Source organism: Nitrincola alkalilacustris (genome assembly GCF_008973755.1).
In the GTDB taxonomy this organism is placed as follows: Bacteria; Pseudomonadota; Gammaproteobacteria; order Pseudomonadales; family Balneatricaceae; genus Nitrincola; species Nitrincola alkalilacustris.
The window spans coordinates 1-57,671 of sequence record NZ_WBOM01000011.1; the positions used below are offsets into that span (position 1 = coordinate 1).

Genomic DNA, 57,671 nt, shown 5'->3' on the forward strand with positions numbered 1-57,671 from the left:
TAACCAAAGTGAAAACGGGTATCGCTGTCCCCGAGCTCGGGGTAAGTTAAAGGCATGAGCCGTATACGAGGCCCGTACGTACGGTTCTGTGAGAGGGATGAGGCGGTGACGCCTCACCCTACTCGATTATCACCATGACACTGTCACGACAGTATCTATATGCTGCATTTTCATTTCACAGCCTGTGCAATTGAATCTAATTCCGTACGAATTGTACGGTAGTACAATATTAATCACCTATGATTCAGTCATAATCAGATTGTGCTAATACTAGAAGCCATGCTTTTAAAGGTTAGTCATCCAATATCCTGATAGAGGTAAAGACCATGAGTGATATAGCTGTTGTCATGGAGCTTGCCGGCGATGCCTGGGCAAGAGGAGAGGATGGATCCTTACGAATTTTACAAGTGGGCGACACGCTGTCGACTGGCGAAGTGCTGGTAACCGCAGCGGGTACCCGAATCAGTCTGGATTTTGGCGGCGGTGAGCAGGTAGTGTTCACCGGCGAACAGAATATCCCGATGACAGAAAGCATGGCGGCGGGCACAGTTCCGGCACCTGTTGAAAATATTGTTCAGGATCAGAGCATCGATGATCTGCTGGCAGCTCTTGAGGGCGAGGGCGACCTGCTGGATGACCTCGAAGCGCCTGCTGCCGGAGCTGAAGGGGGCGATGGTGGTGATGGCCATGGCTTTGTTCGGTTGGATCGTATCTCGGAAGAGGTAGGGGATCAGGAGTTTAACTTTGAAGGTACTGAAACTGACGGGTTTGAAGTCCAGTTTGCTGCTGGTGAGCTGCCCGAAGAAGAGGAGCCAGTCGTTGAGGAGCCTGTTGAAGAGCCGATTGTTGAAGAACCTGTAGTAGAGGAGCCTGAAGAGGAAGAGCCAGCCGAAGAAGAGCCAGTTTTTGTAGCACCTCCAACTGATCCTGCGATTCCTGCACCCGTTCCCGAGCCGGCTCCTGAACCAGAGCCAGAACCAGAACCAGAACCAGAACCAGAGCCAGAGCCAGAACCAGAACCAGAACCAGAACCAGAGCCAGAACCAGAGCCAGAGCCAGAGCCAGAGCCAGAGCCAGAGCCAGAGCCAGAGCCAGAGCCAGAGCCAGAACCAGAACCAGAACCAGAGCCAGAACCAGAACCAGAACCAGAACCAGAACCAGAACCAGAACCAGAGCCAGAGCCAGAGCCAGAGCCAGAACCAGAACCAGAGCCAGAACCAATTGGTATTGCGAATATGACCGCACATACCTCAGGCCAGGGTGAAAGTTCTGGTAATTATGCAAACAACAACGGACTTACCTCTGCTGCTATAGCAAACCATCAGTCTGCAGTTGTTTCTTATGTTGATGGTTACTATGGCGTTGATCACAAAAGCCAGACTGATAGCATGGGTATTGATACGAATGAAGCATTGCTTGTACACCTGAGTGGGCCAGTAAGCAGTGTGACATTTGAAATCAATGGCCAGGTCGCAGGTTCCTATTGGCATGCGTTCAATGCAGATGGCGGTCGTGTGGGCGGTGGACCTCTGTCCGGCATTGGTGAGCAAACGTTCGCTCTTGAAGGAGAGGGTGAATATTTCAAGTATATCGCTTTTGATGGAGGGCAACTGACTGGCGGTGGCCAGCCTTTAGGGGCAGACTTTTTGATCAAGCCTCTAAGTTATGTAGACATGGGTGGTAACTCTGGGAATTTTGAGCCCTTTGTAGTTCAAGAAACAGAAGTAGAAATAGAAACAGAAACAGCTACTTACAATGCGACTACAGATGATGATACCTTCGATGGAGAAGATGGAGTCGTTGATACTTTCGTCTGGACCTTGTCAGATGTCGGAGGGGTGGACCAGGTCAACAACTTCAACCTGTCTGAGGAGGATGCATTGGATATCCAAGACCTCCTGTCAAATAAGGGAAATGATGACTCTATAGAGGATTATATCCAGATAACGCAGTCCGGCGATGATACTACTATATTCATTAGCACTACTGGAGAGTTGGGTGAGTCCGGTGCTGGTGCTGATCAGACCATTGTAGTAGCTGATACCACTACACAAGAGATAATCGATCACCTGATCGATCAGGGCATTTCTGGTCTGGAATAGTGCATATTCACTGAACTGAAATCCAAGGGCCGGCCTATTAACCGGCCCTTTTTTCTCATTCTTTAACCCTGAAAGCCCCCTCCCGTTGCCAATAGGTCACTATGATCTTCGTTCCCTTGATTACCGGTGTGCCGGCATGAAGGGAGGTCATATCAGGTTCGCCCGATACATCCATGTCAGTAAAGAAAATAGCACCACCAGCGTTCGGGTAGACCTCTATTCCACTGCCTGGAAATCGTGTGCCGCCCCCTTCTTCCGGTATCGCCAGATAGACCACAGTCGTGCCGACGCGCTGCCCACCACGTTGCAGGTGCAATGCCGAGCCAGGGTTTTCGGGGTTGAACCAGTCGTAATGGGCCTTATACTCCTGCCCGGGTTCATATTGCAGCATTTGCAGGCCTTCACCGTTCTCGACCGGCCATCCGGTCAGGTTGGCCAGGCGTGTTTCCAGCATATCGATCAAGCTGGTTTCTGCACGGGTAAAAAACACGCTGGTACTTGTACGCGCATGGTGTTCGATACTTTGGCCTGTCCCGCTGTCTACAACGCCGGATTTTCTTAACCCCTTGCTGTAGGCATAATCGATCAGCGCCTTGCACTCCTCAGCGCTGAGGAGCTGGTCGAGCAAAACAGCATGTGGTTTCTCGAAACGACTCAGTACACGGACTGGCTGTCCATCACCATTGGTCACGCTGGCGGATTGCTTGATTGCAGGCAGGGGTTTACGCCAGTCTCTGGGTATACCCAGGAGAGTCAGCCCCTCATCCAGTGCCTGTGCCGCTTTCTCTCTATCCCAGGCGCCAGATGCCATACGCTTCAGCATTTCTGCAGGAGAGCAGTTGCGCTGCAGGTTATCCAGTATCCATTGGCGCCAACGCTCTCCCTGAAGGTCTATTGCCATTGGCGGCGGGTTATCAGTCATGATGTGTCCTCTCCAAGCTCTGAACCCTTATTCTTGTACACTTCCTGACTGATATCAACTCACTCCAACGCATGCGCAATCCTGTGCACACTCTCCTTCGCATCCCCAAACAGCATCCGCGTGTTCTCTTTATAGAACAGCGGGTTCTTCACACCAGCATAACCAGTTGCCATACTGCGCTTGAGTACCACACACAGGCGAGCATTCCAGACTTCCAGCACCGGCATGCCGGCAATCGGGCTGTTGGGGCGTTCGATGGCGTCCGGGTTGACGATATCGTTGGCCCCGATGACCAACACGACATCGGTCTTTTTAAAGTCGGGGTTGATCTCGTCCATCTCCATGACGATATCATAGGGCACGTTAGCCTCGGCCAGCAGTACGTTCATATGGCCGGGTAGTCGGCCAGCCACCGGGTGGATCGCAAAGCGTACCGTCTTGCCTTTTTTGCGCAACACATCGGTCAGGTCGCTGACAGCGGTCTGAGCTGTAGCTACCGCCATACCGAATCCTGGCACGATGATCACGCTGTCGGCCATATCCAGCGCATCAGCCAACTCTTCAAAGGTTGTCGCGACCACCTCGCCATGATCTTCATCACCACCTGTTGCTGAGGAGTCGGTACCGAATCCACCCAGTATCACGCTGATGAATGATCGGTTCATGCCACGGCACATGATATAGGAGAGGATTGCACCGCTCGAGCCGACCAGTGCGCCGACCACGATCAGGAGGTCATTCGATAGCATGAAGCCTGTGGCAGCGGCGGCCCATCCGGAGTAGCTGTTGAGCATGGAGATCACGACCGGCATATCGGCACCACCGATAGCCGCGATCAGATGGATACCCAGCAGCAGCGCGATGATAGTCATCACCAGTATCAGGAAGGCTGCACCGCCATTGGGCGACTGAGGCACCACGATAAACAGCATCAGCACTATAACGATCAGTGCGACCAGGTTCAGCAGGTGGCGTGCCGGAAGCGTCAGTGGTTTGCCGGAGATAAAGCCCTGCAGTTTACCGAACGCCACCAGTGAGCCGGTCAGGGTAATCGCCCCAATGAAGATCCCCAGATAGATCTCGGTATTGTGAATCACCATCGCTGAGCCGGTGTAATGATAACCAGGGTCCAGATAGCTGTTCCAGCCAATCAGAACAGCAGCCAGTCCGACAAAACTGTGCAGCATCGCTACCAGTTGCGGCATTGCAGTCATTTCGACACGATGTGCCAGGACGAGGCCAATCGCCGCACCGATCGTCATTACCAGTGCGATCAGCCAGTAAGCCTGTACCGATGCACTGAAGATAGTGGCCAGCACAGCCACCACCATACCGGTGACACCATACCAGTTACCGCGTTTGGCGGTTTCCTGTGAGCTCAGCCCTCCCAGGCTCAGAATAAACATCACGGCGGAAAAAAGGTACGCCATCGAGATAGTGCCTATCATAACGCTCTCCTTATTTCCGGAACATTTTCAGCATGCGGTGAGTGACATAAAAGCCACCGGCAATATTGATGCTGGTAACAAACACGGCAATGGTGGCCAGTATCGGCACTATCACGCTGCCCTCAACCGAGATCTGCAGCAAAGCCCCGACGATCACGATGCTGCTGATTGCATTGGTCACGCTCATCAGTGGTGTATGCAGGCTGTGTTTCACGTTCCAGATCACCTGCCAGCCGACAAAAATGGCGAGCACAAAGATAAAGAAGTGCACGACAAAATCAGGTGGCGCAACCGATCCCAGCGAGAGCAGCAGAACACCGGCAATCGCCCAGTAAGTGGCGATGGTTCTGGCGGAAGCTTTTGGTTTCTCTTTTGGTTTTTCAATGGGTGGGGCTGCTGCCGCTAGTTTGGTGCCGCCATCCTGAGGTGCCGGGCGAATCGGTGGTGGCCAGGTGATCTCTCCCTGATGCACCACCGTGAAGCCGCGCTGTACTTCATCCTCCATATTCAACACGATCTCGCCATTGGATTCGGGTGTCAGGTCGCTCAGCAGATGTACCAGGTTGGTTGAGTAGAGCTGTGACGACTGAGCAGCCAGCCGCGCAGGCAGGTTGGTATAGCCGATGATGGTGACGCCGTGCCGCACCACTACCTCTTCAGGTACTGTCAGTTCACAGTTACCTCCATTGGCAGAGGCCAGATCCACTATGACGCTGCCATCCTTCATCGACTCCACCATATCGGCCAGAATCAGTTTCGGCGCTGGTTTGCCGGGAATGAGGGCAGTGGTGATGATGATATCGACATCCTTCGCCTGCGCCCGGAACAGCGCCATCTCGGCCTCAATGAACTCCTTGCTCATCTCCTTGGCATAGCCCCCTGCACCTGTTCCATCCTCATTGAAATCCAGTTCCAGAAACTCTGCGCCCATACTCTCGATCTGATCCTTGACCACCGGTCGGGTATCGAAGGCACGCACGATTGCGCCCATTGATTTGGCCGTGCCGATGGCAGCCAGGCCAGCTACACCAGCACCAATGATCATCACCTTTGCAGGCGGGACCTTGCCTGCTGCCGTGATCTGACCGGTAAAAAAGCGACCGAACACATTGGCAGCTTCTATCACCGCACGATAACCCGCGATATTGGCCTGCGAGCTGAGGGCATCCATCTTCTGCGAACGTGAAATACGGGGGACTGCATCGATGGCAAAGGCGGTAACGCCTCTATCGGCAAGCTTCTGCAGCATCTCCGGGTTGAGTGCTGGCTGCAGAAAGCTGACAAAATAAGTGCCTGGTTTCATCAGGGCCACCTCATCGCCGTTTTTCAGGTCAGGGCGAATCTGAGGGGCGTTAACCTTGAGCAGAATATCAGCTCGGGTATAGGTTTTGGCCGGTGTAGTGATCTCGGCGCCTGCGGCTTGATAGGCCTCATCAGTGAAGTGAGCGGCGGCACCTGCACCTCGCTCAACCACAACCGAATAGCCCAGCTTGATCAGCTTGGCGACGGTATCGGGGGTGGCTGCGACGCGGGTTTCGTCTTTACTGGTTTCCTTGGGGATAGCAACGGTTAATGACATGCAGTAGCTCCCATACTGGCGACGAAGGAGGCCCTTGTCTTAAGGAGAGCCCTTGTCTTTCAGCATCAGATGTTATTTTTGTTGTTGATAGCCGGTCGTATCGGGTGCACCTGTTCCTGGGAGGAACCATTCAGCACCGGGTTGCATGATAAGCGTTGTACATAACGTCAGGATTAGCAAGTATTTTGCTGAAACTTCGGGAAGCCAGGTCGGTATTAAGCGGGAGGTCGTTGTCAGGAAAATGTCGCTGTAAGGAAGAGATCCCGGCTGCATCAGTCGATGCAACCGGAACCTGAATCAAGGCAGGGGGAAAGTGATCAACTCAGCTGTTGTTGCAGGAAAGACACCAGCTGATCCACTGCAATATCCTGAGACTCGCCGTCGCGACGCCCCTTGTATTCCAGCTGACCGTTACCCAGACCACGCTCAGAGATCACCACACGATGCGGAACACCGATCAGTTCCATATCCGCAAACTTGACGCCAGGGCGCTCCTTGCGATCATCCAGCAGCACATCGATACCGGCTGCCTGAAGCTGGGCATACAGCTCATCTGATTTCACCTGAACCGCTTCGGACTTGTCATAGTTCAGGGGTACCAGCGCAACGGTGAACGGAGCCAAGGCCAGTGGCCAGATGATGCCATTCTCGTCATGGTTCTGCTCAATGGACGCCGCCACTACACGGGTCACGCCGATACCGTAGCAGCCCATCTCCATGATGGCGGCTTTGCCGTTTTCATCCAGGACGGTAGCATTCATGGCGCTGGAGTAGCTGTTGCCGAGCTGGAATACGTGGCCGACTTCGATGCCGCGCTTGATCTCCAGCTTGCCTTCGCCACAGGGGCTGGGATCTCCGGCCACGACATTACGCAGATCGGCGACTTCGGGCAGTGGCAGATCGCGTTCCCAGTTGATGCCGAAATAGTGCTTGTCATCAATATTGGCACCGGCACCGAAGTCCGCCATTTTCGCTACGGTACGGTCGATGATCACAGGGATCGGCATGTTGATCGGGCCAAGTGAACCTGGGCCTGCACCAATGATCGGGCGGAACTGCTCCTCGGTTGCGAACTGCAGAGGTGCAGCTACCTGAGGCAGTTTTTCAGCTTTGACTTCGTTCAGTTCATGATCGCCACGGATCAGCAGCGCGACAAAATCAGCGTCTACTTCGTCACTGGCTACCACGATCAGGGTTTTGATCGTCTTCTCGATCGGCAGGTTATACTGTTCGACCAGTTGCGCAATCGTTTTGGTGTTTGGCGTATCCACCAGACGCAACTCTTCAGAAGGTGCCGCGCGCTCTCCGGCTGGTGCAACCGCTTCTGCCTTCTCGATATTGGCGGCATAGCTGCTGCTGTCGGAGAAGGCAATATCATCTTCGCCAGAGGAGGCCAGTACATGGAACTCATGCGATGAGTTGCCGCCGATGGAGCCGTTGTCAGCCAGTACTGGACGGAAATCCAGACCCAGACGGGTAAAGATGCGAACGTAAGCGTCGTACATCCGGTCGTAGGTTTCCTGCAGCGACTCGCGGTTGCTGTGGAAGGAGTAGGCATCTTTCATGATGAACTCACGTGAGCGCATCACACCAAAGCGTGGGCGTATCTCGTCACGGAATTTTGTCTGTATCTGATAGAAGTTGGCTGGGAGCTGCTTATAGCTCTTGATCTCGCGACGAATCATGTCGGTGATCACCTCTTCATGGGTCGGACCAACGCAAAAATCGCGGTCATGACGATCCTTCAGGCGCAGCAGTTCAGGGCCATACTTTTCCCAGCGGCCTGATTCCTGCCAGAGCTCTGCCGGCTGGATGGCTGGCATCAACACTTCCAGAGCGCCTGCGGCTTCCATCTCTTCGCGAACAATACGCTCTACCTTGCGCAGGGTGCGCAGGCCCATCGGCAACCAGGTGTACAGGCCTGATGCCAGTTTGCGGATCATGCCGGCACGCAGCATCAGCTGATGGCTGATCACCTCGGCATCGGTCGGGGTTTCTTTGAGGGTAGAGATCAGGAATTGACTCGCACGCATTATCTTTGGGTTCCGTATCAGACGAAAAATAGCCCCCATTTTAGGGGGCTATCGAAGCGGTAACAAGTCGAAGTTCAATTTCTGCTCAATAAGAGCGCGCGTTATTCAGGCCGCAGCATCTCCCTGCTGCTCCATGAAAGTGATCAGCTCATTGATCTGGCGCTCATTGAAAACGGGGATCCCGTTACGAATCAGTTCGGCCGCAGCGACGCCCGGCGCATCGGTCAGTTTGCCGGAAAAACTGCCATCATAAATCTGTTTGTTGCCACAGGAGGGGCTGCGTGACTTCATCAGAGCACAGCAGCAGTTGTGCTTGCGTGCCAGCTCCAGAGCGGCCTCGGCTCCTGCGAGATACTGTGGGGTGACATCTTCACCTTCGCTGGTCTGTATCAGTATGGGAAACCGCGATTGTGTTTCGGCGGGTGGGCGAGGGGTGGGGAGTCCTCCCAGCACCTCAGGGCAGGCCATCACAATTCGGCCCTCTTCTTTCCATTTTTTCAGTGCCGGGTGGTCCAGAAGGCTGTGTTTGCCATCAAAACGGACTTTCTCGCCCATGAAGCAGGCACTGACCAGAATATTACCCATAACGCATAAACTCTTGATTGGTGATTTTTATTATTATCCGCCACAAATTTTACCGTCTTATTGCATGGCTGGCGAATTTTGTGCGCATTGTGCTGTAAAAGAGTGTTGTCGTAAAGACTGATAAGTGATATTACTTAGGGGATAACCCTAATAATAAACCACTGTACAGGATGTACAGCAAACCGTTGATGCAGGATGCGCAGGAGCGGTGAACAGAGGATTTCCAGCATGAGTACAGAGGCATATTCAGCTTTCTATGCCAGATTCAATCCGGAGCAACTGGCGGCCGAGGTGCTGCAGGGCAGCCTGGACACAGGGCTCAACGTCTGTGTCGAGATCTGTGACAAGTGGGCGAGTGATCCCGATCGAGTAGCTTTGTACTATGAGGGGGTCGAGCGCCCGGCCCAGACCCTGACTTTTGCGCAGCTGCAATCCTCAGCCGCCCGTTTTGCCAACTATCTCAAGTCCCAGGGGATTGGAAAGGGCGATAGAGTTTCCGCTTTGCTGCCTCGCTGTCCTGAGCTGTTGGTCGTGATTCTCGGTACGCTGCGTGCCGGTGCCGTGTATCAACCGCTGTTCACAGCTTTCGGCTCAGGCGCCATCGCTTATCGCTTCGAGCGTGCGGAGACGCGTCTGGTCGTCACAGACAGTGCCAACCGCAGCAAGCTTGATGACGTCAAGGATTGCCCGACGATACTCAGAGTGACGGAAGAGGGAGCCGATGCGCATGAGGATGCGGACTTCCATGCCCAGTTGCAGCAGCAGTCTGACCAGTTTGAGCCGGTGATGATCTCGGGCGATGACCCCTTCCTGCAGATGTTTACGTCGGGTACTGTCGGTAAAGCCAAAGGGGTAGCTGTGCCTGCCAGAGCCTTGCTCTCCTTTTATGTCTACATGAAGTACGCGCTGGATCTGCGCCCGGAAGACAAGTTCTGGAATGTGGCGGATCCCGGCTGGGCCTATGGCCTCTATTATGCTGTGACCGGCCCGCTGTTGTTGGGGCATGCCACGCATTTCAATGAGCACGGTTTCACCCCGGATACGACCTATCAGATGATTCGTAAATACGGCATCACCAATCTGGCAGCTGCGCCGACCGCTTATCGACTGCTGATGGCAAACGACCATCTGTTGCCTGAAGGGGAGAGCATGGGCCTTCGAGTAGCCAGCAGTGCCGGTGAGCCGTTGAATCCCGAAGTGGTGAGCTGGGTCAAACGCCGTCTGGGATGCCCGGTAATGGACCAGTATGGCCAGACTGAAACCGGTATGACCTGCTGCAACCATCACGCGCTTGAACACCTGGAACGTGCCGGTTCGATGGGCTACTCCATGCCCGGTCATCGTGTCGTGGCACTCAACGGTGCTTATGAAGAGGTGGGCCCGGGTGAGACCGGTCAACTGGCAGTAGATGTACAGGAGTCGCCGCTGTTTTTCTTTGACGGCTACACCTGGGGCGAGAAGGACCCCTTCCAGGGGCGTTACTACCTGACCGGTGATGTGGTGATTGCACACGGTGATGGCAGCTTCTCCTTCTCGGGTCGGGACGATGATATCATTACCACGGCGGGCTATCGTGTCGGGCCTGCTGATGTCGAGAGTACTCTGCTGGAGCATCCGGCGGTGGCCGAGTCGGGGGTTGTCGGTAAGCCAGACCCGCAGCGGGGTGCTATCATCAAGGCCTATGTCGTGATCAAGCCCATGTATGATGCGGATGAGTCGCTCCGGCATGACTTGCAGACTCTGGTTCGTGAGCGCCTGTCGACCCATGCCTTTCCACGTGAGGTCGAGTTTGTGACTGAGCTACCGAAAACACCCAGTGGAAAGATTCAGCGCTTTATTCTGCGTAACCGCGCCCGTGAAGAGTTTGATCAGGCGATCTGAGGAGCAAACCTATGAAAATGGATCTGCAGGCATTGCAGATATTTCTGGCCGAGCAGTTCCCCCAGGGGGCTCGTTTTGGCCAGATAGAAGCAGCAGGGGATGGTTGGGCGCACTTCAGGTTGCCGATCAGCGACGAGCATCTGCGCCCCGGTGCTACCGTATCCGGGCCCTCTCTGATGGCGTTGGCAGATGTAGCCCTTTATGGTGCGTTGCTGAGCCGAATCGGCCCGGTAGCACTGGCGGTGACTATTAATCTGAATATCAACTTTCTGCGCAAGCCTTCGCCTGAAAGGGATATTCTGGCGAAGGCCAGTATGCTCAAGGTGGGGCGTAGGCTGGGGATGGGGGAAGTTTATCTCTATTCCGAAGGAAACGATGATCCGGTTGCCCACGCCACACTGACCTATTCGATTCCGGAGCATTGATGATGATGCCGGTGGTTCGAGATTATCCTGTGCAACTGAGCCCGGAGGTGCAGCTTCAGGTCAGGCATATCGAGCGGGTTGGTGGCGGGCCGACGCTGGTGCTGCTGCATGAGGCGCTAGGCAATATCGCGCTATGGCGCGATTTCCCCGAGCAGATCAGCGAGGCAACAGGGCTGGATGTGCTGGTGTATGAGCGTCTTGGCTATGGGGCATCATCTCCGATCACGCTGCCTCGCCCAGATGATTATCTGGAGCAGGAAGGGCGCATCTGGCTGCCGAAACTGCTGGATGCACTTGAGCTGGAGCAGGCGATACTGCTCGGGCACAGTGATGGCGGCTCAGTTGCTTTGGTGGGCGCAGCGGTGTCGCCCCGTGTCATCGGGCTGATCACCATGGCGGCACACATTCAGGTGGATGATCTGACGCTGGCAGGGATAAGGCAAACCCTTGAGCGTTACCAGAGCTCCGATCTGCCGGAGCGCCTGGCGCGCTACCATGGTGATCGTACCGATCTACTGTTCCGTGCCTGGCATGAAACCTGGCTCAGAGACTCCTTTCAGTCCTCATTCAATCTGACACCCTGGCTCAATCAGATTCAGTGTCCAGCTCTAATCATGCAGGGAGTGGATGACAGCTACGGCCTGCCGGAGCAGGTGACAGACATTGCCCGTGGCATAGGCTCACAGGCAACGCCTCACTTTATCCCGGCCTGCGGCCATAGCCCGCATCTGGAGCAACCCGAAGCCAGCATTGAGGAGATTCGGCGTTTTATTCTGGCGCTTTAATCTCGGCACTCATGCGCACCAGTTGGGCCAGATTGTCTGCACGCATCTTGCTCATCACCCGTGAACGGTGCACCTCCACCGTTTTCGGGCTGATCCCCAGAATATCCGCGATCTCACGGTTGGCCTTACCGTTTACCACCAGTTGCATCACTTCGCATTCGCGCTGACTCAAACTGTCGTAGCGAGCCTGTACCTGACGTTGCTGCCGCAATTGCTGAAAGCGTTTTTCCGCCTCCTGCAAGCCCTTGTTGATCAGCCTAAGCATCTGCTGCTCATCAAACGGCTTCTCGATGAAATCCACCGCGCCATTTTTCATCGCGTTTACCGCCATCGGCACATCACCGTGTCCGCTGATCACGATAATTGGCAGCAGTATCTCCCGATCCTTCATGATCTGCTGCAGCGCCAGGCCGTTGATCTCTGGCATCCGCACATCCAGCAGCATGCAGCCCTGCCTGCCGTCATACTCCTCGAGGAATTCCCGTGCAGAGGCAAAGGCTTCAACCGGGTAGTCGGAAGACTCCAGCAACCACTTCACCGATTCGCGAAAGTCATCGTCATCGTCGACGATAAACACTGATTCCTGAGCTGATGTATTCATGTTGATGCCCTTTGTGTTGTATGCGTATATTTTTCTTATTCGCCGCTCTTTAATGGCAGCTTGAAATGAAATCGGGTGCCTGACGCCGGGTCGCTATCGGCCCAGAGTTGGCCCCCATGCTGTTCTATGATGGTGCGCGAGATTGATAATCCCATGCCAAGGCCATTCGCCTTGGTTGTCATGAAAGGCTCGAACAGTCCCCGCAATCGCTCTTCAGAGATGCCGCAGGCCTTGTCAATCACACTGACCTGCAGGTGCTGGTCCAGCTGTTTTGTCTGGATAATGACCTGACGTTCGCGCCCCTGTTGATTATCGTATGCTTCAATCGCATTCCTGACCAGATTGAGCAGCACCTGCTCGATTTGAACCCGATCAGCCTCCACCATCAGGTTGCCTTCAAAACGGAATGTGAATTTGATGTTGTAATCACTGGCCTCCTGATGCAGAAAGCGGGTGACCTCCTCACAGGTCTCATTGATCGGAAACAGAATGCGCTGATAGTCGGTGCGCCTTACAAAACGTCTAATCCGTTTGATGATCTCTGCGGATCGGTGCGCCTGACGTGATATCAGCTCCATCGCCTGGGCGACTTCGCTTACTTCGCGGATCTTGCCCTCTTCGATACGTCGTTGAGTACCGTTGCAGTAGTTCAGAATGGCCGCGAGCGGTTGGTTGATCTCATGCGCCAGTTCGGTGGCCATCTCGCCGACCGACAGCACCCGCGACATGTGTGCCATTTCCAGTTGTTGACGCTTGGACTGTTCCTCGGCCTTGCGCTGCAGGGTGATATCACGTCCGATAATGGAGTAGTACTCCACCTGCCGATTACCATTACGGCTGCGATGCGCGATGATCTCACGCAGCTCAGCGACCCGCTCCAGGCTGCCGGGCGGTAACAGAGGAATGCTGCCGTACCAGACACCATGCAGCGCAGCGTGTTGCAACGCCGGTTCGATCATCTCCTGCAGAACCTGCTTCGGGAAGAGCTGGTCGAGGTAAAGCACGACCGGGTTTTCCTGCTCCAGCCCCAGAGTCCGGTAAGCGGACTCGTTGATATAGGTAAGCTGATGCGTGCGGTGATTACAGAACAGGATCATATCCGAGGCGGCTTCAACTACGCGCGCGAGGCGGCGGGTGGATTGCTGGGCCAGCTCCCGCTCGGTGATATCGCGTGAAACGCAGATCACCTCCAGCGGCTTGCCATCCTCATCACGGATGGTACGGCTGGTGGTTTCCAGCCAGATATAATGCCCATTCTTGTGTCGATAGCGGTAGGTGTTGGTGTACATGCCGCGACTGTAACGAACACTGTCGGCGCGTTTCTTGAGATTATCGGCATCGTCGGGATGAAACAGCGCATAGCCCGACATGCCGATAATTTCGTCCACCCTGTACCCCAGAATACGCTCGACCGCCGGGCTGACATCGATATAGGTCCAGTCCGGGGTCGCCGCATTGCGTGAGATCATATCAGTGGACTGCTCAGCCAACAGACGATAGCGATCCGCTTTGCGGCGACACTCCGCCAGCTCCTGCTCCAGTTCGCTGATGCGGTCCACAGTCTTACTCGCCGCTGTTTGCTTGTTGAGCAGCTGTCTGTTGGGCGTCTGCCGGGCGTCTGTCGACCATGAAGGTCCCCTCGCCGGTGGCAACAACAGTTTCGCCAACGGTTACTTCTGTGCTCATCTTGACCCGACGGCGGCGCTCATCAATCTCTGTTACGGTCAGTGTTGCCTTGACCGTATCACCGATATGCACCGGTGCCTTGAACTTGATCTGCTGATCGATATAGATCGCACCAGGGCCAGGCAGACGGGTACCGGCCACTGTGGAGATCAACGCAGCACTGAACATACCGTGCACGATACGCGTGCCAAAGGGAGTGGTCTTGGCGTATTCCTCGTTAATGTGAATCGGATTGTTATCACCCGATACCCCGGCAAACATATACACATCGGCCTCGGAAACGGTTTTGGCATAGGATGCGCTCATTCCGACCTCAAGGTCTTCAAGATAGTAGCCGTGCAGATCCTGCATTATTTCACTCCTCGGGAAATTAATTATCAAAATGGTTCATGTTCAGCACCAATCTGGGTGATTTTGTACTTATTCGTCACATTTGTCATGCTAGAATAGGTAAAAACCCTATTAACGCTGCGGCATCATCACTACGCAGACGGGTGATGGATCAAGAGCAAAAATCTGAACAGTAACAGAAGGTTGATGTATGGCTGACTATAACGCACCGCTGAAAGACATGAAACTGGCTCTGAATCAGGTTGCACGGATGACGCAGCTATCGGCAATGCCGCGTTTTGAGGATGCATCGGCCGATATGGTTGATGCGATTCTGGAAGAGGCATCCCGCGTTTCCCGTGATGTAATTGCACCCACTAACTGGGAAGGGGATCAGCAGGGCGTCAAGCTTGGTCCGGACGGTGTTGTCTGCCCTGAAAGCTTCCACGGGGTCTATCAGCAGTACGCAGAAGGTGGTTGGGGTTCACTGCAGTTTGATCCCGAATATGGCGGCCAGGGGATGCCATACCTGCTGTCTGTACCGGTTATGGAGATGTGGCAGTCGGCCAACCTCTCCTGGGGTCTCTGCCCACTGCTGAGCCAAGGCGCGGTTGAGTGCCTCTATCTGAATGCCAGCGATGAATTGAAAAATATCTACCTGCCCAAGCTGATCAGCGGTGAGTGGGCAGGCACCATGAACCTGACCGAAGGCGGGGCGGGCTCCGACCTGTCTCAGGTGCGTTGCAAGGCAGAACCGCAAGACGATCATTATCTTATTTCGGGTGAGAAGATCTTCATCACCTGGGGTGATCACAGTCTGACTGAGAACATCGTACACCTGGTGCTGGCTCGTCTGCCGGACGCACCGGCTGGTGTGCGGGGCATCTCGCTGTTCCTCGTGCCCAAGTATCTGGTCAATGCTGATGGTTCCCTGGGTGAGCGTAACCGTGCCGGTGCACTGTCACTGGAGCATAAGCTCGGTATCCATGCCAGCCCGACCTGTGTGATGGAGTTTGATGGTTCTGTGGGCTACCTCGTGGGTGAACCCAACCGTGGTCTGGCCTGCATGTTCACCATGATGAATAATGCCCGCCTGGGTGTCGGTCTGCAGGGCGTATCCATCTCTGAGCGGGCCTATCAGAAGGCGTTGATTTTTGCCGGTGAGCGTATTCAAGGGCCTGCAGTCGGTTCCCGTGAACCGGGTCCGATCATTCGCCACGGTGATGTGCGTCGCATGTTGCTGACGATGAAATCATTGACCGAAGCGGCACGCGCTCTGACCTATGATGCCTGTGGCAGCCTGGATTTTGCTGAGCATGCCGAGGATGCTGCACAACGTGAAGATGAGCGTGCCCGAGCAGCCTTGCTGACGCCTATCGTTAAGGGCTGGTGTACCGAAATCGCTCAGGAAGTCACCTCTCTGGGGGTGCAGATTCACGGCGGTATGGGCTTTATCGAAGAGACAGGTGCTGCACAGTTCTTCCGTGATGCACGTATCCTGCCGATCTATGAAGGCACCAATGGTATCCAGGCTCTGGATCTGGTTGGTCGTAAAACCACGATGGATAAAGGTCGTGCGCTGACAGCATTGATCGCTGAAATGCGCGCAACTATCGCTGGTGCTGAGCATTTTTCTGATCTTGCCGCTGAACTGGAAAATGGCGTCAAGGCGCTGGAAGTCGCCCGTGATCTGTTGTTGCAAGGGTACGAGGCGGATGCACAGCTGCCGGGTGCCATTGCCTACAACTTCATGATGCTGGCTGGCACAGTAACAGGTGGCTGGGAGCTGCTGCGTCAGGCTGAAGCGGCCAAAGCGATGCAGCAAAGCAGTGATGACAGCTTCTATGCGGCCAAGCAGAGCACTACTCGCTTCTATTTTGCACAGATCCTGCCGCGCTATCTCGGCTTTGCTCAGATGATCAATGCAGGCAGTGCCACCATCACTGAACTGCCGGAAGAACAGTTCAGCAGTGCCTGGTAATCAGATCCAGATCTGAGTGGAGCTGAATAAGATCAGATAAGGGAGGGCACCATGTCTTCCCTTTTTATGCACAGGGATGTGCAGTATGCTGGCAATGCAGGAGCAATTGTCAGCGATGTTTTATGAATAGCAGGTTTGCCTATTCGGTTAGTGGTCACACCGACTCCACATCGGATGCTCACTCACTGAACATGGGGAGCTTTTTGTAGAAAATAACGGTTGGAAACAGAACTCCGCCGGGTTCAGCAGCGTAATCCGGGATCTCGCCGACACGCTGCCAGCCCAGATGCTGATAGATCGACTCAGCAGGTGAGCCAGCCAGCGTATCCAGGTGGAGCAGAGTGCGGCCCAGGGCAGTGGCCTGTTCTTCAGTCGCTTGCATCAACAGGGATGAAATACCCCTGCCACGATGACTTCTTAGCACAAAGAGTTTCTGGACTTCGGCACGATGTCGCCCATTCTCCTTCTGACAGGGATCAAGCTGAACTGAACCGACAATCCTTCCTTCTTCCTCAGCCAGCAACAGTACGAGTCCTTTGTCCAGTGCCGACAGGACGCCTTGCCAGTACAGCTCAATACTGCTGCGTGAAACAGGCGACAGAAAACCAACCGACGCGCCGCCTTCAATCGCATCAATAAGCAGTTCACTGAGCTGCATAAGAGTATCTGGTTCGGTTGTTGTTATCCGACGTATCGTGATCAAAGCCATCTCCTTAACAGTGCTTCAGAATCGATGATAGTTGCATATTCGCCCTGTAGATTGGCGAGCGGCCTGCTCTGAATCTTTTGAGGCCAGTACCGATTGGTACTCAACTCCCAGCTTCCCCGGGCAGAAAAGTGAACCTGGTGTTCGTGATATATACCCTCAAGTTTCAGTTCAGCGCATGTACCCGCTTGATCTCGGGAATGCTGAGTACCTCATCGACCAGCAGCATCAGTATCTCCTCACGCAGGGGCTCGAAGCCTGTTGGCTCATTGCCCCGGCACTGCGCCTGTGCTGAGTAGCTGATGCCTGAGTGTGCAGGCATCGCTGTGCCAAAGAGGTGATGGATCTGCACACTCTGGCAGCGTGTATACTGATTCTGAACCTTACCACGCAGCACCTTGTCGTGGATCTCTTCGCCATTCCGGCGGGCTCGCACAACATAGCCATAGTCGATCTCAAATGCACCGGTACGCACCTCATGCATATAGAGCACATTTTGGTGTCTTGAGTGAAAGGCGCTGGAAAGAAACAGTGGCTCTTCCGAGTAGTAAACACTCTGCAAGGCCTCTGGTGATTGCTGTTCATTGTGGCGTACCCGCTCTATCTCCAGGGTGATGACACCCGGTTCTGGTGCCGAGCGCCAGGCTATGCCACGAATATGCTCATTCATCAGAAGGATCAAATCATCCTCAAGTAGTCGGTCACCCTGAACGAGCAGCAGGTATACCTCTGCGGTTATCTCCCGAAGTCGCTTGGCAGCGAAATCTGGAAACAGCGGACTGACTGCTGCAATTTCGTCACGTCTGATGTTCAGGTTCGGTAGCTGGTTTTCAATATACTGACGTGTTTCCGAACCGATAGGTTGTTGGCCAGCATAGGCGATCAACTGTGATACTGAACGGGGCTGATACTCGGGGTTCTGCAGGTTTCTGATGGTTTGTCTCATCATCAGGGTTTGATGTTCGGGTTGTTGCAGGGCAGGGAAGTAACCCAGGTCATCTCCGAGATCAAATGCGATGGCGCGGGATCTGTTGCCCTCTGCAACCGTGATGTTGAGCTGTTCATGCAAAGCATGGGCCTGAGCTGCAGGTAGAAAGCCTGCCGATGCTGCCTTGATGATTCTTTCATGAGTGGTGTTGGCATGGGCAGGATTGGTGATCTGGCGCGAGGCGGTCTCAAGCAGATCGAGATAGCAGGCCAGCAATGCCGGATTGCTGTTCATCACCTCGCTGATTTTTCCCTCACCGGTTGCCCGGGACAGTGCGCTGTCTACGTGAACGACTGCATTGGTGCAGTTATCCTTTGAGATGGCAGAGACAGCCTGTTTGGCATGATAAGCTGCCTGAGCCTCAGGCGTTCTCGGATAGATCGAGCAGGCTGATAGTACAAGAGCGAGGCTCACTAAGAGTAGATATCTGATAATCATGAATGTCCCCTGGAACCTTGGAATCAGCTTGGTTTTATGTACGTGACTTTTAATGTACGAGACTTTACTGCACGTGACATGAACAGGAGCTGATTCCTTGGACAGCATCAGATGCTGAAAAGTGCTGGAGTCATGACTTTTGCGGGTTCCTTCTGCATCAATATCCTGCCTTTTCTTACCGACATCAACACCTCACTCTGCATGCGCAGGACGCTATAATCATCCTCACCATCCAGCAGGATAAAGCTGGCCGGTTTGCCCACCTCTATACCATAGCTATCCTGTATCCCCAGCGTGCGGGCACTGTTGTCGGTGATGAAATCAAGTGCATGGCTGAAGTCTTCATAACCCATCATCTGGCAGATATGCAGCCCGAAATCCAGTGTTCGCAGCAAGCGACCGTTACCCAGCGAGTACCAGGGGTCGAAGATCGAGTCTTCGCCAAAGCTGACATTGATTCCGGCTGCGTGCAGCTCTTTTACGCGCGTCACACCTCTGCGTTTTGGAAAGGTATCGAAGCGCCCCTGCAGATGGATGCTTTCTGTCGGGCAGGATACGAAGTTGATACCGGAACGGCCCAGCAGGCGGAACAGTTTAGAACAATAGGCATTGTCGTAGGAGTGCATGGCGGTTGTATGGCTGGCCGTGACTCTGGCGCCCATATCGTTGAACAGTGCCTCTGCGGCCAGCACCTCCAGAAAGCGAGAACCAGGGTCATCCGTTTCGTCGCAATGTACATCGACCAGCTTGTCATATTTGAGGGCCAGTTGAATCAGTGTTTTGACTGAGGCCTCACCCAGCTCGCGGGTATATTCAAAGTGTGGGATGCCGCCAACGACATCAGCACCGGCCTCTATGGCAGATTCAAGCAACTTCGCCCCATCCGGATAGGAGAGAATCCCCTCCTGAGGAAATGCGACCACCTGAATGTCGATGCGATCCTTCAATTCATCTCGCAGCGCGCATAGCGTATGTAGCCCCAGCAAGCTCGGATCTGTTGTATCGACATGCGTACGAATATGCTGAACACCATTGTTGATCAGCAGGTTCAGCGTTTTGAACACGCGGCTGCGGATATCAGTAGCACTCAGCATCGGCTTGCGCTGACTCCAGCGCTCAATGCCTTCGAACAGGGTACCGCTGTGGTTCCACTCCGGTTCGCCTGCGGTGAGGGCTGCGTCCAGATGAATATGTGGCTCTATAAAGGGGGCGCAGATCAGTTTTCCGGCAGCATCCAGTTGTCCGTCTGATCCTTTCAAAGTGCCGTTCTGGCGCTCCATACTGCTGAACAGTCCATTGTCGATACGTATTCTATACAGAGATGGGTTCTGTCGAAGACGTGCGTTGATAATATCCATGAAAGCCTCGTTTAATTACCGATGGAGTGGTGATGCAGTAACATTTGTTCAATTAATAGTGCATTTTGAAGGTTCAGTCGCTGAAAAGCGTCGTTGAGATCTCGTTCAGTCAGCTTTTCAATCGCTTTCAAGCGATTTGTCAGCGTGTTGCGATGAATTTCGAGGGCATAGGCCGTCTCGACATGATGACCTGAGTGACTGAGAAAAACATGCAGCGTTTTTTTGAGCTTTATAAGCCTCGGTTCACGGGAGAAACAGAGTTTCCCTAACTGTTTCTGACAAAAATCGACCAGTAGGTGGCGCTGTGGTATCGCGGCAAACAGCGTGCAAATACCGAGTTGCTCATACAGAAAAATAGACTGGTGAGAGTGATTGATCGCAAAACTTAAGGCCTGCCTGGCTTGCTCTACAGCCTGGGAAAAAGAGATAAGATCCACCTGGGAATCGCTGATGCCTATGGATAGTTCTGGGCCGTGCATCAGCCGTGACAGTGTCTTCAAGGCTTGATCGGCATCTTCCATTTTTTCATGGCTGTCTGAGCCCGAAGGCCACAGCACGATAAAGTCCTGCTCACACACAAGAACCGGCCAATGGTTATTGCGGCGCCTCAATAGTTCATTTAGCTCCTGCTCAAGCAGCGTATGTTGATACAGATGCTCTTTGGTTCCGATTTGATCAGCAGTTTGATTTTTGAAACCGAGCGCCATAACGGAATATTGGCCATTATCAGCTAGTCCTAGTTCGTTGCTTCGCAGATGTATCAGTTCAGGTGCATCAGCAAAGCCATTCATCAGCCTTGTCAGAAATATCCGGACCGATTGCCCAAGAAGGTTATCCTGAACAATTGCCTGGCTGATCACTTCGGTGACGGTGACCATTTTCAGTGCATAGGGCTGCTCCAATAATGGGAAATTCAGTGCGTTGGCCAGTCTCAGTACCGATTGTGGAATTGCTCGAATATAGGTGTCTCCAGTCAGCACAACGAGCCCTGCGACATGATGCTCAACACATTCCCTAATAAGACTGCACAGGCTTTCTTCAGAGCGCAGGAGGTTGATGCCTGTAACAAAAACCAACTCTCCCCCATTAATCCAAAGGGAGATGGATTCATTCTCGGCAATATAGGGCCAACGTACAACTCGTCCAGCACCTTTAAGCCCGGCCCGAAACCGGATGGTTTCGAGGCCAGGCAAGCGCGTTATATCTGCACAACTGATAGTCATGAACGCTCAGTACTCAAATCATGGTTTGCCACGGGGACTTTACTCAGGACCATATAGCCCAGGACGGCACAGATAACGCCCACCACCGGAGGGAGTACTGGCGAAAAATAGGCGGCGGAAGATCCCACAGCATAGGCGCCCAGACCACACCAGTTGAATGCCGGCAGGGACACCTCATCCAGTTTTGGATAGCGCCCTTTGTGGCGTAGCCAGAAGTCGGCCATGATCACGCCGCCGATGGGGGGTATGAAAGTGCCCAGCAGAATCAGAAAAGGGATCAATAAGTTATACATACCACCTACTGCCAGGACTGTGCCGATGGCTGCACCACAGATGGTGATCAACTGGCGTTTATCCGTACGCAACAGGTTGCAACCGGCCACGGAAAAGTTATAGATCGTATTATCCTGAGTGGTCCAGATGTTGAGGAAGAGCATCAAAACAGCAATAACAACAAAACCCTGTGCAATCAGAACATCGACGATATCAGCCTGCTGATAGATCAGAGCACCGAAGGCGCCGGTCAACACCATCAAGCCGTTTCCGACGAAGAACGCCGCCATGGTGGCGATAACGGCTATTTTTGGGCTGGCAGCAAAGCGGCTCCAGTTGGTTGCCTGAGTGCCACCACTGACAAACGTACCGATAATAACCGTGACCGCAGCAGTCATGCTCATACTGTCGGTGGGTGTTAGTCCCACCAGTACGCTCAGGCCACCAATGTCAGTCAGCCCAGTGTAAAGACTGAGCAAAATGAACAGCATCATCGCCGGCACCGCAAAACGTGAGAGCCAGTCCAATCCTTTGTAACCGACCATGGCCGTCACACAGAAGGCAAAACCGAACAGGATCATCAGTGGTGTTTCCAGCGTCTCAGGGAGCCCGGTTGTTTTGATTAATACAATAGCGAGTGTCGCCGTTCCCCACGCATACCAGCCGATCTGTGTGAAACCGAGAATGAAGTCGGATAGCTTGCTGCCTCGTTCACCAAAGCAGAAGCGCCCCATTAATACCGAGTTAAGACCACTTTTACAGGCGATATAAGCCAGTGTTGACGCATAGATGCCGAGCAACAGGTTACCAATCAGAATAACCAGCAGCAGTTGATAAAAACTGAATGAGGTCCCCAGAGACCCTCCTGCCCACATGGTGGCAGTGAAGAAAGTGAAACCAAGCAAAACCAGGGATGTTGAAAGTAGCCCCTTACGTGCACTCGCTGGCACTTCACTCAGTGGATAGTCCGTTTCTTTCATAATTAATCGTCCCGTTAATATTGTTTTTGTACGATTTATGACCGTTGGAAGCATATACCAGTTTTTAGAATTGAACAGGATGCACTGTGTAACAGTGCTTTTTGAACACTGTCGTCGTAAGAGATGATGTGCAGATGGCACAGTTTTTTGGCTCTTGGCAAGACTAATGAAGGAAGTGGTTGTTGAAGTGTATTTTGTTTTTCTGGAAGCGCGCTGAAGCACATCTACTGTCAAAAAACAGTGAAATAGGCTATCTTAACTCACTGTTTCGATTCGTCGAGCTGACGATATCTCCAAACCCTGAGACCTGACAAAGAAAACACGACCGATATGATTATCAAACCTAAGATTCGCGGCTTTATCTGTACAACCACTCATCCTGTTGGCTGTGAGGCCAATGTGCGTGAACAGATCGCCTACACTCGTCAGCAGGGCGAGATCAAGGACGGACCCAAACGGGTTCTGGTTATCGGTGCATCCAGTGGCTATGGCCTGGCGTCGCGTATTGCGGCTGCTTTCGGCTCGGGAGCGGCGACACTGGGTGTGTTTTTTGAAAAGCCTGCAACGGATAAAAAACCGGGCACGGCAGGCTGGTACAATGCCGCAGCCTTTGAAAAATTGGCTCATGAAGCGGGTCTTTACGCCAAGAGTATCAATGGAGATGCCTTTTCTCATGAAGCACGAGCGAAGGTGATTGAGCTGATTCGCGCCGACCTGCAGCAAGTTGATCTGGTGGTTTACTCGCTGGCATCGCCGGTGCGCAAGTTGCCCGATAGTGGCGAAGTGGTGCGCTCTGTACTGAAGCCGATTGGCAAGCCTTACCACTCAACCGCAATTGACACCAATAAAGATGTGATCATCGAGACAGCTGTCGAGCCTGCGACCGAGCAGGAAGTGGCGGACACCGTGACCGTCATGGGTGGTGAAGACTGGCAACTCTGGATTGAAGCACTGTCGGATGCTGGAGTGCTGGCCAAAGGTTGCAAAACGGTGGCTTACAGCTACATTGGTTCAGACATCACCTGGCCGATCTACTGGGATGGTGCACTGGGTAAGGCCAAGCAGCATCTGGATGATACCGCCAAGCGTCTGGGCCAGCACCTGAACAGTCTCGATGGCCAGGCCAATGTTGCTGTGCTCAAGTCTGTTGTGACTCAGGCAAGCTCCGCAATTCCGGTCATGCCGCTTTATCTGGCGATGGCGTTCAAGGTGATGCGCGAGCAGGGCATTCATGAGGGCTGCATGGAGCAGGTCTATCGTCTGTTCAGCACCGGTCTGTATGGCAGCAGCGCGCAGATGGATGAAGATCAGCGCTACCGGCTGGATGACTGGGAGCTGCGTGCTGACGTGCAGGACGCCTGCCGCAAGATCTGGCCTCAGGTCACCAGCGAGAACCTGTTCGAGCTGACGGACTATGCCCTCTACAAGGATGAGTTCCTGAAGCTGTTTGGATTTGGCATCGAAGGCATAGATTACGAAGCGGATGTGAATCCGGAAGTACCGTTTGATGTGATTGAAATCTGATATTGATGATGCTTGTCATTATCAGGTGACAAGTAAATCGAATATCAGGATAATCGAAAATATGGGCTTGTAGTCTATTCAGTACTGCAGGCCTTTTTCATTATAGTACTCAGACACCACGCATGATGGCTAGAAGCTGTATGCGTTTGATATACGCTGGCTGATTTTTATAAGCAGTCTTATCAGCAGTGCAGGCTTGAACTCAAGCCATCAAAAAGGGCATGGATGTCTGAATAGAATCAAGGATCTGATCATGCTGAAGTTTTTCAAGCAACACACACTCCAATTAGGTATTGCTGCTGCCATGCTCGGTAGTCTGTCTGCTCAGGCAGTCACTATTGAATCTGGTAAAGGGAGTGTTCTCCTTTTTCCGGTTTATACCACTGAGCTGGGCTGGGATTCCTATCTGAATATTCAAAGTCCACATGGTTTTGCCCGCATTGTGTTTCGTGATGCAGAGTCGGGAACCGTAGTCAGAAGCTTTAATGTCTATAACAGCTCTGTCTGGCGTGCCAGTCTCAGCCAGCAGGCAGGTGGTACCACCCTGCGAGTGGCCGAAGGGAGCTGTCTGGTCCATGAGGACGGCTTTGTAGAGGGAGCTGGCGCTGAAATTCAGATCGGTGCATCTGTAGGGATGGTTGAAGTCTATTCAGAAGGTGATGCTGAAAGCGGAAATTTTGTTGAATGGGAAAACATCCGTTCCCTCAGTTGCTCTACAATTTCAGGGCGTTGGGGGCCGGGAGGAAGCTGGTCAGCAAACGCTCCCAGCATTGGTTACCCTAGCACATTGACTGGCGAAATGATTCTGATCAATGTTCAGAGGGGGCTTGCCGCTCAGTATATTCCAGTTGGTCTAAACCGATTCAATGCAGGCTTGCCTCATACAGCCCCTTCCAGTGCGCACCCCAACCTGACAGATGCCAGGCCGCGCTTGAACAGTTTTGATCCCCCACTGTGGGGTGATGTTACCCCGGCAGAAGGCTTGGAGTTGGTTGCCGATGCCCTGCGCGCCTCCTCATTAACGAATGATGTCACGTTACTGGACAGCGTCGATGCGCGCACTGACTGGATCATCAGCTACCCGTTGCAGGGCTATGGCTATACCAAGCCCTATCAGGTCACACTGAATGGCGTTCAACGCTATTGTGATACCTTCGGGCTGCCGGCCAAAGCTGGCCGCCCCTCTGTTACGCTGGTTCCCGCGGTGCAAACAGGGATGTTGATCAGCAGTGCCGGGACCGACTCTCAGGTAAGCAACGCTTCGCCTGAAGCGGATGTGTCGCTGTGCAATGCCGTTAACTTCGTTGCATTCGGTGATAAGCAATCCTGGTTGGCTGATGAGCAGAGCAGCCTGCTTAACCGTATCCCCGCAGATCTATTAGTCGGTCAATCCAACAGGGTCAAGTGGACAATGGCACAGCCTCAGCCGGTAGTGGCATTCAGACTGACGACCCTGGTAAATGGGACGCTCTCAGGTGGCAGTGTACTGGCCAACTACGCCGTGATGCAGCAGCATCAGACACAGAAGCCCTGATAGTTTGACAATGACAGAATAGAAACAAGGATGAGATGATGAAAAGTCAATCAAAGATCAAAACCTGGGGCCTGCAAGCGCTTGCTGCTGGAAGTCTGCTGTTAAACGCACTGCCGGGTCAGGCTCAGGTATTGGGTGATGATGGGGTGGGAGAGGTACTGCTGTTTTCCTTTTTCAGTACGCAGCAGGGGTGGGACTCCTATCTGAATATCAGCCATCAGCCGGGTGACAGCGGCGCTTTCCGCGTCTTGATCCGTGAAGGATATGATGGCGAGAAGGTCACCAGCTTCAATGTCTATAACAGCTCAACCTGGCGTGCCAGCCTGAGTGCACAAGGCGATGGGAGCGTGCTGAGGGTAGCCGAGGGTGGCTGTCTGGTGACAGGGTCGACTCAGATGGAGGGTGCAGGTGCAGAAATTGCATTGCCGACTTCAATGGGGATGGTTGAGGTATATGCCTTGCCAACACCACCGGAAACAGTGGGTGAAAGCTGCGACCAGATAGGTAGCTGGTCGCGAGGTGGGCGCTGGCTATCAGGTGTTGCACAACAGACGCTGGTACCACCCTATGCTGAACTGTCGGGTGAGATGATGCTGGTCAATGTTGCCAAGGGGCTGGCGACTGAATATCCGGCTATTGCGTTTCGTGAGTTCATGCACAACCCAGTGCACGCTAAGCCACAGGCAGACAAGCCTGATCTGAGCAGTGCGAGGGAGGGGGCGTATCGTTTGAATCAGCTGTTACAGGTATCTGAGGACATGCTCGGTAATGATGTCACGATGGATGCGAGTATCAATGCTCAGACAGACTGGATCATCAGCTACCCCTTAATCGGATATGAAGAGCCACTCTCACCATGGGACGAGATTATGGTCAATGGTGAGCTAAGACAGTGCGACTCATTTGCATTCCCAGCCAAGCCGGGAGGTCCAAGTCTGAGTGTTGTATTTAATGTTGTACCGTTGTGGCAGATGAATAAGTTACCAGCGTTGAAACATCAGGAGGGAATGGCATTGGACGTTGAAATAACCCCACTCCCTACTATTCAGGTTGAACCGGCGCTGTGCTACGGCGTGAATGTGGTCAGCTTCGGTGACCAGGGCGCCATGATCATTGATGGAGGTGATGTGAGACATTACGCCATTGCGAGCAATGAGCTGATTGAGGGCGTGAGCTATGTGAGGTGGAGTCCAGCCAGGTACGGCCGTGCTGCTGTTGCCTATAAGCTGACCAGCTTTCAAAATGGCACTCTGCAGGGCGGGAGCGTTCTAGCCAACTATGCCATCATGAAAAGGCATGTTGAACACTGATATTGACACACGTTGAGGTGTTGTAATGGCTGTAAAAGGCGCTCTTATGAGCGCCTTTTTATTTTCAGGGATGATCAGCTAGCTGCAGTGGAGCAGCGATTACCCGCTAAGCTGTGACCCGCCCCGAAAATAAAGCATCCTCCATACGTATAAAGGAGTATACAGACAGCTTTTTGTCGCCAGAGTTAAAGCGCCATCATCATTTTTGATCAATACTTAGACACCCCTTTATTGGACATGTCGTCATGTTGTCAGCTTTGATCAGATTACTGGGCAGTGTACTGCTGATATTGAGTGCCAACCTCCAGGCCGATGAGCTTCATATCACAATCAGCACCGGTGAGTACGCACCTTTCACGACAGAGCAGCATGAACATTATGGCTTGATCAATCAGGCGATCACCGAGGCCTTCAGGCGTCAGGGTGTGGTGGCCGAGTATCAGTTTCTGCCCTGGGCCAGAGCGCTGGAAAGTGTTGCGGTCGGTGAGAGTGATGCCAGCTCCTTTTGGTATTACAGTCCTGATCTGGAGAAGGACTATCTGCTCAGTGATCCGATTCATGAACATCGTGAAGTGTTTTTTCACCTGAAGAGTCTTGACGTACCGCACTGGCAGGAGTTGTCTGACCTGTCCCATCTCACTTTCGGGGCAACCCGGGGTTATACCTATACACCCGAGTTCTGGGCGCTTGGACAGCGCAAACTGCTGCATCAGCAGGTGGTGTCGTCTGATGAGCAGGGGCTGCTGATGTTGATGTCGCGCAGGATAGATCTGCTGCCGATGGATGAGGTGGTGGGGTGGCAGATGTTTCAGGACAAGTTGTCTGAGGATGAGTTGTCGAGAGTGACGGTCAGTGAAAAGCCGCTGAAAGCCTCTGAGTCTTATCTGGTTTTTTCCAGAGCTAATAATGATGCCACCGACTTGCTGGAAAAATTCAATGCTGGATTGAGGTCGATGAAGAGTGACGGTACGTTTGATGCAATATTTGCTCGGTAGTTACAATCTGAGTATCAAAGCGCAGCAGGAGAGGTGCTTCAACACCCTCCTGCTAACCTCCGGCTGATCCAGAGAAGTACGGATCAGTCGTCCTTCAGTCCCAACTCCTCAATGGAAATCTCACGCATCTTGAACTTCTGTATCTTGCCAGTCACTGTCATCGGGAACTGATCGACAAACTTGAAGTAACGCGGGATCTTGAAGTGAGTGATTTTGCCTTTGCAGAATTCACGCAGCGCTTCTGCTGTCACATCCTCTGCGCCCGGGTGCAGTTTTACCCAGGCGATCAGCTCTTCACCATATTTCTTGTCTGGCACGCCGGTCACCTGTACATCGGATATGGCCGGGTGGGTATAGAGATACTCCTCCACCTCTTTCGGGTAGACGTTCTCGCCACCGCGAATCACCATATCCTTGATACGGCCTACGATCTGGATATAACCCTCATCATCCATGATCGCCAGATCACCTGTGTGCATCCAGCCTGCTTCGTCTATGGTTTCGGCAGTCGCCTTGTCGTTATTCCAGTATTTCAGCATCACACTGTAGCCTCGAGTGCACAGCTCGCCGATCTCGCCACGAGGCATGATGCGGCCTGTGGCAGGGTCGATCACCTTGCTTTCAAGATGAGGCTGGGTACGACCGACAGTGGAGACGCGCTTGGCAATCGGATCATCGGCACCTGTCTGGGTGGATACAGGGCTGGTTTCGGTCATGCCGTAGGCGATCTGGACTTCGCTCATATGCATCTTTTCGATCACCTGCTTCATCACCTCGGTCGGGCAGATGGAGCCGGCCATGATGCCGGTACGCAGGGATGACAGATCCATATCGTTGAATTCAGGGTGCTCCAGTTCGGCGATAAACATGGTCGGTACGCCATACAGCGCTGTTGCGCGCTCCTGATGCACGGCACGCAGCACTGCGCCTGGCTCAAAACCCTCTTCAGGGTAGATCATGGTGGCGCCGTGTGTGACGCAGCCCAGGTTACCCATCACCATGCCAAAGCAGTGGTACAGCGGCACCGGTATCACCAGACGATCCTGATCGGTGAAGCGCATGCTCTCGGCCACAAAAAAGCCGTTGTTCAGAATATTGTGGTGTGACAGCGTAGCCCCTTTCGGGAAGCCTGTAGTGCCGGAGGTGTACTGAATATTGATCGCATCGTCAAACTGCAGTTGCGCCTGGATCTCATCGACCGCTTCCTGAGTGGTTGCTTCGCTGCCCAGCATGAACTCGTTCCAGCTCCACATCCCTGGGTGCTTGTTGCTGTCCAGATTGATAACGCCTTGAAGATGCGGCAGCTTGGCACATTTCAACTGGCCTTCTCCGCACATCTTCAGCTCGGGAGCCAGTTCATAGATCATATGGCGATAGTCGGAGCTCTTGAAGCTGTCTGCCGAGATCAGGAAGCGTGTTTCTGACTGGTTCAGCGCATATTCCAGCTCATGCAGGCGATAGGCGGGGTTGATATTGACCAGTATTGCGCCGACTTTGGCGGTGGCAAACTGGCTGACTGTCCACTCATAGCGGTTGGGTGACCAGACGCCGATGCGATCACCGGGTTTGACACCGATGCTGAGCAGGGCGCGGGCGCAGCGGTTCACTTCTGCCTGCAGTTCCCGGTAGCTCCAGCGAATATTCTGGTGCAGTACGATCAGTGCGTCATTGTCCGGGTAGCGATTGGCGGTTGCGTCAAACATGTCGCCGATCGTCATGCCGATCAGAGGTTGTTCTGCCGTGCCACTGGTGTAGCTGGGTAGCGTTTTACTCATGTTCTGACTCCAATTGTTTTTGTTATTGGATCAATATTATTTTTAAAATAGTCGTCGCTTGCTCTTCACCAGATGAACAGGTGAACAGCTGAATAATCCGGTTTAACGGAAGCGTGCGTGGTACTCCGGGTTCGGTTGCATCTCTACCGCACTGGCGATCCGGTTGGTCATATTGTAAAAACCGACAATATTGGCGATATCCCAGATGGTCCGGTCATCGAATCCAGCCTGACGCAGTGCTTCGCGATCGCTCTCGATGATGGCATCGGGTGACTGGGTCAGTTTGCAGGCAAAGTCCAGCATGGCGCGTTGACGTGCATCAAGCTCTGCTGTTCTGTAGTTCATGACCAGTTGCTCGCCGAGCATCGGATTGCCGGAATATTCACGCACGGCGGCGCCATGAGCGGTCAGGCAGTAGAAGCATTTGTTCTCGGAGGAGACCACCACGGCGATCATCTCCCGCTCAAGCGGGGTCAAAACGCTCTCGCCAAACATCAGCTCATTATAAAAGCGCGTGAACACCTCAAACTGAGCCAGATTCTGGCTATAGGATTTGAGCACATTGGGGATCATGCCGAGCTTTTCATCACACTTGGCAAAGTACTTCTGCACATTCTCCGGCAGATCAGTAGTCTGCGGGATGCGTAGGTCGAGTGCTGTAATCCGTTCTGACTGTGACATCAGTTGCTCCATATCTTATTTGCTTGAGTTAGATTTTCTCACCCAGTGCCTGAGCGACCTTTGAGCCGTTATGTCGGCCCAGCTGGCGTGTGATCCAGTAGCCGGTGTTGACCAGCTGCTGCAGATCGACACCGGTCTGAATGCCCAACCCCTGCAGCAGATAGATCACATCTTCGCTGGCGACATTGCCGGAGGCACCTTTTGCATAGGGGCAACCACCAAGGCCGGCCACGGAGGCATCGACCACACTGATACCCTCTTCCAGCACAGCATAAAGGTTGGAAAGTGCCTGACCGTAAGTGTCATGGAAATGAGCGGCCAGCTTTTCAACCGGAATCTCCCGCGTCACGGCTTCCAGCATCCGCTTGGCTTTCAGGGGGGTGCCGACACCGATGGTGTCACCCAGTGAGATCTCATAGCAGCCCATATCGAGCAATTCACGTGCGACGCTTGCGACCTGAGCTGGTGCTATCTCGCCCTGATAGGGACAGCCGAGTACGGTGGAAACATAACCACGCACTCGTATCCCCTGAGCCTTGGCTGCTTCAATCACCGGCACGAAACGCTCCAGACTTTCGGCGATGGAGCAGTTGATGTTCTTCTGGGTGAAGGCTTCGGAGGCGGCACTGAAAACTGCCACCTCATCAGCCTGTGCAGCGATCGCTCCCTCAACCCCTTTCAAATTGGGAGTGAGAGCGGAGTACACCACACCGGATTTGCGCTCAATACCTGCCATCACCTCTGCAGCATCCCCCATCTGGGGAACCCACTTGGGTGATACAAAGCTGGCGGCCTCGATATGGGTCAGGCCACAGGCACTCAGGCGGTTGATCAGTTCAACCTTGATATCGGTCGCAATCACCGGGCCTGCTTCGTTCTGCAGGCCATCGCGTGGGCTCATTTCAAACAGGCGTACCTGAGTCGGAAAAGCCATTACTTTTCCTCCTCTTTATTCTCTGCTTCGTCATGAACAGTCACGGCAATCAGCTCTGCACCCTCTGCAACCATGTCACCCTCCAGGAAGTAGATCTCGCTCACCACACCTGCCTTGGGTGCCTTGATCGCATGCTCCATCTTCATCGCTTCCATGATGACAAGGGTCTGTCCGGCTTTCACGTCATCGCCTGTTTTCACCATCACGGCAACAACGGCACCGTTCATCGGTGCCTGCAGGCTACCCTCTGCTGCCTGATCCTGACTGCCGAAATCTTCATAATGCAGGGTGCAGACAAAGTTCTCGCCTTCATGGAACAGAGTCAGTTGATTGTCGTGCACATGGCCGTGAACACTCATGCGGTGGCCGTTGATGACAGCCTGCAGGTGATCGTCCTGGAGTGACGCATTCAGGTCATAGACGCTGCCACCGACACAGACCTGATAACCCTGATCACGCTCCAGAATCTTCAGATCGTGCAGGGTTTCACCAACCATCAACTGCATCGGTCTGGCGTACTGGGAGTTCATGCGCCAGCTGTTCTGGCGGCCGAAGGGCGACCAGGGATCATTGCTGCGCTGTGTTTGTGCCTTGCTTTTCTGCAGGAAGAATCCAGCCGCCAATACCAGCGCCCGATGTGGGTCGAGGCGGGGTGTCGGGAAGAGCAGGGCTTCATGCTTGGTGATGAAGCCGGTATCCAGTTGCTCTTCGCGGAAGGGCTGGGCATCGGCCAGTGCATGCAGGAAGCGGATGTTGTTTTTAACACCGCTGATGCGATAGTGCTCCAGCGCCTGTACCATGCGATTGATCGCCTGTTCGCGGCTGTCGTCCCAGACAATCAGTTTCGCGATCATCGGGTCATAATGGATACTGACCTCGTCACCCTCAACCACGCCGGTGTCGACCCGCACATGAGCGCTTTCATCCGGGGTGCGCAGATAACGCAGGGTACCGGTGGCGGGCAGAAAATCATTGTCCGGGTCTTCTGCATAGACACGTACTTCCAGCGCATGACCGCGAATACGGATCTGTTCCTGCAGCAGCGGCAGTGGTTCACCGAAGGCGATGCGCAGCTGCCACTCCACCAGGTCCTGACCTGTAATCATCTCGGTGACCGGGTGCTCCACCTGCAGGCGGGTATTCATCTCCATGAAGAAGAAAGAGCCATCGACATCGTAGAGGAACTCGACCGTGCCAGCGCCGACATAGTCGATCGCCTGGGCTGCACGGACCGCTGCTTCACCCATCGCCTTGCGCGTGGCATCCGACAGGCCAGGTGCCGGTGCTTCCTCCAGTACCTTCTGATGGCGGCGCTGCACCGAGCAGTCGCGCTCAGCCAGATAGACGCCATTGCCATGCGCATCGCAGAACACCTGGATCTCGACATGGCGTGGCTGGGTCAGGTAGCGCTCAATCAGCATGTCAGGGTTGCCAAAGGCATTTTTCGCCTCGCGCTGAGCGGCTGCCAGTGCAGCGTCAAACTCATCCAGCGACTCAACCACACGCATCCCTTTACCGCCGCCACCGGCAACTGCTTTGAGCAGCAGGGGCAGACCGCATTTTTCAGCCTCCTTGCGCAGCAGTTCAGGTGACTGATCGGCACCGTGATAGCCGGGTACCAGGGGTACACCGGCATCCTGCATGATCGACTTGGCCGCTGACTTGGAACCCATCGCCGCGATAGCGGAGGAGGGTGGGCCAATAAAGACGATATTGTTATCAGCACAGGCCTGTGCAAAATCGGTATTCTCCGACAGGAAGCCATAGCCCGGATGGATCGCCTGAGCACCGCTCTGTTTTGCGATCTCGATGATCTTGTCGATACGCAGGTAGCTTTCATTGCTGGGAGCTGGCCCCAGCAGAAAGGCTTCATCCGCCATGGCTACGTGACGGGCATTGCGATCCGCCTCGGAATAGACTGCCACGCAGCGGACGCCCAGCCTGTGTGCGGTCTGGATGACCCGGCAGGCGATCTCACCACGGTTGGCTATCAGAATTTTACTGAACATGGTTATCTGTCTCCTGGATCCAGTTAGGCTGGCGCTTGTTCAGGAATGCGCTCAGGCCCTCCTGTCCCTCTTCACTGACGCGAATATCGGCGATACGGCGTGCGGTATCATCGATCACCTCGTCAGTGATCACTTTATGGCTGACCGCATGGATCAGTGATTTGGCTGCCTGCATCGCGCAGGGGCTGTTCTTGCTCATCACGTCGATATAGCGTTGGCAGGCGTCGTCCAGCAGTGCATTGTCTGCGACCACTTCATGCACCAGGCCGAACTGCTGCGCCTCACGTGCCGAGAAGGGCTCCGCCGTGACGAAATAGCGCCGCGCCTGACGCTCGCCGATGGCGCGCACAACATAGGGGCTGATCACGGCAGGTATCAGACCGATACGCACTTCACTGAGGCAAAACTGACTCTGCTCGCTGGCGATCACGATATCGCAGCAGGCTGCAAGGCCCACGGCACCACCATAGGCAGCACCCTGAACCAGAGCGATGGTCGGTTTGCTGAGATGGTTCAGGCGCTCCATCAGCTTCGCCAGATGGCCAGCATCTTCCAGGTTGTCCTGATGGCTGTTCTGCGCCATGCGCTTCATCCAGCCGAGATCAGCCCCTGCTGAGAAGCTGCGACCGTTGGAGCGCAGCACCAGAACGCGAATAGTATTATCCTGCTCAGCCTCTTCCAGTCGGCTGATCAGAGACTGGATGATGGTGTCATCAAAAGCGTTGTGCTTATCCGGGCGGTTCAGGATCAGCTCGGCAACCCCATTCGGGTTGCGCGCGAGCAGGACCACTTCTGTTTTATCACTCATGGCTGTCTCCGATTACATTCTGAACACGCCGAAACGGGTTTCCGTCACGGGTCGGTTCAGTGTGGCTGACAGGCCCATGCCGATCACTTCACGCGTCTGGATGGGGTCGATAACACCGTCATCCCACAGGCGCGCACTGGCGTAATAGGGGTGACCCTGATGCTCGTAGGTATCGATGATCGGTTGTTTGTAGCTGGCTTCATCCTCCTTTGACCACTCCTTGCCAGTGCGCTCAAGGCCTTCGCGTTTGACGGTTGCCATCACGCCGGCTGCCTGCTCACCACCCATCACCGAGATGCGGGCATTAGGCCACATCCACAGGAAGTCAGGGTTGTAAGCGCGACCGCACATGCCATAGTTGCCGGCACCGAAGCTGCCACCGATCAGGACGGTCAGCTTGGGCACATTGGCACAGGCGACGGCCATCACCATCTTGGCACCGTGCTTGGCGATACCTTCCGATTCATATTTGCGACCGACCATGAAGCCGGTGATGTTCTGCAGGAACAGCAGGGGGATATTGCGCTGACAGCAGAGCTCTATGAAGTGGGCGCCTTTCTGTGCGGATTCGCCGAACAAAATGCCATTATTGGCGATGATGCCGACAGGATATCCGTAGATATGCGCAAATCCGGTGACCAGTGTCTGGCCGTAGAGTTTCTTGAACTCATCGAATTCGGAGCCATCCACGATGCGGGCGATGATCTCGCGCACATCATAGGGCTTGCGCAGATCAGTGCCGACGATACCGTAGATATCCTCGGCACTGAGGCGCGGTTCAACCGGCGCCACAATATCCAGCTCGACTTTTTTGCGGCGATTCAGGTTGGCGATGCAACTGCGAGCAATCTGCAATGCATGCAGGTCGTTCTCGGCATAGTGATCGGCAACACCGGACACCTTGCAGTGCACATCGGCACCGCCAAGCTCTTCGGCACTGACCACCTCGCCGGTAGCGGCTTTCACCAGCGGAGGCCCCGCGAGGAAGATAGTGCCCTGATTACGAACGATGATTGATTCATCCGCCATCGCCGGCACATAGGCACCACCTGCAGTACACAGGCCCATCACCACGGCGATCTGAGGGATCCCCTTGGAGGACATGCGTGCCTGATTGTAGAAAATACGGCCGAAATGATCGCGATCGGGGAACACCTCATCCTGACGGGGCAGGTTGGCGCCGCCGGAATCGACCAGATAGATGCACGGCAGATGGTTCTGCTCGGCGATCTCCTGAGCGCGCAGATGTTTCTTCACTGTCAGCGGGTAATAGGAGCCCCCTTTAACAGTCGCATCGTTGGCAACAATCATGCACTCGATACCGGACACACGACCGATACCGGTGATGATACCGGCAGCCGGGACATCCTCACCGTAGACATTGTAGGCAGCCATCTGCGACAGCTCGAGGAAGGGTGATCCTTCGTCGAGCAGGCGGTTGATACGCTCACGTGGCAGCAGTTTTCCGCGTGCCAGGTGGCGCTCCTGATAGCTGGGGCCACCGCCTTGTTCGATGGTGGCGACTTTATCACGCAGGTCGGCAACCGCACTGGCCATCGACTCATGGTTGGCCCGAAACTCATCGGACCGGGTGTTGATCTTGCTCTGCAATATCGTCATGGGCAGCTCCTGATATCCGAATTATTTGTTGAGGAACAGCTCACGGCCGATCAGCATACGACGAATCTCGGAGGTGCCGGCGCCGATCTCATACAGCTTGGCATCACGCAGCAGGCGGCCTGTCGGGTATTCATTGATATAGCCGTTACCACCGAGCAGCTGGATGGAGTCCAGCGCGATCTGGGTGGCCATCTCGGCTGAGTAGAGGATCGCTCCTGCTGCATCCTTACGTGTGGTATCACCGCGATCAGCTGCCATGGCCACCATATAGACATAGGAGCGGGCCGCATTCATGCGCGTGTACATATCAGCAATCTTGCCCTGAACCAGTTCGAACTCGCCGATCGCCTGACCAAACTGCTTGCGGTCGCGAATGTAGGGAACAGCTATATCCATCGCTGCCTGCATGATGCCCAGAGGACCACCAGACAGGACCAGGCGCTCATAGTCCAGACCGCTCATGAGTACGCGAACGCCGCCATGGAGCTGACCCAGAATGTTCTCTTTAGGCACCTTGCAATCCTGGAACACCAGTTCGCAGGTGTTGGAGCCGCGCATACCGAGCTTGTCCAGCTTCTGGGCCTGGGTGAAGCCTTCAGTGTCACGCTCGACGATAAAAGCCGTGATCCCTTTGGGGCCGGCATTCACATCTGTTTTGGCATAGATGACATAGACATTGGCATCAGGGCCGTTGGTGATCCACATCTTGTTGCCGTTCAGCACATAGTGGTCACCGGCATCACGGGCCGACAGTTTCATCGATACTACATCGGAGCCGGCATTCGGTTCAGACATAGCCAGTGCACCGATATGTTCACCGCTGAGCAGCTTCGGCAGATATTTTTGCTTCTGCTCTTCAGAGCCGTTCTTATGGATCTGGTTAACACAAAGGTTGGAGTGAGCGCCGTAGGACAGGCCGACGGATGCAGACGCACGGCTGATCTCTTCCATCGCAATCACATGTGCCAGATAACCCATATCGACACCGCCGTACTCCTCCTTGACGGTGATACCCAGCAAGCCCATGTCGCCAAACTTGCGCCACAGATCATTAGGGAACAGGTTGTCGCGATCTATCGCTTCGGCACGTGGCGCAATTTCATTGGCAGCAAAACTGTTGACCTGCTCACGCAGCATGTCGATGGTTTCGCCCAGGCCGAAGTTCAGTTCAGAGTATTGAGAGATCATGTCCATTACCTTTGTTATAGCTGTTCAAGTGGCTGCTGATCAGCCTGCTTGTCGGAGAGCTGTTGCTGTTTCAGTTCGTTGAGTGCTTCGCGACAGCGCATCTCGGCACTGTCTAGCTCCAGTTGAACCATGGCGATATCTTTCATTTGTTGCTCCAGTTGCGCACGCTTGCTGTCAACTGTAGCCAACATCAGTTTGAGCTGCTTTTCGCTGCCGACGAGGGTTTCATCCCACAGGTCGAACAGTTCGCGCGTTTCTGCCAGAGAAAAGCCCAGGCGCTTGCCGCGCAGGATCAGTTTCAACCTGACGCGATCTTTTGAGCTGTAGATACGTGTCTGCCCGCGGCGTGTGGGTTTCAGCAGCCCCTGATCTTCATAAAAGCGGATGCTGCGAGTGGTGACGTCAAACTCGCTGGCAAGCTCGCTGATGGAAAAGGATTTCTTTTTATTCATGGGTCTTATTCATGGATAGCACCTGGATTGTTGAAATCAGGTTAATCAAAGTTGACGTTAACGTAAAGTGAAAAATAAAAAAATATCCTCACTTAAAGAAGTGCTAATTTTATTTTAATTATTTGAATTTAAAGTATAAATCTACTATTTTGTGGTGTTTGTGATGGGTATATTAGACTAAAGTAGTAGTTGTAATCCCTTAGTGGAAATTGCTAGTTTGCATCTCAGGCTTACGTTAAGGTAAGTCGCAAGCAGGGAATTTGCCCCTTTAACAACAATAAAAAGAGGCTTGGTATACATGAGTACAGACTACGTGCTCGAAACCCGCAATCTGGTCAAGGGTTTCAAGGGTTTTATTGCAGTCGATGATGTCAATCTATCGATTCAGCGTGGCCATATACATGCTCTGATCGGTCCTAATGGGGCGGGCAAGACCACTGTATTCAATCTTCTGACCAAGTTTCTGACCCCTACATCAGGACAGATACTGTTCAATGGTACTGATATCACCTCTATGAAAGCGGCAGCGATTGCCCGCAAGGGTATCGTACGCTCCTTTCAGATCTCGGCTGTGTTTCCACATATGACCGCAATTGAAAATGTGCGCGTGGCACTTCAGCGTTTTGAGGGTCACAGCTTCCATTTCTGGAAATCTCAGAAAGTGCTTAACAGCCTGAATGAGCGAGCCTATGAGTTGCTCAAGTCTGTGGGGCTGGAGGAGTATGCCAATACGCAGACGGTTGAGTTGTCCTATGGCCGCAAACGGGCGCTTGAATTGGCTACCACCCTGGCAATGGAGCCGGAGCTGATGCTGCTGGATGAGCCGACTCAGGGTATGGGGCATGAGGATGTTGATCGAGTGGTGGAGCTTATTCGCCAGGCGGCAGTGGGGCGAACTGTGCTGATGGTTGAGCATAACCTGGGCGTCGTCAGCAAGCTCTGTGACCGAATCACCGTGCTCTCACGCGGTGCTGTCCTGACTGAAGGCGATTACAAAACGGTGTCTGCCAATCCTCAGGTGCGTGAGGCCTATATGGGCAGCGAAGAAGCTGAAGTAGAGGGAGCCCACTGATGACTAATGCAGTTAAACCTGATTACGAGCAGCTGCGTATCTCCGATCTGCACGCCTTCTACGGTGAGTCCCATATTCTGCATGGGATAGACTTGACTGTCCGCCGCGGTGAGTTGGTTACTCTGCTTGGTCGTAATGGCGCAGGGCGCAGTACAACCCTGAAGTCGATCATGAATATGGTGGGGCGCCGAACCGGCTCCATCATGATCAACGGTAACGAGACCATTCAGACAGCTCCGCATCATATCGCACAGTTGGGTGTTGGCTACTGTCCGGAAGAGCGCGGCATTTTTGCCAGCCTGGACGTTGAGGAAAACCTGTTGTTGCCGCCCAAGGTACGCAGTGACGGTATGAGCCTGGATGAGATTTACGACATGTTCCCCAATTTGTATGAGCGCAGGCGCAGCCAGGGAACACGCTTGTCGGGTGGTGAGCAACAGATGCTGGCGATGGCCCGCATCCTGCGCACGGGTGCAAACATGCTCTTGCTGGATGAGATCACAGAGGGTCTTGCTCCGGTTATCGTGCAAAAACTGGCAGAGGTGCTGATGCGATTGAAGGCCAAGGGGCTGACGATTGTATTGGTGGAGCAGAACTTCCGTTTTGCGGCTCCGCTGGCAGACCGACACTATCTAATGGAGCATGGTCAGATAGTGCATGAGATTGGAGCCAATGAACTGGAATCCAAGAAAGACCTACTGAACACCTATCTGGGTGTTTAGGTGCTGGGCGGGACTCGCATGATGCGTGTGATCGTCAGAATGCCTGCAAGCTGACTCAGGTTTGACTGAGGGATTGCAGGGCTTCGCAGAGTTACCAGAAAACAAAAACAATAGCCGGTACGGCGACGGAGAAATCAATGAAAATGATCAAGAAGACGTTAGTTGCAGCAATCGCATCAACCCTTATGGCTGGCGGAGCGCAGGCAACGATCAGTGATAATGAGATTCGGATCGGCTATCTGGCGGATATGTCCGGCATGTATCGTGATCTTGCAGGTCCCAATGGTCTGGAAGCCTTGCGTATGGCGGTTGAGGATTTTGGTGGAGAAGTGAATGGTGCGCGCATCACGGTAGTCAGCGCGGATGACCGTAACAGCCCTGATGTTGCTTCAAGTACTGTGCGTCAGTGGGTTGAAAGTGATGGCGTCGACATGGTCGCCGGCCTGGTTGCTTCATCCGTATCTATCGCCGCTACCCGTATTCTGGAGCAGAGCAACCGTCTGGGTATCGTATCCGGCTCAGCTGCATCCAGTATCACCAATGAGCATTGCACCGCCAACCATATCCACTATGTTTATGACACTTACCCACTGGCTCACGGAACAGCCAAGGCGGTGGTTGATGAGGGTGGAGATGACTGGTTTATCCTGACTGCCGACTATGCCTTTGGTCATGCTCTGGAAGGTGATGTCCGCAGTGTGGTTGAGGCAAATGGCGGCAAGGTTTCTCAGGCTGTGCGTCATCCTTTCCCGACTTCTGATTTCTCCTCTTTCATCCTGCAGGCTCAGACCTCCGGTTCTAATGTTGTGGCACTGGCTAACGCTGGCTCCGACACCATCAACGCCATCACTACAGCGGGTGAGTTCGGTCTGACTCAGTCTGGCCAGACACTGGCGGCACTGCTGTTGTTCCTCAACGATGTGCATGCACTGGGTGTCGAAACCGCTCAGGGTATTCAGCTGACAACCGGCTGGTACTGGGATATGGATGATGATGCGCGCGCTTGGGCAGATCGTTTCTATGAGCGCACTAATGTTCGTCCGTCCATGGTTCAGGCAGGTATCTACTCCAGCACCATGCACTACCTGAATGCGGTCAAGGAAGCGGGTACCGATGAAGCTCAGGCAGTACGTGCACAGATGATAGCCACGCCAATCAATGATATGTTCGCCAAAGGCGGTTATATCCGTGAAGATGGTCGCATGGTTCATGATATGTATCTGGCTGAAGTGAAAAAACCAGCGGAGTCAACCGGTGAATGGGATCTGTACAAGATCATTCGTACCATTCCAGGTGATCAGGCTTACCGCCCTCTGTCTGAAAGCCAGTGCAAACTGGTTAACAACTGATTCGGTAAACTGAAAAAAGCACTCCCTGCCCGAGAAAAAGTGGGGGGTGCTGCTCAGAGGTCGGTGTCATACCGGCTGCCTGACAAAGCCACATATTGAGGTTGTATCACATGACCATGCTATTCGGAGTGCCTTTGGCTGTTCTCTATGGACAGTTATTGCTGGGCCTGATTAACGGGGCTTTCTATGCCTTACTGAGTCTGGGGCTGGCGGTTATTTTTGGCCTGCTCAAAATCATCAACTTTGCTCATGGTGCCCTGTATATGCTGGGTGCTTTGTGCGCTGTTGTGCTGCTTAACACCCTGGGTGTCAATTACTGGGTGGCATTGATTCTCTCTCCAGTGCTGGTCGGCATCTTCGGAATATTCCTGGAGCGCTTTCTGCTGCGCCGTATAGCCCATGAAGATCATATCTACAGCCTGTTGCTGACTTTTGGTATCGCGTTAGTGATACAAGGGGTCTTTACCAATATTTACGGGGTTTCAGGTATGCGTTACCCCATTCCTGAAGCACTGCGGGGAGGCGTGAATCTCGGATTCATGTTTCTGCCTTATTATCGTGCCTGGGTCATTGTTGCCGCATTGGTGGTTTGCTTTGGTACCTGGTTCATGATTGAGAAAACCAAGCTCGGCTCCTATCTGCGAGCGGGTACTGAAAATGCCAAGCTGATGCAGGCTTTTGGTATCAACGTCCCACTGCTGGTGACACTGACCTATGGCTTCGGTGTCATGCTTGCAGCGTTTGCCGGGGTACTGGCTGCACCCATCTACTCCGTATCACCGGTGATGGGAGCTAATCTTCTGATTGTCGTGTTTGCCGTTGTTGTCATCGGTGGTATGGGTTCCATTATCGGTGCTGTTCTGACCGGTCTTGGAATGGGCATCATAGAGGGGCTGACCAAGGTGTTTTATCCGGAAGCTTCATCAACTGTCATCTTCCTGGTGATGGTGGTCGTTCTCCTGCTGCGTCCTGCAGGTCTGTTTGGTAAGGAGGCATAATCATGTCACAGTCTCTCTCTTCCGTTGCTGTCCATAATGTCGGTCTGGAGCAGCAGCGCAGATCTGATCGTCGACGTCTGATTTTTCAGTTGGTTCTGCTGGCGCTGGCGCTGGCAGCACCTTTCGTGATCTACCCCGTTTTTCTGATGAAGGTCCTCTGCTTCGCGCTGTTTGCAGTGGCATTCAACCTGTTGCTGGGCTATGTGGGCCTGCTCTCCTTCGGGCATGCGGCCTTTCTATCAACCGGTGGTTATACCACCGGTTACCTGCTTACAACATACAGTGGTCTGACGCCTGAGCTGGGAATACTGGCCGGTACTGCGACGGCAACAATGCTTGGACTGGTGTTTGGACTCATTGCGATTCGTAGGCAGGGGATCTACTTTGCCATGATCACGCTTGCACTGGCACAGTTGGTGTTTTTCTTCTACGTTCAGTCCGACTTCACCCGGGGAGAAGATGGTCTGCATGGTATACCGCGAGGGAATCTGTTTGGCGTGATCAGCCTGCAGGATAATCTGTCGATGTACTACTTCGTACTCGCCATCTTTGTGTTGGGGTTTGCACTGGTCCAGCGAACCATCAACTCTCCCTTCGGTTATGTTCTGAAGGCGATCAAGGAAAATGAAGCCAGGACCACGTCGCTGGGTTATAACACGGATCATTACAAGCTGGTGGCTTTCGTGATTTCGGCTGCACTGGCTGGGCTTGCGGGCTCGGTCAAGACTATCGTATTCCAGCTGGCTTCGCTGACTGATGCCCACTGGCATATGTCCGGTGAAGTGGTCCTGATGACATTGCTCGGAGGTGTCGGCACCTTACTGGGCCCTGTTATTGGTGCCGCTTTTGTGGTCAGTCTGGAGCATCAACTGGCTCAGGGCCCTCTGGGCGACTGGGTCAACGTGATACTGGGCGGGATCTTTGTGATCTGTGTGCTGGCATTCCGTGCCGGTATTGTGGGTGAGGTGCAGAAGTTCATGAAGAAGAACTTCAACTGATCTGCTGTTGAAAGTAATGTTATTGACCCTTTGGTTTAAAGCTGGGTTTAAAGCAGGGGTTGAGCCCAGGTTTTAAATCCAGAGTGTGAGCCGAGCAATTCGAGGTAAGTAAAAGTGTCTGATGCCATTGTAATCGTAGGTGCTGCCCGCACCCCCATGGGTGGTTTGCAGGGATCGCTCAGCTCCGTGCGAGCGCCAGCGCTGGGTGCAGCAGCCATCAAGGCTGCCGTTGAGCGCGCAGGGCTTGGTGCTGATCAGGTGGATGAGGTTGTCATGGGTTGCGTGCTGCCAGCAGGCCTTGGGCAGGCGCCAGCACGACAGGCATCGCTGGGTGCCGGTATTCCGGTAGCAGCAGGCTGTACCACTGTGAACAAGATGTGTGGTTCCGGTATGAAGGCGGTGATGCTGGCACATGATCAATTGCTGGCTGGCAGCGCTGATGTCATGGTTGCGGGTGGCATGGAAAACATGAGCCAATCGCCGTATCTGCTGCCCAAGGCGCGTGAAGGGATGCGCATGGGGCATGGTCAGGTGTTGGATCACATGTTCCTGGATGGTCTGGAGGATGCCTACAAGGGTGGTCTCATGGGCAGCTATGCGCAGAAAACCGCAGACCAGTATCAGGTGACACGTGAGTCGATGGATGATTTTGCCATCTCATCACTGACCCGTGCACTGCGGGCCATAGAACAGGGTGACTTTGCAGATGAGATCACACCTGTGACGGTGAGCGGGCGTGGGGGGGATCTCCTGGTAGAAATTGATGAGCAGCCGGGCAAGGCGAAGGTGGATAAAATCCGCACGTTGAAACCCGCGTTTGCCAAAGATGGAACAGTAACTGCAGCCAATGCCAGCTCCATTTCCGATGGTGCTTCGGCACTGGTATTGATGCGTGACAGCGAGGCGCAGCGTCGTGGATTGAAACCGCTGGCGCGTATCGTTGCTCACTCAACCCACGCACAACTGCCGGATGAGTTCACGCTGGCGCCGATCGGTGCTGTCAGCAAGGTGCTGGACAGGGCAGGTTGGAGTAAAGATGACGTCGATCTGTATGAGATCAACGAAGCCTTTGCTGTGGTTACCATGCTGGCCCAGCAGCAGTTGGGACTGGATCCTGAGAAGGTCAATGTCAATGGTGGGGCTTGCGCACTCGGGCATCCGATCGGCTCCAGTGGTTCACGGATTCTGGTCACACTGCTCTATGCGTTGCAGCGTCGTGGCCTGAAACGTGGCGTAGCCTCGCTTTGTATCGGCGGTGGTGAAGCGACTGCTGTTGCGATCGAGCTGATCTGATCGCCATCACTTCCTGTCGGATCTTGCAGGGTCACAGTGCGGTGAGAACGAAAACTTGCCGAACTGTGATCCGATTTCTGGTTAAATAGCGTTTAGCTATCTTCAGGAGCCTGGCAGCAGGCTGCAATTTCACGCGAAACAGGAAGGATTTCATGGGCTTCAAGGGTGTAGAAAATTTCTCTCATCGTCAGGCTGACAAGCTGGGTGTATTGATCACCAATCTTGGAACACCGGATGAACCAACCCCGTCAGCCCTGCGCCGGTATCTCAAGGAGTTTCTATCAGACCCTCGTGTTGTCGAAGTGCCACGGCCACTGTGGTGGCTGATACTGAATGGTGTGATTCTGAATATCCGCCCACGCAGATCAGCCGCTGCTTATCGCAAGGTCTGGACCGAGCGCGGTTCGCCGCTGCTGCTGCATACCCAGGATCAGTGCGCTGCGCTGCGAGAGCAGTTGCAGCAGATCCATGGTGATCGTGTGGTGGTCGAATTTGCCATGCGCTACGGAAATCCTTCAATCAGTTCGGTGTTGGATAAAATGCAACAGCAGGGGGTGACTCGCTTGCTGGTATTGCCCCTCTATCCTCAGTACTCCGGCTCCACCAGTGGGTCGACCTTTGATGCTGTTGCCGCGGATTTCATGCAGCGTCGCTGGCTTCCGGATCTGACATTCATCAGTCACTACCATGATTTCCCCCCCTATATCGAGGCGATGGCGAAGCATATCGAAGCTTACTGGGCTGACAAGGGCAGGGCAGATCTGCTGCTGCTCTCCTATCATGGTATCCCGAAGCGCTATCTCCTTAATGGTGACCCCTACCATTGTGAATGTTTCAAGACGTCACGATTGCTGGCCGAACGGCTCGGACTGGATGCCAGTCAATATCGCACCACATTTCAGTCTCGTTTCGGTCGTGAAGAGTGGCTCAAGCCCTATACCGATATGACCCTGAAGGCACTTCCGGGCGAAGGTATCACGTCAGTACAGGTGTTCTGCCCCGGTTTCTCAGCGGATTGCCTGGAAACACTGGAGGAGATAGAGGAAGAGAATCGCGAGTATTTTGAGCATGCTGGTGGTCAACGTTATGAATATATTCCTGCGTTGAATGCCGAGCCTGTTCATATTGATGCCTTGGCAGAGCTGATCAGACCTCATCTGGAGCACTGGCTCTCATCACCAGCCAGAGATACTGAGCAGGCAGCCGTGCTGGCCAATGCGGCCGGTGCCCCTGTCAACTGATCAGCTCTTGTAGGAGGAGGCTCCCAGCCTGATACGGCGATAATGGCTGGGTGATATCCCCATGATTTTCTTGAAAATACGCGAGAAATAGTACGCATCTTCATAGCCGATCGCCCAGCCTACTTCAGCGATGCTCTTGCTGGTGACATCCAGCAGGTGGCAGGCGCGTTCTATCTTGAGTTGGATAAAGTGGTTGATCGGGGTGGTTCCGGTGAGTTCACCATACTTCTTGATGAAGTGGAACTTGGACATCGAAATAGCATTGGCCAGCGTGTCGACGTCCAGTTGCTCATGCAGCCGTGCCTGCATCAGACTGTGAATCTTCTCCAGATCGAAAGTGTCGTTGGCTTGCCGCTTGCCCAGCGGTTTGAGCAGCACAATATGTGTCATTATCTGGCGCAGCAGATTGGCACTATGCAGAAACGCATTGAGATGGTGGCTGGCCTGGCGGGTATCCAGCAGCGCCTCAAAGTCTGCCACCAGTCTTGAATGCAGACCCAGCGGAACAACCGGGTTCTGAACGTCGGGATTGATCTGGTCGATGAAATCCTGGCTCAGCTCACCATCAAAATGGATCCAGTAGATGGTCCAGGGGCGATAGGGGTCTGCATGGTAGGTGTGCTCGGTACCTTTTGCCAGCAGCATCAGTTCACCCGGCTGGATTATTCTCTTTTTACCGCAGGCCTCCAGCCTCCCTTGACCCTCCAGGCAGTAGATCAGCAGGTTGTCATCATGCTGCTGGCGCGACATCTGATGCCCTTTGGCATATTGATAGTAACCGATACCCAATGGGTAGAGCTGTCTGCTCAAGGGGTGATTTGCAAGCTGGGATACCATTCTCCGTGGCAGTACAAAGCGAATGCTGTCCTGTGGCAAGGGCCAGTCGGAAGGATGGCTCATATTGTGTCACCTCTTATACCTTGGTATGAGTAATTTCCCTTATTGATGCGCAATATAGTCCATCATATCAGCAATATTATCAATCCTTGCGTTCCCGCCCATGTGATAAAAATAGAGGCATGACAACGATTTCAGCACCTTGCTTGACGTATACGTAAGAACCCTTTGCCCAGGGGCGTATCTAACACAGTAAAGTGCAATGAATAACAATAAATCATTAATTGAAGGTATCGACCATGACACATCAAGTTCCTCTCCTGATCAACGGTAAAATGGTGCAGAGTCAGACCAGTCAGTGGATTCCCGTGACTAATCCGGCCACACAGGAGGTGATCGCTCAGGTGCCCTGTGCTACAGCTGAAGAGGTGGATCAGGCGGTAGCTTCGGCCAAGGCGGCATTCGAGACCTGGAAAGAGGTGCCCGTATCTGAGCGTGCCCGCGTGATGCTGCGCTATCAGGCGCTGCTGAAGGAGCATCATGATGAGATCGCCACGATTCTGAGCGGCGAAACCGGTAAAACCTTCGAAGACGCCAAGGGTGATGTCTGGCGTGGTATTGAAGTGGTAGAGCATGCCTGCAATATCGCCTCTCTGTCGATGGGTGAAACAGTTGAAAACGTCGCGCGTAAGGTGGATTGCTACAGCTACACCCAGCCACTGGGCGTCTGTGTCGGTATCACACCTTTCAACTTCCCTGCGATGATCCCGCTGTGGATGTTCCCGATGGCAATCGCCTGCGGAAATACTTTTGTTTTGAAACCCTCCGAGCAGGACCCGCTGACGCCAATGCGTCTGGCTGAGCTGTTCCAGGAAGCTGGCGCTCCGGATGGACTGTTGCAGGTAGTGCATGGCACCAAAGAGGTGGTGGATCAATTGCTGGTTCATCCGGATACACCGGCGATCTCCTTTGTCGGCTCAGTGGCTGTTGGTGAGCATATCTACAAGACCGGTACCGATCATATGAAGCGTGTACAGGCGTTTGCCGGCGCCAAGAACCATATGGTGGTGATGCCGGATGCGCAGAAACAGCAGGTGATCAACAACCTCGTTGGTTCTTCGGTCGGTGCTGGTGGTCAGCGCTGCATGGCGATCTCGGTAGCGGTGTTTGTCGGTCAGGCGCGTGAGTGGATCCCTGATCTGAAAGAGGCACTGGCGCAGGTTCAGCCAGGTGCCTGGGACGATCCGAAGGCAGGCTATGGCCCTCTGATCAATCCTCAGTCCAGAGAGCGTGTGCTGCGCTTTATTCAGGAGGGTAAGGATGCCGGTGCCGAGTGTCTGCTCGATGGCAGCGAGTGCGTTGTACCGGGATTCCCTGACGGTAACTGGGTGGGGCCAACACTGTTCCGCAATGTCACCACCGATATGTCGATCTACCGTGAGGAGATCTTTGGCCCGGTACTTATCGTGCTGGAGGTGGATACGCTGGAAGAGGCGATCAAGCTGATCAACGAGAACCCCTATGGCAACGGTACCTCGATCTTCACTGCATCGGGTGCTGCTGCACGTAAATATCAGCATGAGATACAGGTCGGTCAGGTTGGGATCAACGTGCCAGTACCGGTACCACTGCCATTCTTCTCTTTCACTGGCTGGCGTAAGTCTTTCTACGGCGATCAGCACGCCTATGGCAAGCAGGCGGTACGTTTCTATACCGAAACCAAAACCGTTACGGCGCGCTGGTTCGAGGACGATATCGCCTCCGGTCCCAATATGACGATTCAGCTCAGATAATCAGCGCTGAGTCAGTGTAGTCATCAGTTTCAGGGCGCTTGGCGCCCTGTTTCAGGGGGATAGGATGGATTTTGAATTAAACGAAGATCAGGTTGCGTTTGTCGATATGGCATCGGCCTTTGCGCGCAACGAACTGGAGCCTCATGCTGCCCAGTGGGATCATGAACACATCTTTCCGGTCGATGTGCTGCGCAAGGCCGGTGAACTCGGTTTCTGTTCCATCTATGCACCCGAAAGCGTCGGCGGGTTGGGTTTGAGCCGTCTGGATGCGAGCATCATTTTTGAACGTCTGTCGATGGGGTGCACCTCGACTACGGCGTACCTGACTATTCACAACATGGTGACCTGGATGGTGACCAGCTTTGGCTCACCTGCTGTGATAGAGCAGTGGGGCGAAGGGCTTGCCACGGGTGCCTTGCTCGGCTCCTATTGCTTGACCGAGCCCAACTCAGGTTCGGATGCCGCCTCGCTGAAAACAACCGCCCGCCGTGAAGGCGATCACTATGTGATCAATGGCAGCAAGATGTTCATCTCCGGTGCCGGCAGCACCGATCTGCTGGTGGTGATGGCCAGAACCGGTGGTCCGGGCGCTCGCGGCGTATCGGCTTTTGCCGTGGATGCCAGAGCGGAAGGGATCAGCTATGGGCGTGAAGAGGACAAGATGGGCTGGAATAGCCAGCCGACACGGATGATCACCTTTGAGGATGTCCGAGTACCGGCTGAAGCCCTGCTCAGTGAGGAAGGTGAAGGTTTCGTGCTGGCAATGAAGGGATTGGATGGCGGGCGTATCAATATCGCTGCCTGCTCGGTCGGCACGGCGCAGCAGGCGCTGAACAAGGCGCGTGAATATATGCTGGAGCGCAAGCAGTTCGGTCAGCGTCTGGCGGATTTTCAGGCGCTGCAGTTCCGTCTGGCCGATATGGCGACCGAACTGGTGGCCGCACGACAGATGGTCAGGCTGGCAGCCAGCAAACTGGATCGACAGGATCCGGACGCCAGCACATACTGCGCCATGGCCAAACGCTTTGCCACCGATGCCGGTTATCAGATCTGTGACGAGGCGTTGCAACTCTACGGTGGCAATGGCTATATCAAGGAGTATCCGATGGAGCGCTATCTGCGTGACAGTCGTGTTCATCGCATACTGGAAGGCACCAACGAGATCATGCGTGTGATCATTGCACGCCGTCTGCTGGCAGACGCCGACAACGAACTGTGAGGGAGATAAGCGATATGTCCGATGCGATTCGGGTAGAAAAACGCGGTCACGTAGCACTACTGACCATGAACAACCCGCCAGCCAATACCTGGACGGCAGACAGCCTGCAGGCGCTGGTCAGCATTATCGAAGAGCTGAATGCCGATCGTGATATCTGGAGTCTGGTGCTGACAGGCCAGGGTGAGAAATTTTTCTCAGCCGGCGCCGATCTCAAACTGTTTGCCGATGGTGATCGCAGCGTCGCGCGGGATATGGCGCGTCTGTTTGGCCAGGCATTCGAAACACTGAGCCGTTTCCGTGGTGTCTCTATCGCAGCCATAAATGGCTATGCGATGGGTGGCGGACTGGAAGTTGCGCTGGCATGTGATCTGCGTATTGCCGAGGAGCAGGCGGTCATGGCACTGCCTGAGGCAAAAGTCGGCTTGCTGCCCTGTGCTGGTGGCACGCAGAACCTGACGCTGCTGGTCGGCGAAGGCTGGGCCAAGCGGATGATTCTGTGCGGTGAGCAGGTCAAGGCCGACAAGGCGCTTGCGATCGGCCTGGTAGAAGAGGTGGTTGAGCGGGGTCAGGCACTGGAGCAGGCATTGGCACTGGCGGAACAGGTCGGTAGCCAGAGCCCTTCGGCAGTATCGGCATGCAAGACGCTGATCCAATCAGGCCGCACACGTACGCTGGATCAGGGCTATATTCTGGAGCGGGAGCTGTTTGTCGATCTGTTCCATACTGAAGATCAGCGCGAAGGGGTGAATGCCTTCCTCGAGAAGCGCAAACCTGAGTGGAAAAATCGCTGATCTGGAGATCAATATGAGCTGTGTCCTTTTTACCGAACACCCAACGGCTGATGGTCATTTGATCGGTGAGATCTGCCTGAATGCCGAGCGCTCGCTGAATGCGCTGACGTTGGAGATGATCGATCTGATTCAGCCGCAACTGGATCGCTGGCAGCAGGATGAACGTGTTGTGGCCGTTTTTCTCGACAGCGCCGGCAGCAAGGCGTTCTGTGCCGGTGGTGATGTCGTTAATCTGTATCGCTCTATCAAGGGGGATGGAGACCCTGATTTTCCGGAAGCCTTTTTCACCCGTGAGTATCGCCTGGACTATACCCTGCATACTTACTCCAAACCGGTGATCTGCTGGGCCAGCGGTATCGTGATGGGCGGCGGTATGGGGCTGATGAATGGCTGCAGCCATCGTGTGGTCACTGAAACCTCACATCTGGCGATGCCGGAAGTGACTATTGGGCTATATCCCGATGTCGGCGGTAGTTGGTTTCTGAACAGGATGCCGGGCCGCAGTGGATTGTTTCTGGGGCTGACCGGAAATCCGATCAATGCACCTGATGCTCTGTATCTTGGGCTCGCGGATCGTGCGCTCAGGTCCGATATGCGTGATGGTTTTCTGCAGCGGCTGCAAACCCTGAGTTGGAACGGCGATGCTGGTGGGTTGATCAGCCAAGTGCTGCGTGAGCTGGAGCAGGAAGCAGCAGCCAGTTTTGCTGAGATGCCTGCGCCGATTCGCGAGCACGAAGCGCTGATACGTCAGATCACAGATCATGACACCGTGCAGGGTATGGTGGCAGCGCTCAGCGCACTTGAGTCGGATGATAAATGGGTGTTGCGTGCAAAACGTGCGATCACTCATGGTAGCCCGCTGTCGATCGTCATGATCCATGAGCAGTTGAAACGGTCACGTCATCTGTCTTTGAAAGAGGTGTTCCAGCAAGAGCTGATTCTGTCGGTGCAGTGTTGCCGGCACGAAGAGTTCGCCGAGGGTGTGCGTGCCTTGCTGGTAGATAAGGACAATCAACCGAATTGGGTATTCAGTTCGCTGGACAAGGTCGAACCGGAATTTGTGGCTGGGTTGTTCAAATCACCCTGGCCGGTAAACCCGCTGCAGGATTTGTAAAGAGCTTAGAAATTGATCAGCTGACCTGCAGTGGATTGTCCAATAAAACAGAATAAAAACAGAGGGATAGTATCATGGCGTTAATTGCATTTATTGGTCTGGGCAATATGGGTGGGCCGATGGCCGTGAACCTGGCCAAAGCAGGACATCAGGTAAAAGCATTTGATCTGTCGGCAGAGGCGCTTAAGCATGCCGTCGAGGGCGGATGTGAGGCGGCGCAGAGTGCCGTAACGGCGGTGGCAGGCGCTGAGTTTGTCATCACCATGCTGCCAGCCGGGCGTCATGTCCAGGCGCTGCTGGTCAGCGGTGAGGACGCGCTGTTCAACCATATCGCACCGGGTACACTGGTGATCGACAGCTCAACCATCGATGTCCAGACAGCACGCAGCGTAGCTACTGCAGCGGCAGAAAAAGGTATCGATTTTGTCGACGCGCCAGTTTCCGGCGGTGTGGGTGGTGCGCAGGCGGGTACACTGACGTTTATCGTTGGCGGCACTGCTGAGCAGTTTGCCCGTGCAGAGCCTGTGTTGAAGGCGATGGGTAAGAACATCTTCCATGCCGGTGATCATGGCGCCGGTCAGATCGCCAAGGTGTGCAACAACATGATGCTGGGCATTCTGATGGCCGGTACTTGTGAAGCGCTGAACATGGGGATCAAAAACGGACTCGATCCGGCGGTTCTCTCTGAAATCATGAAGCAGAGTTCCGGTAATAACTGGGCGCTGCAGGTCTATAATCCTGTACCGGGTGTGATGGAGAACGTACCGGCTTCACGCGACTATCAGGGCGGTTTCCAGGTGGACCTGATGTACAAGGATCTGGGGCTGGCAATGGATCTGAGTCAGCACAGTGCTGCACCCACCCCGATGGGTTCAGCTGCACGTGCATTGTTCAACCTGCACAAGACGGCTGGAAATGGTGGGTTGGATTTTTCCAGCCTTATCAAGCTGTACAAGGATAAGTGATCAGCGTCCGTTATTCAGTCAGTATCAGCTAATCAGTCAGATGGGCGGCGTAATGGCCGCCCAGTGATTCTGCAAACAATAATAATCAGAGGTGGCAGATGATCTACACGGATCAGTATCAGGCTTATCTAGATAACCCCGAACAATACTGGGCTGAGCAGGCAACCGCTCTGGCCTGGTTCAAACAACCGGAAACCTTCCTGCAACCAACCGGAAACGGCACCTACTGCTGGTATCCTGATGGCGAGCTGAACATGAGCTATCTGGCGCTCGATTATCAGATCGAGCAGGGCCGTGGCGATCAGGTGGCACTTTACTACGACTCTCCCGTCACCGACACAAAGGAGGCGATCACTTTCAGCCAGATGCACGAGCGTGTGGTGCGTTTTGCCGGTGCGTTGAAAAAGCTGAATGTAGGCAAGGGCGATACCGTGGTCATCTATATGCCCATGATTCCCGAAGCTGCGGTAGCGATGCTGGCCTGCGCCAGACTGGGTGCCGTACATTCGGTCGTGTTCGGAGGTTTTGCCGCGAACGAACTGGCCCTGCGTATCGATGATGCCGAGCCCAAACTGATACTGACGGCCTCCTGTGGCATAGAGTTCGACAAGAAGATCGCCTACAAGCCGCTGGTGGATAAGGCGGTCAGCCTGGCGAGGCATAAACCAGCCCACACGATCGTGTGTCAGCGCCCGATGCTGAAGGCAGAGATGGATCCGGCTCGTGACATCGACTGGTATGAGATGCAGCAGGGTGTTGAGCCTGCCGACTGTGTGCCTGTCAAGGGCAGTGATCCTCTTTACATACTCTACACCTCCGGCACCACCGGTCAGCCGAAGGGGATCGTACGGGATACGGGCGGCTATGCGGTGGCGCTCAAGTATGCGCTGCATAATGTTTATGGCATGAAGGCGGGCGATGTCTGGTGGGGCGCGTCGGATATCGGCTGGGTGGTTGGCCATTCGTTTATTGTCTATGGCCCTCTGATGGGCGGCTGCAGTGCGATCTTCTTCGAGGGTAAGCCGGTCAGAACACCGGATGCCGGTACCTTCTGGCGTGTGATCAGTGAGTATGGTGTCAACTCGATGTTTTGCGCACCGACCGCTTTCCGTGCGATCCGCAAGGAGGACCCAAGCGGTGATCTGGCACGCCAGTATGATCTGAACAGCCTGCGCTGGATCTTCGTTGCAGGTGAAAAACTGGACTCCTCCACCTACTACTGGCTGGATGATCTGCTTCAGGTGCCGGTGCTGGATCACTGGTGGCAGACCGAGTCCGGCTGGCCGATGACGGCACCGATGATGGGCTGGGATCAACCCTCTGCACCACGTCTGGGTTCAACCAACCGACCGATTCCCGGCTATGATATACGGGTACTGGATGGCGATGGTACCGAGCTGGAACCGATGCAGTCGGGGAATATCTGCGTCAAGCTGCCGATGCCACCGGGTTTTGCCTGGAGTATCTGGCGCAATGACGAGCGTTTCACCAGCTCCTATCTGACCGCTTTTCCGGGCTATTATCACACGGGAGATGGCGGCTATAAGGATGAGGATGGCTACATCTACATCACTGGGCGCACTGATGATGTAATCAATGTGTCTGGTCATCGACTATCCACCGGCGAGATGGAGGAGGTGGTTTCTGCACATGCTGCAGTAGCCGAATGTGCGGTGATCGGTGTTACGGATGAGCTGAGAGGCCAGGTGCCTGTAGGCCTGGTCGTCCTCAAGGCTGGTGTTGAGGCGGACGAGGCGCAACTGGAGCGCGAGCTGGTTGAGATGGTGCGTGATCAGGTGGGGGCATTGGCATGTTTTCGTCGTGTAATCGTGGTGCAGCGCCTTCCAAAGACACGCTCCGGCAAGATTCTGCGTGCAGTGTTGCGTAAGATTGCAGCCAGCGAGTCTTACAAGATGCCATCCACCATAGATGATGAGAGCATCCTGCCCGAAATTGAAACCTACCTGAAGAGGGCAGGCTTTATCGGCGCCTGAACTGAGGGCGCAAACAGCCCGTGCCTGTGGTACGGCAGTGGAGAGGACGATGCACATAAAAGACAGGGTATTTGTGATAACCGGCGGCGGCCGGGGGCTGGGCCTTGGTATGGCCGAGCACCTGGCAGCGCTGGGTGCCAGGCTTGCGCTGGTTGATATCAGCGCGACGGATCTGGATACCGCCGTCACCAGTTGCAGTGCGCATGGCGTGGAAGCACGCGCCTATGTGTGCGATATCACGTCTGAGGAGCAGGTTGAATCTGCCTTTGCCCGGATTCGCAGTGACTTCGGGGCTGTTCATGGTCTGGTCAATAATGCCGGTCTGATGCAGGATGCGATGCTGATCAAGATCAGAGATGGCAAGCTGGTGGATAAGATGTCCATGCAGCAATGGAACAGTGTGCTGAATGTCAATCTGACCGGAACCTTCCTTTGTGGTCGCGAAGCGGCCGGGATCATGGCAGAGCAGGGTGATGGTGGAGTGATAGTCAATATCTCATCCGTTTCACGGGCCGGTAATCCGGGGCAGACCAATTATTCGGCGACCAAATCGGCTGTGGCGACACTGGTGGTCTGCTGGGCACGGGAGCTGGCCAGATTCGGCATACGAGTTGGTGGTATCGCGCCGGGTGTGATTGCCACCGAGATGACTGCACAGATGAAGCCGGAGGCGGTCGAGCGGATGCTGGCGGCTGTACCGCTTCGTCGCCTGGGCGAAATCGGCGAGATGGCTCACACCTTGCAGTACATTATCGAGAATGATTTTTTCACGGGAAGAGTTGTCGAAATGGATGGTGGTTTGCGGATCTGATTGCGTTATTTTTCCGCATGTGCAAAATTAAAGGGGTAAGCCACTTGGTTTACGTCTTTAATTCGCCTTTAATTCAATAAAGGAGGCCGCATCATGAGTGCTACAACCCCCCACCCCAAATTCATGGAAGCGATGCGCAAGTTATCTGCAATGAGTGAAGAGGAGCGGCTATCCGAAGAGAATAAAGAGCTGTTCGAACAGGCGATGCAGTATGCGCCGCTGGATATTCAACCGGCACTGATTGCGATCAAGCAGAAGTACGAGCAGACACTGCACTGATCATAGAACAACACGAATCAATAAAAGAGAAGGGGCCTGCGGGCCCCTTCTGCTTGATGGCGGGTTGTATGCCATTACATGTTCGGATAGTTCGGGCCACCGCCCCCTTCAGGTACCACCCAGGTGATGTTCTGGGCAGGATCCTTGATATCGCAGGTTTTGCAATGAACGCAGTTGGCCGAGTTGATCTGGAAGCGGGGGCCTGTTGCCTCTTCAATCACCTCATAGACTCCCGCCGGGCAGTAGCGTTGGGCAGGTTCGTCATACAGCGACAGATTTTTGCCGGTCGGAATGCTCGGGTCTGTCAACCTGAGATGCGTAGGCTGATCTTCCTCATGATTCGCGTTGGACAGAAACACCGAAGTCAGCTTGTCGAATGAGAGTTTGCCATCCGGTTTTGGATAACTGATTTTGGCGCATTCGCTGGCCGGCTTGAGCTGTTCGTGATCCTTATGCAGATCGTGCAAGGTCACTGGGATCTTGCCACCAAAGAGGTTCTGGTCGACAAAGTTGAATGCACCGCCGAGGTAGGCACCGAACTTGTGCATCGCCGGACCGAAGTTGCGGGCGCGATACAGCTCATCATACAGCCAGGAGTTCTTGTAGGCTTCGGTGTAGCTGTCCAGTTTTTTACCGCCTTCATCGCCATTCGCAAGCGCATCCACAATCGCTTCGGCTGCCAGCAGGCCCGACTTCATCGCTGTGTGGATACCCTTGATCTTGGAGAAGTTCAGCGTGCCGGCATCGCAGCCCAGCAGCAGGGCGCCAGGCATTACCATTTCGGGTAGCGTATTGAATCCTCCTTTGGTGATGGCACGGGCACCATAGGAGATGCGCTTGCCACCTTCGAGATACTTGGCTATCTCCGGGTGATGTTTCATGCGCTGGAACTCATCAAACGGGCTCAGATGTGGGTTGGAGTAGTTCAGGTCCACGATCAGGCCGACTTCCACCTGATTGCTCTCATCATGATAGAGGAAGAAACCACCACTGGCACCATCTGTCAGCGGCCAGCCGGAACCATGTACGACCAGGCCTGGTTTGTGGCGAGAAGGCTCGATATCCCACAGCTCCTTGATGCCGATGCCGTAATGCTGAGGGTCTTTCCCCTCATCCAGCTTGTAACGGGCGATAAGCTGTTTACCGAGGTGGCCACGACAACCTTCACTGAACAGAGTGTATTTTGCGTGCAGCTCCATCCCTTCGGTATAGCTGCCTTTCTTCTCGCCATCGGCACCAATACCCATATCACCGGTGGCGATCCCTTTGACACTGCCATCTTCATTGAACAACACTTCTGCGGCGGCAAAGCCGGGGAAGATCTCGACACCCAGTTGTTCCGCCTGCTCCGCCAGCCAGCGGCAGACATTGCCAAGGCTGACAATGTAGTTACCGTCGTTGTGCATGGTCTTGGGCACGACGAAGTTGGGTAGCTTGATGGCGCTTTTCTCATTTCTGAGCAGAAAGACTTCATCAGCGGTTACGGCTGTGTTCAGGGGCGCGCCGCGCTCGCGCCAGTCAGGGAAGAGCTCATCCAGTGCTCGTGTTTCCATGACGGCACCTGACAGGATATGGGCGCCGACTTCTGAACCCTTTTCAACCACACAGACGGTGATCTCCTGTTCGTTGGCCTGTGCCTGCTGCATCAGTCGGCATGCCGCTGACAGTCCGGAAGGACCGGCTCCGACGATTACTACGTCAAACTCCATCGATTCACGACTCACGATTTGGCTCCTCAAAAAATGCTCAGCTTCATTTTTTATAATTTCTGTTCATAGAATCTATGAATGAGCGGATTCTTATGAAATTATCCAGTTACGATATACTAAAGGCTATTTTATGCTATTGGGCATAAGTAAAAACCCTTATTCATGTAATTAGTTCATCTTTTTTGCAAAGTTGATCGTTTTTGCCATAAGGGATTTTACCTATATGAGATGGCTGGTATGATGAGCCAACAGTTTTGGTCAAAATAAAGCAACAAAGGAATTCACAATGAAGGTGCTGGTAACGGTCAAGCGTGTGATCGATTACAACGTCAAGGTCAGAGTGATGTCTGACAACAGTGATGTTGATCTGAAAAACGTCAAGATGGCAGTCAATCCCTTTTGTGAGATCGCAGTCGAGCAGGCTGTGCGCATGAAAGAGTCAGGGCTGGCAACAGAGGTGGTCGTCGTATCGATGGGGCCTGCTACTGCTCAGGAACAACTGCGTACAGCGCTGGCGATGGGTGCTGATCGTGCCATACTGGTTCAGTCCGATGAGGCGCTTGAATCCCTGACGGTTGCCAAAATACTGGCAAAAATCGTCGAAGAGGAGCAGCCGGGTCTGGTGCTGATGGGTAAGCAATCGATCGATACGGATAACAACCAGACGGGCCAGATGCTATCGGCACTGACCGGTATGTCTCAGGGTGCTTTTGCCTCAGCCATTGAGTCCGATGGTGATCAGCTCAAGGTGACCCGCGAGGTGGATGGTGGTCTGCAGACCTTGTCGATCAAGCTGCCTGCGGTTGTCACGGTTGATCTGCGTATGAATGAGCCGCGCTATGCATCCTTGCCGAACATCATGAAGGCGAAGAAAAAACCTCTGGATACTAAAACACCAGCAGATTATGGCGTCAGTGTGAAGGCTCACAGTAAGGTGCTGAGAGTTGAGCCGCCCGCTGAGCGTCAGGCGGGTATCAAGGTTGGCAGCGTTGCCGAGTTGGTGGATAAACTGAAAAACGAAGCGAAGGTGATCTGATGGCTATTCTGGTAATTTCTGAACATGACAATGCAGCACTGAAGCCTTCAACCCTCAACACCGTCAAGGCCGCCAGTGAAATCGGTGGTGAGATCGATCTGCTGATTGTCGGCAGTGGTTGCAGCGCGGTTGCAGATAGCGCTGCGAAAGTAGCGGGTATACGTAAAGTGCTTGTCGCCGATAACGCTGCCTACGATCATGAAATCGCCGAGAACGTGGCGGCGCTGGTGATTGAGCTGGCGCCGGGTTACTCGCATCTGCTGGCTCCCGCGACCACCAACGGCAAGAACTTCATG

At 54.0% G+C, this 57,671-nt stretch carries 49 protein-coding genes (1 of these 49 running past the window's edge); 26 read left to right on the top strand and 23 right to left on the bottom strand.

Going from position 1 to position 57,671, the window contains the following annotated elements; genetic code table 11:
- Positions 1-326 precede the first annotated feature (326 nt).
- Complete coding sequence (locus F7R27_RS16660; protein ID WP_151705402.1) at positions 327-2,102, top strand: retention module-containing protein; 1,776 nt, start codon at positions 327-329, stop codon at positions 2,100-2,102.
- Positions 2,103-2,157: 55 nt separating this feature from the next.
- Here F7R27_RS16660 and F7R27_RS16665 read toward each other — a convergent pair whose 3' ends face one another.
- From F7R27_RS16665 to F7R27_RS16685, 5 genes are all read right to left on the bottom strand, one after another.
- On the bottom strand, positions 2,158-3,024 hold the full coding sequence (locus F7R27_RS16665) for a 2OG-Fe(II) oxygenase (protein ID WP_151705403.1): 867 nt from the start codon (positions 3,022-3,024) through the stop codon (positions 2,158-2,160).
- A 59-nt stretch (positions 3,025-3,083) separates the two neighbouring features.
- A complete protein-coding gene (gene pntB / locus F7R27_RS16670; RefSeq protein WP_151705404.1) occupies positions 3,084-4,472 on the bottom strand; it encodes a Re/Si-specific NAD(P)(+) transhydrogenase subunit beta in 1,389 nt (462 codons plus the stop codon).
- Positions 4,473-4,482: 10 nt separating this feature from the next.
- A complete protein-coding gene (locus tag F7R27_RS16675; RefSeq protein ID WP_151705405.1) occupies positions 4,483-6,051 on the bottom strand; it encodes a Re/Si-specific NAD(P)(+) transhydrogenase subunit alpha in 1,569 nt (522 codons plus the stop codon).
- Positions 6,052-6,368: 317 nt separating this feature from the next.
- Positions 6,369-8,084, bottom strand: coding sequence for a proline--tRNA ligase (locus F7R27_RS16680; protein WP_151705406.1), 1,716 nt, complete (start codon positions 8,082-8,084; stop codon positions 6,369-6,371).
- A 105-nt stretch (positions 8,085-8,189) separates the two neighbouring features.
- On the bottom strand, positions 8,190-8,669 hold the full coding sequence (locus F7R27_RS16685; RefSeq protein ID WP_151705407.1) for a 2-thiouracil desulfurase family protein: 480 nt from the start codon (positions 8,667-8,669) through the stop codon (positions 8,190-8,192).
- Between the two features lie 228 nt (positions 8,670-8,897).
- On the opposite strand from F7R27_RS16685, the gene F7R27_RS16690 reads away from it, so the two are divergent.
- Genes F7R27_RS16690 through F7R27_RS16700 form a run of 3 tightly spaced genes read left to right on the top strand, consistent with a single transcriptional unit; the run spans position 8,898 to position 11,760 of the window.
- Positions 8,898-10,550, top strand: a complete 1,653-nt coding sequence (locus F7R27_RS16690; protein ID WP_151705408.1) for an AMP-binding protein — start codon at positions 8,898-8,900, stop codon at positions 10,548-10,550.
- Between the two features lie 11 nt (positions 10,551-10,561).
- Complete coding sequence (locus F7R27_RS16695; protein ID WP_151705409.1) at positions 10,562-10,975, top strand: PaaI family thioesterase; 414 nt, start codon at positions 10,562-10,564, stop codon at positions 10,973-10,975.
- 2 nt (positions 10,976-10,977) lie between these two features.
- Positions 10,978-11,760 (top strand): alpha/beta fold hydrolase, encoded by a 783-nt coding sequence (locus F7R27_RS16700; RefSeq protein WP_151705499.1) that lies wholly within the window; start codon positions 10,978-10,980, stop codon positions 11,758-11,760.
- Here the strand turns inward: F7R27_RS16700 and F7R27_RS16705 are convergent.
- The 3 genes from F7R27_RS16705 to F7R27_RS16715 are packed head-to-tail and all read right to left on the bottom strand — an operon-like array spanning position 11,744 to position 14,398.
- On the bottom strand, positions 11,744-12,361 hold the full coding sequence (locus tag F7R27_RS16705) for a response regulator transcription factor (RefSeq protein WP_151705410.1): 618 nt from the start codon (positions 12,359-12,361) through the stop codon (positions 11,744-11,746). The genes F7R27_RS16700 and F7R27_RS16705 overlap by 17 nt on opposite strands.
- 35 nt (positions 12,362-12,396) lie before the next feature.
- The gene (locus F7R27_RS16710) at positions 12,397-13,920 is read right to left on the bottom strand and encodes a PAS domain-containing sensor histidine kinase (RefSeq protein ID WP_240776417.1); all 1,524 of its coding nucleotides are present in this window, start codon (positions 13,918-13,920) and stop codon (positions 12,397-12,399) included.
- 4 nt (positions 13,921-13,924) lie between these two features.
- Positions 13,925-14,398 carry a MaoC family dehydratase gene (locus tag F7R27_RS16715; RefSeq protein WP_151705411.1) on the bottom strand — a complete coding sequence of 158 codons (474 nt, stop codon included), beginning with the start codon at positions 14,396-14,398 and terminating at the stop codon, positions 13,925-13,927.
- Between the two features lie 190 nt (positions 14,399-14,588).
- On the opposite strand from F7R27_RS16715, the gene F7R27_RS16720 reads away from it, so the two are divergent.
- Positions 14,589-16,358, top strand: a complete 1,770-nt coding sequence (locus F7R27_RS16720; RefSeq protein ID WP_151705412.1) for an acyl-CoA dehydrogenase C-terminal domain-containing protein — start codon at positions 14,589-14,591, stop codon at positions 16,356-16,358.
- Positions 16,359-16,536: 178 nt separating this feature from the next.
- On the opposite strand, the gene F7R27_RS16725 is transcribed toward F7R27_RS16720, so the two are convergent.
- The 5 genes from F7R27_RS16725 to codB form a co-directional block, all read right to left on the bottom strand.
- Positions 16,537-17,061 (bottom strand): GNAT family N-acetyltransferase, encoded by a 525-nt coding sequence (locus F7R27_RS16725; RefSeq protein ID WP_206060546.1) that lies wholly within the window; start codon positions 17,059-17,061, stop codon positions 16,537-16,539.
- A gap of 169 nt (positions 17,062-17,230) precedes the next feature.
- On the bottom strand, positions 17,231-18,490 hold the full coding sequence (locus F7R27_RS16730; RefSeq protein WP_151705414.1) for a hypothetical protein: 1,260 nt from the start codon (positions 18,488-18,490) through the stop codon (positions 17,231-17,233).
- A gap of 107 nt (positions 18,491-18,597) precedes the next feature.
- Complete coding sequence (codA, locus tag F7R27_RS16735; protein ID WP_151705415.1) at positions 18,598-19,848, bottom strand: cytosine deaminase; 1,251 nt, start codon at positions 19,846-19,848, stop codon at positions 18,598-18,600.
- Between the two features lie 11 nt (positions 19,849-19,859).
- A complete protein-coding gene (locus tag F7R27_RS16740; protein ID WP_151705416.1) occupies positions 19,860-21,071 on the bottom strand; it encodes a PucR family transcriptional regulator in 1,212 nt (403 codons plus the stop codon).
- Positions 21,068-22,324, bottom strand: a complete 1,257-nt coding sequence (codB, locus tag F7R27_RS16745; RefSeq protein ID WP_151705417.1) for a cytosine permease — start codon at positions 22,322-22,324, stop codon at positions 21,068-21,070. The genes F7R27_RS16740 and codB overlap by 4 nt, the downstream gene beginning before the upstream one ends.
- 330 nt (positions 22,325-22,654) lie before the next feature.
- Between codB and fabV the strand changes: the two genes are divergently transcribed.
- The 4 genes from fabV to F7R27_RS16765 all read left to right on the top strand — a co-directional run bounded on the left by fabV (position 22,655) and on the right by F7R27_RS16765 (position 27,687).
- The gene (fabV, locus tag F7R27_RS16750; protein WP_151705418.1) at positions 22,655-23,848 is read left to right on the top strand and encodes an enoyl-ACP reductase FabV; all 1,194 of its coding nucleotides are present in this window, start codon (positions 22,655-22,657) and stop codon (positions 23,846-23,848) included.
- A 253-nt stretch (positions 23,849-24,101) separates the two neighbouring features.
- Positions 24,102-25,382: a hypothetical protein gene (locus tag F7R27_RS16755; protein ID WP_151705419.1), complete on the top strand. Its 1,281-nt coding sequence runs from the start codon at positions 24,102-24,104 to the stop codon at positions 25,380-25,382.
- Positions 25,383-25,420: 38 nt separating this feature from the next.
- Positions 25,421-26,692, top strand: coding sequence for a hypothetical protein (locus F7R27_RS16760; RefSeq protein WP_151705420.1), 1,272 nt, complete (start codon positions 25,421-25,423; stop codon positions 26,690-26,692).
- A 245-nt stretch (positions 26,693-26,937) separates the two neighbouring features.
- Positions 26,938-27,687 carry a substrate-binding periplasmic protein gene (locus F7R27_RS16765; RefSeq protein ID WP_151705421.1) on the top strand — a complete coding sequence of 250 codons (750 nt, stop codon included), beginning with the start codon at positions 26,938-26,940 and terminating at the stop codon, positions 27,685-27,687.
- 83 nt (positions 27,688-27,770) lie between these two features.
- Here F7R27_RS16765 and F7R27_RS16770 read toward each other — a convergent pair whose 3' ends face one another.
- The 8 genes from F7R27_RS16770 to F7R27_RS16805 form a co-directional block, all read right to left on the bottom strand.
- Positions 27,771-29,462: an AMP-binding protein gene (locus F7R27_RS16770; RefSeq protein ID WP_151705422.1), complete on the bottom strand. Its 1,692-nt coding sequence runs from the start codon at positions 29,460-29,462 to the stop codon at positions 27,771-27,773.
- A 102-nt stretch (positions 29,463-29,564) separates the two neighbouring features.
- On the bottom strand, positions 29,565-30,143 hold the full coding sequence (locus F7R27_RS16775) for a peroxidase-related enzyme (RefSeq protein ID WP_151705423.1): 579 nt from the start codon (positions 30,141-30,143) through the stop codon (positions 29,565-29,567).
- A gap of 28 nt (positions 30,144-30,171) precedes the next feature.
- Positions 30,172-31,077, bottom strand: coding sequence for a hydroxymethylglutaryl-CoA lyase (locus tag F7R27_RS16780; RefSeq protein ID WP_151705424.1), 906 nt, complete (start codon positions 31,075-31,077; stop codon positions 30,172-30,174).
- Entirely contained in the window at positions 31,077-33,086 is a 2,010-nt protein-coding gene (locus tag F7R27_RS16785; RefSeq protein ID WP_151705425.1) for an acetyl/propionyl/methylcrotonyl-CoA carboxylase subunit alpha, read from the bottom strand. The genes F7R27_RS16780 and F7R27_RS16785 overlap by 1 nt, the downstream gene beginning before the upstream one ends.
- Entirely contained in the window at positions 33,076-33,894 is an 819-nt protein-coding gene (locus F7R27_RS16790; RefSeq protein ID WP_151705426.1) for an enoyl-CoA hydratase/isomerase family protein, read from the bottom strand. Before F7R27_RS16790 ends, F7R27_RS16785 begins: the two co-directional genes overlap by 11 nt.
- Positions 33,895-33,906: 12 nt before the next feature.
- Positions 33,907-35,514 carry a carboxyl transferase domain-containing protein gene (locus tag F7R27_RS16795; protein WP_151705427.1) on the bottom strand — a complete coding sequence of 536 codons (1,608 nt, stop codon included), beginning with the start codon at positions 35,512-35,514 and terminating at the stop codon, positions 33,907-33,909.
- 21 nt (positions 35,515-35,535) lie between these two features.
- The gene (locus tag F7R27_RS16800; protein WP_151705428.1) at positions 35,536-36,702 is read right to left on the bottom strand and encodes an isovaleryl-CoA dehydrogenase; all 1,167 of its coding nucleotides are present in this window, start codon (positions 36,700-36,702) and stop codon (positions 35,536-35,538) included.
- 14 nt (positions 36,703-36,716) lie between these two features.
- Positions 36,717-37,154, bottom strand: a complete 438-nt coding sequence (locus F7R27_RS16805; RefSeq protein ID WP_151705429.1) for a MerR family transcriptional regulator — start codon at positions 37,152-37,154, stop codon at positions 36,717-36,719.
- A gap of 298 nt (positions 37,155-37,452) precedes the next feature.
- Between F7R27_RS16805 and F7R27_RS16810 the strand changes: the two genes are divergently transcribed.
- From F7R27_RS16810 to hemH, 7 genes are all read left to right on the top strand, one after another.
- Positions 37,453-38,226 (top strand): ABC transporter ATP-binding protein, encoded by a 774-nt coding sequence (locus F7R27_RS16810; protein WP_151705430.1) that lies wholly within the window; start codon positions 37,453-37,455, stop codon positions 38,224-38,226.
- The gene (locus F7R27_RS16815) at positions 38,226-38,948 is read left to right on the top strand and encodes an ABC transporter ATP-binding protein (protein WP_151705431.1); all 723 of its coding nucleotides are present in this window, start codon (positions 38,226-38,228) and stop codon (positions 38,946-38,948) included. The genes F7R27_RS16810 and F7R27_RS16815 overlap by 1 nt, the downstream gene beginning before the upstream one ends.
- A 137-nt stretch (positions 38,949-39,085) precedes the next feature.
- Positions 39,086-40,297, top strand: a complete 1,212-nt coding sequence (locus F7R27_RS16820) for an ABC transporter substrate-binding protein (protein ID WP_151705432.1) — start codon at positions 39,086-39,088, stop codon at positions 40,295-40,297.
- Positions 40,298-40,407: 110 nt separating this feature from the next.
- Complete coding sequence (locus tag F7R27_RS16825; protein ID WP_151705433.1) at positions 40,408-41,295, top strand: branched-chain amino acid ABC transporter permease; 888 nt, start codon at positions 40,408-40,410, stop codon at positions 41,293-41,295.
- Positions 41,296-41,297: 2 nt separating this feature from the next.
- The gene (locus F7R27_RS16830; protein WP_151705434.1) at positions 41,298-42,293 is read left to right on the top strand and encodes a branched-chain amino acid ABC transporter permease; all 996 of its coding nucleotides are present in this window, start codon (positions 41,298-41,300) and stop codon (positions 42,291-42,293) included.
- A 114-nt stretch (positions 42,294-42,407) separates the two neighbouring features.
- Complete coding sequence (locus F7R27_RS16835) at positions 42,408-43,586, top strand: acetyl-CoA C-acyltransferase (RefSeq protein WP_151705435.1); 1,179 nt, start codon at positions 42,408-42,410, stop codon at positions 43,584-43,586.
- 152 nt (positions 43,587-43,738) lie between these two features.
- Complete coding sequence (gene hemH, locus F7R27_RS16840; RefSeq protein WP_151705436.1) at positions 43,739-44,827, top strand: ferrochelatase; 1,089 nt, start codon at positions 43,739-43,741, stop codon at positions 44,825-44,827.
- Here the strand turns inward: hemH and F7R27_RS16845 are convergent, their stop codons facing one another.
- Entirely contained in the window at positions 44,828-45,727 is a 900-nt protein-coding gene (locus F7R27_RS16845) for an AraC family transcriptional regulator (RefSeq protein ID WP_151705437.1), read from the bottom strand. It lies immediately after the preceding gene.
- Positions 45,728-45,963: 236 nt separating this feature from the next.
- On the opposite strand from F7R27_RS16845, the gene F7R27_RS16850 reads away from it, so the two are divergent.
- The 8 genes from F7R27_RS16850 (at position 45,964) to F7R27_RS16885 (ending at position 54,630) form a co-directional block, all read left to right on the top strand.
- A complete protein-coding gene (locus F7R27_RS16850; protein WP_151705438.1) occupies positions 45,964-47,457 on the top strand; it encodes a CoA-acylating methylmalonate-semialdehyde dehydrogenase in 1,494 nt (497 codons plus the stop codon).
- A gap of 64 nt (positions 47,458-47,521) precedes the next feature.
- The gene (locus tag F7R27_RS16855) at positions 47,522-48,676 is read left to right on the top strand and encodes an acyl-CoA dehydrogenase family protein (protein ID WP_151705439.1); all 1,155 of its coding nucleotides are present in this window, start codon (positions 47,522-47,524) and stop codon (positions 48,674-48,676) included.
- A 14-nt stretch (positions 48,677-48,690) separates the two neighbouring features.
- On the top strand, positions 48,691-49,467 hold the full coding sequence (locus tag F7R27_RS16860) for an enoyl-CoA hydratase (RefSeq protein WP_151705440.1): 777 nt from the start codon (positions 48,691-48,693) through the stop codon (positions 49,465-49,467).
- Between the two features lie 13 nt (positions 49,468-49,480).
- Entirely contained in the window at positions 49,481-50,581 is a 1,101-nt protein-coding gene (locus F7R27_RS16865) for an enoyl-CoA hydratase/isomerase family protein (protein ID WP_151705441.1), read from the top strand.
- A gap of 74 nt (positions 50,582-50,655) precedes the next feature.
- Complete coding sequence (gene mmsB, locus F7R27_RS16870) at positions 50,656-51,546, top strand: 3-hydroxyisobutyrate dehydrogenase (RefSeq protein WP_151705442.1); 891 nt, start codon at positions 50,656-50,658, stop codon at positions 51,544-51,546.
- A gap of 98 nt (positions 51,547-51,644) precedes the next feature.
- Positions 51,645-53,540 carry a propionyl-CoA synthetase gene (locus F7R27_RS16875; RefSeq protein ID WP_151705443.1) on the top strand — a complete coding sequence of 632 codons (1,896 nt, stop codon included), beginning with the start codon at positions 51,645-51,647 and terminating at the stop codon, positions 53,538-53,540.
- 49 nt (positions 53,541-53,589) lie between these two features.
- The gene (locus F7R27_RS16880) at positions 53,590-54,351 is read left to right on the top strand and encodes an SDR family NAD(P)-dependent oxidoreductase (RefSeq protein WP_151705444.1); all 762 of its coding nucleotides are present in this window, start codon (positions 53,590-53,592) and stop codon (positions 54,349-54,351) included.
- 93 nt (positions 54,352-54,444) lie between these two features.
- Entirely contained in the window at positions 54,445-54,630 is a 186-nt protein-coding gene (locus tag F7R27_RS16885) for a hypothetical protein (protein ID WP_151705445.1), read from the top strand.
- Between the two features lie 74 nt (positions 54,631-54,704).
- On the opposite strand, the gene F7R27_RS16890 is transcribed toward F7R27_RS16885, so the two are convergent.
- Positions 54,705-56,339: an electron transfer flavoprotein-ubiquinone oxidoreductase gene (locus tag F7R27_RS16890; protein WP_151705501.1), complete on the bottom strand. Its 1,635-nt coding sequence runs from the start codon at positions 56,337-56,339 to the stop codon at positions 54,705-54,707.
- Between the two features lie 286 nt (positions 56,340-56,625).
- Between F7R27_RS16890 and F7R27_RS16895 the strand changes: the two genes are divergently transcribed.
- Positions 56,626-57,375, top strand: coding sequence for an electron transfer flavoprotein subunit beta/FixA family protein (locus F7R27_RS16895; RefSeq protein WP_151705446.1), 750 nt, complete (start codon positions 56,626-56,628; stop codon positions 57,373-57,375).
- Positions 57,375-57,671: the 5' end (the start) of an electron transfer flavoprotein subunit alpha/FixB family protein gene (locus F7R27_RS16900; RefSeq protein ID WP_151705447.1), read on the top strand. Its footprint extends 633 nt past the window's final position; the window shows 297 of its 930 coding nt (coding positions 1-297); it begins with the start codon at positions 57,375-57,377; its stop codon lies off the right edge, out of view. Before F7R27_RS16895 ends, F7R27_RS16900 begins: the two co-directional genes overlap by 1 nt.

What these genes read in the sequence shown, in the direction of transcription:
- F7R27_RS16660 (WP_151705402.1), top strand. Translation starts at nt 327, where the DNA reads ATGAGTGATATAGCTGTTGTCATGGAGCTTGCCGGCGATGCCTGGGCA.
- F7R27_RS16665 (WP_151705403.1), bottom strand. Translation starts at nt 3,024, where the DNA reads ATGACTGATAACCCGCCGCCAATGGCAATAGACCTTCAGGGAGAGCGT.
- pntB (WP_151705404.1), bottom strand. Translation starts at nt 4,472, where the DNA reads ATGATAGGCACTATCTCGATGGCGTACCTTTTTTCCGCCGTGATGTTT.
- F7R27_RS16675 (WP_151705405.1), bottom strand. Translation starts at nt 6,051, where the DNA reads ATGTCATTAACCGTTGCTATCCCCAAGGAAACCAGTAAAGACGAAACC.
- F7R27_RS16680 (WP_151705406.1), bottom strand. Translation starts at nt 8,084, where the DNA reads ATGCGTGCGAGTCAATTCCTGATCTCTACCCTCAAAGAAACCCCGACC.
- F7R27_RS16685 (WP_151705407.1), bottom strand. Translation starts at nt 8,669, where the DNA reads ATGGGTAATATTCTGGTCAGTGCCTGCTTCATGGGCGAGAAAGTCCGT.
- F7R27_RS16690 (WP_151705408.1), top strand. Translation starts at nt 8,898, where the DNA reads ATGAGTACAGAGGCATATTCAGCTTTCTATGCCAGATTCAATCCGGAG.
- F7R27_RS16695 (WP_151705409.1), top strand. Translation starts at nt 10,562, where the DNA reads ATGAAAATGGATCTGCAGGCATTGCAGATATTTCTGGCCGAGCAGTTC.
- F7R27_RS16700 (WP_151705499.1), top strand. Translation starts at nt 10,978, where the DNA reads ATGATGCCGGTGGTTCGAGATTATCCTGTGCAACTGAGCCCGGAGGTG.
- F7R27_RS16705 (WP_151705410.1), bottom strand. Translation starts at nt 12,361, where the DNA reads ATGAATACATCAGCTCAGGAATCAGTGTTTATCGTCGACGATGACGAT.
- F7R27_RS16715 (WP_151705411.1), bottom strand. Translation starts at nt 14,398, where the DNA reads ATGCAGGATCTGCACGGCTACTATCTTGAAGACCTTGAGGTCGGAATG.
- F7R27_RS16720 (WP_151705412.1), top strand. Translation starts at nt 14,589, where the DNA reads ATGGCTGACTATAACGCACCGCTGAAAGACATGAAACTGGCTCTGAAT.
- F7R27_RS16730 (WP_151705414.1), bottom strand. Translation starts at nt 18,490, where the DNA reads ATGATTATCAGATATCTACTCTTAGTGAGCCTCGCTCTTGTACTATCA.
- codA (WP_151705415.1), bottom strand. Translation starts at nt 19,848, where the DNA reads ATGGATATTATCAACGCACGTCTTCGACAGAACCCATCTCTGTATAGA.
- F7R27_RS16740 (WP_151705416.1), bottom strand. Translation starts at nt 21,071, where the DNA reads ATGACTATCAGTTGTGCAGATATAACGCGCTTGCCTGGCCTCGAAACC.
- codB (WP_151705417.1), bottom strand. Translation starts at nt 22,324, where the DNA reads ATGAAAGAAACGGACTATCCACTGAGTGAAGTGCCAGCGAGTGCACGT.
- fabV (WP_151705418.1), top strand. Translation starts at nt 22,655, where the DNA reads ATGATTATCAAACCTAAGATTCGCGGCTTTATCTGTACAACCACTCAT.
- F7R27_RS16755 (WP_151705419.1), top strand. Translation starts at nt 24,102, where the DNA reads ATGCTGAAGTTTTTCAAGCAACACACACTCCAATTAGGTATTGCTGCT.
- F7R27_RS16760 (WP_151705420.1), top strand. Translation starts at nt 25,421, where the DNA reads ATGAAAAGTCAATCAAAGATCAAAACCTGGGGCCTGCAAGCGCTTGCT.
- F7R27_RS16765 (WP_151705421.1), top strand. Translation starts at nt 26,938, where the DNA reads ATGTTGTCAGCTTTGATCAGATTACTGGGCAGTGTACTGCTGATATTG.
- F7R27_RS16770 (WP_151705422.1), bottom strand. Translation starts at nt 29,462, where the DNA reads ATGAGTAAAACGCTACCCAGCTACACCAGTGGCACGGCAGAACAACCT.
- F7R27_RS16775 (WP_151705423.1), bottom strand. Translation starts at nt 30,143, where the DNA reads ATGTCACAGTCAGAACGGATTACAGCACTCGACCTACGCATCCCGCAG.
- F7R27_RS16780 (WP_151705424.1), bottom strand. Translation starts at nt 31,077, where the DNA reads ATGGCTTTTCCGACTCAGGTACGCCTGTTTGAAATGAGCCCACGCGAT.
- F7R27_RS16785 (WP_151705425.1), bottom strand. Translation starts at nt 33,086, where the DNA reads ATGTTCAGTAAAATTCTGATAGCCAACCGTGGTGAGATCGCCTGCCGG.
- F7R27_RS16790 (WP_151705426.1), bottom strand. Translation starts at nt 33,894, where the DNA reads ATGAGTGATAAAACAGAAGTGGTCCTGCTCGCGCGCAACCCGAATGGG.
- F7R27_RS16795 (WP_151705427.1), bottom strand. Translation starts at nt 35,514, where the DNA reads ATGACGATATTGCAGAGCAAGATCAACACCCGGTCCGATGAGTTTCGG.
- F7R27_RS16800 (WP_151705428.1), bottom strand. Translation starts at nt 36,702, where the DNA reads ATGATCTCTCAATACTCTGAACTGAACTTCGGCCTGGGCGAAACCATC.
- F7R27_RS16805 (WP_151705429.1), bottom strand. Translation starts at nt 37,154, where the DNA reads ATGAATAAAAAGAAATCCTTTTCCATCAGCGAGCTTGCCAGCGAGTTT.
- F7R27_RS16810 (WP_151705430.1), top strand. Translation starts at nt 37,453, where the DNA reads ATGAGTACAGACTACGTGCTCGAAACCCGCAATCTGGTCAAGGGTTTC.
- F7R27_RS16815 (WP_151705431.1), top strand. Translation starts at nt 38,226, where the DNA reads ATGACTAATGCAGTTAAACCTGATTACGAGCAGCTGCGTATCTCCGAT.
- F7R27_RS16820 (WP_151705432.1), top strand. Translation starts at nt 39,086, where the DNA reads ATGAAAATGATCAAGAAGACGTTAGTTGCAGCAATCGCATCAACCCTT.
- F7R27_RS16825 (WP_151705433.1), top strand. Translation starts at nt 40,408, where the DNA reads ATGACCATGCTATTCGGAGTGCCTTTGGCTGTTCTCTATGGACAGTTA.
- F7R27_RS16830 (WP_151705434.1), top strand. Translation starts at nt 41,298, where the DNA reads ATGTCACAGTCTCTCTCTTCCGTTGCTGTCCATAATGTCGGTCTGGAG.
- hemH (WP_151705436.1), top strand. Translation starts at nt 43,739, where the DNA reads ATGGGCTTCAAGGGTGTAGAAAATTTCTCTCATCGTCAGGCTGACAAG.
- F7R27_RS16845 (WP_151705437.1), bottom strand. Translation starts at nt 45,727, where the DNA reads ATGAGCCATCCTTCCGACTGGCCCTTGCCACAGGACAGCATTCGCTTT.
- F7R27_RS16850 (WP_151705438.1), top strand. Translation starts at nt 45,964, where the DNA reads ATGACACATCAAGTTCCTCTCCTGATCAACGGTAAAATGGTGCAGAGT.
- F7R27_RS16855 (WP_151705439.1), top strand. Translation starts at nt 47,522, where the DNA reads ATGGATTTTGAATTAAACGAAGATCAGGTTGCGTTTGTCGATATGGCA.
- F7R27_RS16860 (WP_151705440.1), top strand. Translation starts at nt 48,691, where the DNA reads ATGTCCGATGCGATTCGGGTAGAAAAACGCGGTCACGTAGCACTACTG.
- F7R27_RS16865 (WP_151705441.1), top strand. Translation starts at nt 49,481, where the DNA reads ATGAGCTGTGTCCTTTTTACCGAACACCCAACGGCTGATGGTCATTTG.
- mmsB (WP_151705442.1), top strand. Translation starts at nt 50,656, where the DNA reads ATGGCGTTAATTGCATTTATTGGTCTGGGCAATATGGGTGGGCCGATG.
- F7R27_RS16875 (WP_151705443.1), top strand. Translation starts at nt 51,645, where the DNA reads ATGATCTACACGGATCAGTATCAGGCTTATCTAGATAACCCCGAACAA.
- F7R27_RS16880 (WP_151705444.1), top strand. Translation starts at nt 53,590, where the DNA reads ATGCACATAAAAGACAGGGTATTTGTGATAACCGGCGGCGGCCGGGGG.
- F7R27_RS16885 (WP_151705445.1), top strand. Translation starts at nt 54,445, where the DNA reads ATGAGTGCTACAACCCCCCACCCCAAATTCATGGAAGCGATGCGCAAG.
- F7R27_RS16890 (WP_151705501.1), bottom strand. Translation starts at nt 56,339, where the DNA reads ATGGAGTTTGACGTAGTAATCGTCGGAGCCGGTCCTTCCGGACTGTCA.
- F7R27_RS16895 (WP_151705446.1), top strand. Translation starts at nt 56,626, where the DNA reads ATGAAGGTGCTGGTAACGGTCAAGCGTGTGATCGATTACAACGTCAAG.